We start from the raw sequence: 56,902 nt of genomic DNA on the forward strand, positions 1-56,902 counted from the left end.
GGACGGCATCGAGCTCATCACCGTAGACCATGTGCAGCAGCTGATACTTGCTCGAAACGTAGCGGAAGAGCGTCGCCTCTCCGACTCCCGCGAGCTGTGCCACCTCACGCATTGTGATCTCGTCGAACTGCTTCGAGCGCAGCAGTGCGGCAGCGGCCGACTGGATCGCGTCGCGCTTTCGCTCCTTGCCGCGCTGACGCACAGACATCTCCGATGCAGTGGTCACGGTTCCATCCCCTCAGCGGTCCTGCCGCGACTGCGATGCCACGGCTGAAGCACAATCTTGCCATCCAATCCGCCGCGTTCCCCTGCACGGTGCGCCTGGGCGGCATCCGTCAGGGGGAGGGCGAGCGCCACGTGCGACCGCAGGCGCCCCTTTTCGACCCATTGGGCGATGCGTTCCATCCCCGCTCCCGAGGGTTCCACAACCACCCGGCGAAGCACGATACCGCGCGCGCGCGCGGCATCCTTCACCGCCGGGTCCGTGCGCGGGATCAGGGAGACTAGTATGCCGCCGGGCGCGCACCAGTCGAGCAGCGCCTTGGTGCGCTCACCGCCGAACGGGTCGATGACGACGTCGTGCCGCGATGGGATTGCTGGCGTGCCGTCGTGTGCTGCCTCGACGACGGTGGCCCCTGCTGTTGCGGCATCACCCAGTCGCTCGGCGCGTGCGCAGGCTGTGACTACGGCGCCGAGTGCGACGGCGATCTGCACCGCGAGTCGACCGACCCCGCCACCCGCCGCGCAGACGAGGACGGATTGCCCGGGCTTGAGCTTGCCGGCCTCCTCAAGCGCTTGCAGCGCCGTCAGGCCGGCGAGCGGCAACGATGCCGCTTGAGAGAACGTCAGCCCAGCGGGCATGCGCGCGAGCTGCCGCGCAGGTGCCGCGGCGTACTGCGCATAGCCCTCAGCAGGCAGCGGGAAGCGGGGCATACCGAAGACCCTATCGCCGCACGAGAGCAGGTTCGAGCCATCCGCCACCGCTTCAACGACACCGGCGATATCGAAGCCGAGAATAGCCGGGTCGCGCCAGAACTTACGGCCGCCTGTCGCGCGGGATTTCCAATCGGTCGGGTTTACGCCGGCGGCCTCCACCCGCACAAGGACGTCGCCCAGCGACAGCGACGGGACGGGCACTTCGACGAGTTGCAGGACCTCCGGCCCACCCCAGGCGGTTGCGGCGATCGCCTGCATCATCGGCTGCACAGCGACGCCCACGGCTCGATCCCCCTCATCGCCGCAACCAGTCGCCGCACACCGTCGGGCTCGTCCAGAGCATCGACGAACCCCGGCAAGCGCACCGCTAGCGCATCCGAGATACCGGCTGCGGGCAGGAGCTCTGCCGCCATCTGCGCGGAACGCTCACTGTCCACCTCGACGCTCTCGGCACGGCCCTCGAGGCGGCGCCCGTCGGCCAGCTCGATCACGATCTCGGCGCCGTGCCCCGCACCGCCCTGCATGCCGCCCAGCACCGAAACTCGCTGTCGCACCAGCTGCGCCTCGACGCTGGCCGGGTGTAAGGCATCGATCTCGACCCGCCCCTCGGCTAGGGCAACCGCAACCCCCTGCCGCACATCCATCATCGCCTGGGACCACGACGTGGGTGGCCGCGCGACGTCGATACCCGGGTACACAGCGTCGGCGTCGGCGAGGCGCACGGTGACCCTTACGATCTGCTGGGCTTCGACGGCCGCGTGTGCGCGGAGATCGATAGCGACTTCCACCGCTGCCTGGTTGATGGCGCACACAGGGTGCGCTTTCAATAGCATCTGCTCGATCACTGGCGGGCCTGCGAGTGCGTCGGCCAGCTGGGCGGCTTCCATGGCGTCCGCTCCGAGTGCGTGTAGAAGTCCAGAAGCGCCCTCGAGCGCGGCATCGGCACCGCGGGCGCCGCCCGCTGCCCAGAGCGCTGATTCGAGGCCGTCGCGCGCTGCGGCAGCGGTCTGCAGGCGCCATTCGTCGGTACCCGAGTGCCACACTTGGGTGTAGCCGGCAGCGCGATTGACCGCGAGCGAGATCGCCTGTGCGATCGCAGTTTCATCGAGCTCCTGCACGGCCGCCGCTGCGGCGGCCGCTGCGATCGGGCCGACGATGCCGGTTGCACGCATGCCACGGTCACGGATATGCGGAAGCAGATAATTGCCAAGCACCCCGCCGATTTGGTAGCCGACAGCGATTGCCGAGAGTAGGCGCGCGCCGACGATGCCTGCTGGCGCAATGGCGAGGCAGGCGGGGATCACAGTGCTACCCAGGTGGGTGACCGAGCTCGGGTGCTCATCGTGTTGCGCGCGAGCGCCCATTTGCAGCGACGTCGCGAAGGCCAGGTCGGGCGCGGTCATCGGCTGCTGCGCCCAGGGTAGGCCCTGTCCGCACGGCAGGCCGGGTAGCGGCATGCCGTGCGCCGCAAGTCCCACAATTAGGTTGTGCAGCAGCACCGCCTTCGCGGCCTGGCGGGTCGACTTTCGCAGCGGCTGGGAGCCAGAGCGCGCCACACACGCGGCGATTGTCGCGGCGAGCGTGGGCGAGGCACTCATAGTGGCACTGCGCCAATCGTCATTCCACCGCAGACATTGAGATTTTGACCCGTGATGAAGCCGCGCTCGTCGAGCAAGAACCCGACTGCGGCCGAGATGTCGTCGGGTTCGCCGACCCGCTTGACCGGGATCGCATCGATGATCTGCTGCGTGCGTGGCTCACCCGCAGGGTTGGCCGCTTCGAACATCGCGGTGCGAATCGGACCGGGGCTGACCGCGTTGACCGTGATGCCGTGCTGCCCCAGCTCGAGCGCCCAAGTGCGGGTGACGCCGATGATTCCAGCCTTCGAGCCCGAGTACGCCGAGCGGCCCGCCTTGCCAAGCGCCGCGCGCGAGGCGATGTTCACGATCCTTCCGAAGCCCGCCTCGCGCATCCCCGGCAGCAGCGCCTTGGCGCAGCGCATAGCGGCGAGTACGTTGATCTCGTACGTTCGCAGTGCGTCATCAATGTCGAGCTCCTCAAGATTCGCAACTCGGATGTAGCCGACGTTGTTGACCAGTCGGTGGATCGGTCCTCCCACCAGTGCCTCAGCGAGGGCCGTTTCGACTTGTGCGGCCACGCCGAGATCGGCCACGATGCCGCCGGGCTGCTTGTCGATCACGATGACCTCGCGCCCGAGTCCTCGCTGCTGCGCGACGATCGCCGCGCCGATGCCACCCGCTCCGCCGGTGACCAGCACCCGTTCCTTCGCTGAATCGGCCATGGTTCGCACCCCGTATCTTTTGTCCTGCCACGATCGCGGCGCACGACGCGCGCCGGCATCTTCGCCGCATGCCGATCGTACGAAATAAAACGAGAGTAGGCAATCAGATATACCTATTGGCATCCTCTATGTCAGCATGTAGTCTCGACTCAGAGCAACTTTTGATAGTTTGCTCTCATTATTCAAATCACGACGAAGTGAGGTGGCCATGGTCACGAAGTTGACAGAACGACGGCAGAGCGCGTGGCATGCCGACGGCACGTTGCACGAGCCGCTGCTGATCGAGCCGACCGGGCACGTCGAGCAGGCGGGCAGGTTGATCCCAATCTACGACAGCGGCAACGAGACGAGCACGGCGACCATCGTGCTCGTGCACGGCAGCTCTGGCACCGCGCGCGGCAGCTTCTGGGCCGTCTATCCCATCCTCACTTTCACCCGCCGGGTGGTCGCTTTTGACCTGCAACTGCCCGCAGATGATGCAGATTTCACGCTCGTGGATGCCGTGGCACAGCTTCGGGCCGTCGTGGACCACGCGTCCGGTGGCGGCCCCGTGGCTCTCGTCGGCTACTCCTTCGGCGCCGTGGTGGCAGCGGCCTACGCTTCCGAGCGGCCCTCGACCGTCGCTTCGCTCTCGCTGGTAGCCGGCTGGTCGAAGACCGATCGGCACCAGCTGCTCCGCAACAACCTCTGGCGGCGACTGCACGATGCTGACCCCGAGGCGCTTAGCAACCTCACGCTGCTGATGGCCTACTCGGCCGGCTATCTCATTGGCCGCAACGAGCGCGACTGGCGTGAGCTGCAGCAGGCGGTGGCTGCACGGCCCTACCCAGCGCAGATCATGCGACTCAACCGCGACATCGACATCGACCTGGGTCTCAGCCGCATCGACGTGCCCACGCTCGTCATCGGCTGCAGGTACGACGACATGGTGCCGCTACATCACAGCCGCATGCTTTTCGGCGCGATCTCTGATGCGCGCTACTTCGAGATCGAGAGCGGCCATGCCGTCTCCGTCGAGCGGCCTGCCGAGCTCGCCGTCGTCATCGACGACTTCTCCCTCGACCCGCACGAGCACCCAGCGGGCACCATCATCCGCAACGACCACGCCTGACGACCAGAGACGCCGAGGATCCATCATGCAGCAGACATCCACCAGCGCGCCCCAGGCGACGACGACGCACGCGAAGATCGCCATCATCGGCTCAGGCTTTGCGGGCCTGGGGCTCGCCATCCAGCTGCGGCGACGTGGCGAGCATGACTTCATCGTGCTGGAGCGAGCCGGCGATGTCGGCGGCACCTGGCGCGATAATACTTATCCCGGTGCCGCGTGCGACATCCAGTCGCACCTGTACTCCTTTTCGTTCCGCCCAAACCCCGACTGGTCGCGCGTATATGCCACCCAGCCCGAGATCCACGCCTACCTGCAAGAGGCATCTATCGACGAGGGCGTGCAGCCCCACATCACCTTCGATGCCGAACTGCTCTCCTGCACCTGGCAGGTGGGTGCAGCGAACTGGGCGCTCGAGACCTCGGCAGGCTCGTTTACGGCCGACTTCGTCGTCACCGCCGCCGGCCACCTGTCCGATCCGAAGCTGCCGAACATCACTGGGCTCGAGAAGTTCGAGCGCCCCATGTTCCACTCGGCGCAGTGGGATCACTCCTTCGAGCCGGAGGGCAAGCGCATCGGCGTCATCGGCTCCGGCGCATCCGGCATTCAGATCGTGCCTAAGCTCGCGAAGATCGCGGGGCAGCTGACGGTCTTCCAGCGCTCGGCGCCCTACATCATCCCCCGCATGGACCACGAGTACACGACAGCGCAGAAGTCGATGTTCCGGCGCATGCCCGAGACCGCACAGGCGCTGCGCGATGAGTTGTTCTGGGGCAACGAGGCGCGGTTCCCACAGCGCCGTGGCATCGCCGACTTCATCGCCAAGATCGAAACCACTGCCCTCGACCACCTCGCGGCGCAGGTGCCAGAAGTCGAGCTGCGCGACAAGCTCACGCCCGACTATATGATCGGCTGCAAGCGCATCCTCATCTCGAACGACTACTACCCCACCTTCCGTCGGGACAACGTAGCGCTCGAGACCAGCGGTATCGTCGAGGTGAGGGAGCGCAGCATCATTACAAATGACGGCGAGATCGAGCTCGATGCCCTCGTACTCGGGACCGGCTTCGAAGCTGCCGACCTGCCCATCACGCATCGCATTTTCGACGAGGATGGGCGTTCGATGGCCGAGTCGTGGACCTCGGGTGGAGCGGCGTACGCCTGCTCGACGGTCGCCGGATACCCGAACCTGTTCATCATGAACGGGCCGAACTCCGGCCTTGGTGCCGGCTCGATCATCTACGTCGTCGAGTCTCAGATCCAGTACATCCTGGGCGCGCTGGAGTTCATGGACTCGACCGGGGCATCCACGATCGAGATCCCTCAGCACGCACAGGACAAGTTCGTCGCCGCCATCGATGAGCGTGCCGCAGACACCGTGTGGCTGAACGGCGGCTGCTACTCCTGGTACGTCGATCACCGATACGGCCGCCTGACGACGGTCTGGCCGGACTTCATGACCAGGTTCCGCCGCGAGAGCGGCCGCTTCAAGCCCGACGAATACCTCGTCGACGGCAAATTGGTGGACAGCCCGCGCAGGCTCAAATCGGTGTCGGTATGAGCTGCGACGTGAGCCTTTGGCGCCTGCAGTGCTTCATCGCCCTCGCTGGTGAGCTGCACTTCGGCCGTGCCGCTGCCAGCCTGTTCATCACGCAGCCAGCCCTGTCATTGCAGATTAAGCAGCTCGAGATCTCGCTCGGCTTCGAGCTCGCGCACCGCGCACGACGCGTGACGCTGACCGAGGAGGGGTGCAGGCTGCTGCCCTACGCCGAGCACGTGGTGGCCGCGGCCGAGGTGTTCGCGAGTGCCGCTGGGGAGCGCGGTCGACTGCAGGCCGCCTGATGGCTTCGAGCACTACAGGCGCCGTCATACCTGAGCGCCTGCAACGAAGGCGACACCGATGCTGACGCTGCCGACCAACTCGTGGCAGCGCTGCGCGCGCTCGCAGTCGAGCTCGAGGTTCCCACCCCCGCGCTGCGAGGCATCGAACGCAGTGACTGGGACGCACTCGTGCCCGTCATGGCGACGCAGGCGCTCGCCTCGGGCTCCCCCGACAATAATCCCCGCGTGCCGAGCGCTGAGCAGATCGAGCAGCTGTACCAGGCCGTCTACGCATAACCGGTTTCCCCCAACGCACCAGGAGTATCTATGACCACCGCTGAGCAGACCACCGTCGCCTACCACTCTTTCGTCGGCTGGAAGCAGTCGCTGTTCGGCTCGTCGAAGGCGTACGGCGTCACCGGCTTCGAGTTCTTCACCCGTGAGAAGGTGATCATGCAGCGATGGCTCGACCCGAGCCACGGCGGCCTGAATCTCGGCTTCCCCGAGAACTGAGTTCGCGATGCGAGTGGACCAGTTGTCCGGTCGTGGCGCCGTCGTGACCGGCGGCGGCGGCGGCATAGGGCGATCGATCGCGCTCGCGCTCGCGGATCAGGGGATGGATGTCGTGCTTGCCGATGTCGAGCTCGAGTCCGCGGAGCGCGTCCGTGACGAGATCCGCGGACTCGGTCGGCACGCGATCGCCGTGCGCACCGACGTCTCTGATCTCGCGGACGTCTCGGCGCTCGCGGACGTGAGCTTCAAGGCGTTCGGCGACATCGCCGTGCTAGTGAACAATGCGGGCGTCACCTGGCGCCCGTATCGCGCGAGCTGGGATGCCTCGATTGAGGACTTCGCGTGGATCATGTCAGTGAACTTCTGGGGTGTGCTTCATGGGCATCGGGCATTCGCACCCCACATGGGCCGGTCCGGCTCGCCAGCGCACATTGTGAACACAGCCTCCCGCGCGGTGCTCCAACCAATCCCCGGCCACGCCGCATACACCGCCTCAAAGGCGGCGGTCGAGGGATTCTCAATGGCCGTGCGAGCGGAGTACGCGGCGGCCGGCCTCGAGATCGGCGTAACGGTGCTCTTCCCAGGCCCCGTGCGCACCGACTTCGCGTCCAGCGAGCGACTGCGATCGGCCGCAGACAGGGCCGAGGCCCGCGAGGTCGTGCCGTGGACGTCGTACACCCGAGGAGGTACGGTGCCGACGGGTGCCGACTCCGCTCAGGCGATCGATCCCGAGACCGTCGGGCCGATGGTGGTCGACGCCATCGTGCAGGATCGGCCGTATGTGCTGACGCATCCGTTGCCGGAGCATGTGACGGAGCGCGCGCGGTTGCTCGGCGCAGCAGCGAGCGGCCGCTGAGCGCCCCTCGTGGGCCTGTGTCTTAAACGGAGTTTCCGGCCTGACGCGCGAGATGTGGTCCTTGACCGAGACGAGAAACCGGACACCTGCCGCTGACGAAGAATGATGAAGCATTTCAAACCACCAAAATGAATATAGGTGTTGCTTCGATCAATAGACTCCTGCGGGACAACCAGGGCAGGAAATCACCGCCCAGGGGAAGGCTTTCAGCCCGTCGTCTCACCACGGAATTCATCACGCAAAATTCAGCTGGTTCACCTGCGACCATACTTACTCTTCACTCGCAGAGTTCTGAAATCCGTCGATAAAGCGTGGCACGCGACATGCCAGATCCTGCGCGACCTGCGTGGCAGATTCGCTGGCGTTGACAAGGCGCTGGGCATTGAGGATTTGGCTTTCGGTGAAGCGCTGGCGGCGGCGGCCGCCGAGATCTTTGCCGGCTGCACGGCGCTTGTTGACGCTGTCCACGATGCGTTCGCGTTTGATGGCTACCAGGTCAATCGAGCCCCTCGCTCGGCTCCGGGCAGCGAACAGCATGCTGCATCCCCGCAGAACGCACTCGTGAACGAGACGGAAGCGGCTCGCGCCGGCTCGGAGTGGTGAAGCAGCAATGACAGATTCTCTGATCGAATGGGCGTCCGGCGATCACGATGACGCGTTCGGAGCGAGCTCGTTGGACGATCTCGACGGGCCGCTCACCGCGGAGCCGCCGCATCCGATCAATTGGAACCTGCTCAGCGCTGACGACGCTGAGGTCGAATGGATCGAACTCAACCGATGGGTGAACTGGTTGCGACGCACCTACGGGCTGCCGGCATCCGTTGTGCCGCCGTTCTGGCACCGGGACTCCTAACTCGTCTGAGAACTCTCTGCCGTGCATCTGCACGGGCTCGCGCCTACGACGCCGCCCAGCACTGCTCGGCCCCGTTCGGATGGCTCCGCGAATTCGGCGACGCCCGCCAGCGCCTCCGCGACTGGGTGGACGCGGCTGGAGCGTGATCGGCCGACGCGCCAGACGGCTTGGCCGGCCGAACCGCCTGCGAAGGCAGTCGATGACGACGTCAGCGACCGCGACGAGAACGTGGCGCAGAGGCGGGATTCCGAGGCTGCGTTCTATACCTGCGGGAAATATCAATGGTCACCGGAATGCCTAACCAAACGTGATGGCGAATCGTGGCTTGCCCCTTGGTGTCCAATCATGTGACTCCCCGCAATGTCACGAACATGTATGGTCGGCTAGCATTCTGATCGGTCCTGCGTAGGCACGTTCCAGGGAAAAACATCATCTCGAAAAGAGGCATCACCCATTTCTTCTCCGGAACGCGTGAATCCTGTTTGACTGCCTTTTTTATTGAACCGCGGAAATGTACTCCTGGGGTGCGTCGCGCTGGGTCAGCTCGAGAACCACATGTTGGCCTATAGAATCCCGGGAGCACTTCTCGCTGGCCACCTTGAAGGCGCGGGGCGGGACCGTCAGTCGCGGGCGAGGCTCAGCAGGGTGTCGAGCAGCACATTCGCGCCGTTCTCCACGTCGATCCACGCAGTGTTCTCCTCGGGGCAGTGGCTGCGTCCGTCGATGCTCGGCACGAAAATCATGCCCGTCGGCGCCAGCTGAGCCATGTTTTGCGAGTCATGGCCAGCCCCGGACGGCAGCGAGCTGTACAACAACTCACGCGCGGCGGCCGCGGCCTCGATGGTCGCCTGAATGCTGGCGTCGAGCCGAACCGGCGGGATCGTGACCTCAAAATCGAACTCCACTTGCACCCCGTAGCGCAGCGCAATCTCCCGGGCCACATCCACGATGGTCGTTTGCAGGGCGTCAACCAGATCCGTCTCCGCTTCCCGAAAATCCACCGTAACCCGGGCCAGCCCTGGGATCACGTTGGCGCTTCCCGGCTCGACCGTCACGATTCCCGAGGTGACGACGGCACGCTCGCTAACGCTTGAGGCCACTTCGGGCAACGCCACGAGCAGCGCGCCGGCGGCAGTGAGGGCGTCGCGGCGCTGGTTCATCGGGGTGGTGCCGGCATGGTCGGCCCGGCCTCGGAACGACACCACGCCACCGCCGAGCGCCACGATGCCGGTGACCACGCCGATGTCGTGCCCGAGCTGCTCGAGCGTTGGTCCCTGCTCGATGTGCAACTCCACCGTGGCGTGCAGCGTAGCGGGGTCCAGCTTGGTCGCCGTGGCCGCATCGAGGTCTCCGCCGGTGGCCGCGAAGGTGTCAGCGAACCGGTCGCCGTCTCGACCGGTGAGCGACTCCAGCTCGGTGCGGGAAAATCCTCGTGCGAGTGCGCTCGACCCGAACAGATGGGCGTAGTTGCCCTCCTCGTCGGTGAACATGACCGCCCGCACCGGCCGGTCTAGGGCTGGGCGTTCCTCTTGAATGCGGCGCAGGCATTCCAGCGCGGCGAGCACACCGAGCGCCCCGTCGAATGCGCCCCCGTTTGGCACGGTGTCGATGTGCGACCCGGACCACACAGCGGGCTGGGCCGCAGTCCGGGCATCGTAGTCGGGCGATACGACGATGTTCCCGATGCCGTCCACTTCCGCCCTGAGACCGGCTTCGGCGCAGCGCCCGAGCAGCCATGCGCGAGCCTCGCCATCCGCTGCCGAGAAGGAAGTGCGATCCAGGCCGCCGCCCGGCCCGCATCCGATGCTGCCGAGTGCTTTGAGGTCAGCGACCAGTCGGGGTCCGTTGACCGAGAGTCGGGCTGTTGAGGTGTTCATGCGACGCCGCCCGGCGTGCCGACCCGCGACAGTATGGCGGTGAGGGCGGCGGTGAGCCCGGCTGCCAAGGCAGGCTCAGAGTCGGGGGCGAAATGTGGCGAGTGGTTGCCGGCGACGGATTCGGTTGCGTCGATGGTTTGCTGGGAATAGCCGCCGAACATCCAATACACCGAGGGTACGCCGATGGCCTCGGCAAGCAGTCCGAAGTCCTCACTTCCCATCACTGGCGGAACCTCTTTTACGCCGTTCGCTCCGAGGGCGCCGCTGAGCGCAGCGATCAGTTGTTGGGTTGCCGCCGGGTCGTTGTAGCAGCGGGGGAATGTGGAGAGCACCTCGATCATCGGATCGGGGGCTCCGGATGCTTGTGCTTCGGCCGCGATGATGCGGCGCAGCGAATCCAGTACGCGGGTCCGCACTTCGACGTCAAAAGTGCGCACGTTTACAGTGAACTCGGCAGTGGCGGGGATGATGTTTTCCTTGAGTCCGCCGTGGAAGGTGCCGACCGTGACCACAGCGGCCTTCATCGGGTGCACCTCTCGCGACACGACGGTCTGCAGACGCACGACCATGTGAGCGCCGATCACGATCGGGTCGATCGACTGATCGGGCTGGGAGCCGTGGGCCTGACGGCCGTGCACGGTCACCTTCCAGGAATCAGCCATCGCCATCGCCACGCCGCTGCTGATGTCGACGGTGCCAGCGAGGCCGGGCCAAACGTGCTGGCCGAAGACGATCTCGGGGCGGGGGGCGCGGTCCCACAGCCCGTCGGCGAGCATGGCTACCGCTCCCGCCCCGGTCTCTTCCCCGGGTTGGAAGATGAACACCACGGTGCCTGCCCAAGCGGACGGGTGGGTGACGAGGTGCTCGGCCAGTGTCAACGCGACTGTCATGTGAGTGTCGTGGCCACACCCGTGCATCGCAGGCACGTCGGTGCCGTCGGCCAGGGTGCCGCGGGCGGTGCTCGCGTAGTCGAGTCCGGTCTCTTCCTGGATAGGCAGGCCGTCGATGTCGGCGCGGTAGGCGACCGTGGGACCGGCGCCGTTGCGCAGGATACCGACGACGCCGGTCCCGCCGCAGCGGAAGGTCTCGAGCCCGAGATCATCAAGGCGCCGGGTGAGGAACGCACAGGTCTCGGTCTCCTGCATGGACAGTTCCGGATGCGCGTGCAGGTGCCGGTACAGCTCCTGCATCGCGCGGGTCGTGGTGTCATCAGTCGGAAGTAGGGTCACGGTCATGAGATCTCTTTCGTGGAGTCGGAGCGGGGCTTGCTGCGTAGGAACCAGGCCAGCACGGCGGTGGTGACGACGGTAATTCCGGTGGCGAGGTTTGCGACGCTGGGGACGGCGGGCACGAGCACGAAGAAGACGAACGCGGCTGTGCCGATGGCGATAAGCGTGACGCGAGGTTGTTTCAATGACACCACGAGCTGCACGATGACCCCGCCGATGATGCTGGGGAAGATGTACAGGCGCGCGACGTCGGTGACGTCGGCTGGCACGATGTTGACCAGCCAGGAGCCGAATAGACCGACGAACACCAGCATGAAGAACACGTGCACCATCGCGGCGCCGCAGATGGCCATCAGGGCTGAGAATTCGCCGCGCTTGGTGCCAGCCTTAGCGCCGATGGCCGCTTGGGCGACCAGTGCAGAGGGGAGCAGCTTGTTGGCGATGTTGCCGATCATGAACGCCTGGTACATTGCCGCGGGACCAAGGATCGGGTAGTAGGTGATCGGTTCGACCACCCACAGCACCGAGAACACGGCGGCAACGGCGAGGAACGCGATCCAGACCTGTGTCTGCGTGATGCCAAGGTCGGCGAAAAGCACCAGGTAGAGCGGCGCGGCGAGTGACATGACCAGTGCGGCGATCATGGTGGACCGACCCCAGCGGCTCGTTGTGCGGTCGAAGGTCGCCAAATCGGCGGACGGCGTGGTGATCACTGTTGTGGAGAACATGCTGGCCTTTCTCGATGTTGGTTCAGGCGACCGGTGCGAGGCCGGTGGTGTGGGCGGTGTATGCGACGATGAGGCCGATCACGATGGAGAAGCCGAGCCCCCATTCGCGTAGCCAGCCCAAGTTGAAGCGGCGTGCCAGGAACAGGCAGGCGCCCATCACCGCGGCCGAGGTGACAACGGTCAGGATGTGCACGGGGGTTTTGCCGAGCTCGCCGATGCCGAGGCTCGCGAACGCTCCGAGGAGCGCGGCAGCGGGGATGATGGCCATCAGGGTGGGGTTCACGCTGCGCAGCCGAGAGTCGCCGCGTTTAAGCAGCGGGGTCAACACCAGGGTGGCGATCATCCACATGGCGCCGGAGAGGCTCATCGCCATAAATGCGACGGCGAACACGCTCTGGGTGTAGCTCGCGTCGCCAAGGGCTGCTCCCATGGTACTGGCGGCAATACTGGCCGAAGCAGTCTCGGTGGCAGCCGACCCGACCAGACCGACGCGCACCAGCACAGCCGGGGTTCCGAACAGGCTGAGCAGGGCCACACTGACGAGCACTACCGCCAGGGAGGGGCCAATTGCGGCCACGGCGCCGGCGCGGAACGAGGTTTTCAGTTCGGCCGAGCTGATGCCGGCCGCCGGCGCGGCGATCCGGGCCGCACGTATGTACACGACCGTTTGCAGGATGATGGCGGCGAACACGCCGACAGCCAAAATCCACAGGATTGGCAGGTTGGCAATGGCAAGGATGTCGGTTGAGTCAGGGTCACCGGGTAGGGACGTAATCATAAGTGCTCCAGTGCTGGAATGCGGGTGGGGCAGTGCGTGATGATAAGTTCGGCGCTAAGGAAATCCTTGTATTTTCAAGGAACGGCGTACGAGCAAGGATGGATTGTGCGGCTACTGGATCCCTTGGAGCGGCGGATTGCGGCCGCGCTGCAGTTCGACGGGCGCAGCTCTTGGAGCCAAATCGCCGTCGTGCTCGGCGAACCGGAGCGCACTGTCGCCCGCCGGGGCAGTGAACTGATCGAAGCCCGGCTGGTGCAGGTGGCCGGACTCCGCCCACAATCCACCTCGGTGATCATCCGCGTTCAGACCGCGCCGGGCACCACGCGCGCGACCGCGAACGCACTGGCGCAGCGTCGCGATTCGACCTTCTCGTACACGATGACCGGCGGCGTGGACTGTGTCGTCGAAGTGCTGACCGAGGCCGAGCTGATGCCGGCACTGCTCACGGACGAGATCCCCGGTACGGTCGGTTTGGTGCGCGCAGTCAGCTACCCCGTGATGCGCTACTTCCGCACCATCCGCGGCTGGCAGCCTGACTTGCTGACGGAGGTCGAAGCTGATGCCCTGCGGGCCGGTGTGACGACGGACACGTGGAGTCTGCAGGAGCCGCAGCGGCTGAGCCGGGTCGACAACGAGATCGTGGAGGCGCTTTGCCGAGACGGGCGGGTGTCCTGCGAACGGTTGGCCCGCCTGACTGGGGTGTCCAACGCCACGGCCCGCCGCCGCACGGAATGGCTGCTGCAGAACAACCATGTTTACATTCGGGCGGTCGTTGAACCGGCGAGTGTCGGCCTTCCCGTCGAAGCGTTTTTGTGGATCCGCAGCGACCCGAAGAACGTCGAGGCGGCCGGGCGAGAGCTCGCGGCCTCGCCGCTGGTGAGGTACGCAGCCGCGGTCGCCGGCGACTACCAGATCGTAGCGAATGTCACGGCGAAGGACCAAGCTGCCCTCTATGCCTGCGTGACGTCCGCGCCTTGGGTTGCTCACACCAAATCGATTGATGTCAGTCTGCTGCTCGAGGCTTTCAAACGAGGCGGACGAGTGCTGCAGCCCGCGCGAATCTGAACGTCGACGACGCATCTCAGCTACCTATGTCGCGCAGATCGGGAGCCTGCCACGCATAGCGGGTGGCCTGTTCGAAGCTGTACCCCACCTGCAGCAGCTCGACATCCTGCCCGTGGTCCATGACCAGCTGTAATCCGACCGGCAGACCGGACTCGCTGAAGCCCGCTGGCACGCAAAGCGCGGGAAGCCCGGTCGCAGAAACGACGCAGGCGGAACGCATCCACTCAAGGTAGTTCTCAAACGGCACGCCGTCGATCTCGGTCGGATACCGCAGGGCGGCATCGAAGGGAAGCAGCTGGGCGGCCGGACTCGCGAAAACGTCGTAGCGGGCGAAGAAGATACGGGTCTTTTGCGCTAACCGGGTGCGGGCCAGCGCGGCCGAGACGACGTCGGCTCCGTTCAGAGCAAGGCCGCGCTCCACATTCCAGCGCACCTCGGGTTTAATCTTGTCGCCGTGCCGGGCCACAAGATCGCCGTAGGACAAGGCAAAGTCGAACGCGCGCACTGTGCTGAACACCTCATCGGCATCACGCAGATCAGGGGCCGCCTGCTCCACCGTCGCGCCGAGGTCTTCGAACACCTGCAGCTGCTGATGCAGCACGCGCAGCACCTCTTTCTGCACCGGAATGCCCAGACCGAAATCGTCGGACCAGCCGATGACGAGCCCTGTGAGATCGCGCTGCAGCGGCTCAAGAAACCGGCGTGCCGGCACCGGGTTGAAATACGGTGTAGCGGCGTCTGGTCCCGCAATCACCGACATAGCCAGGGCAATATCGGTCACCTCCCGGGCCAAGGGACCGCTGCGAGAGAGCCAGCTCCAGGCGTTACGGCTCGGCTGCAGGGGGACCACGCCGAGCGACGGCCGGAATCCCACCACGTTGCAAAAAGAGGCGGGAATGCGCAGCGAGCCGCCCATGTCGCTGCCGTCGCTAATGGCCTGAATGCGTGCGGCCAGAGCTGCGGCGGCCCCTCCGCTACTGCCGCCCGCGCTGAGAGAGGGGTCATACGGGTTGGTGGTCGTTCCGAAGACCTCGTTGAAGGTGTGCGACCCGGCCGCGAACTCCGGCACGTTGGATTTACCGGTGGTGACGACACCGGCGGCCTTGAACCGCTCGATGATCAGATCGTCGTGATCGGGCACGTGGTCAGCGAACACTGGTGACCCGAAGGTCGTGCGCAGGCCGGCGGTGGAATGCGTGTCCTTATGCGTGATCGGAACGCCGTGCAGTGGAGGCAGATCGTCGCCGCTCAGGGTGCGGGTGTCGGCGGCCACCGCAAGGTCGCGGGCCGCTTCACGATCTTGGGTGACGATGGCGTTGATGCGAGGGTTCACCCGGTCGATCTGGGCGAGGTGCGCGTCGAGGGCTTCGTTGGCCGAGATCTCGCGTCGGCGAATGGCTAGAGCGAGCGCGGATGCTGACAACTCGGTGATCTGGTCGCTCACGGTTCATCTCCTGCTTGGGCGGTGGACCGGATGTCTCCGGTGGGTAGAAGTCTCGTGGTCGGCAGGCGCGACAGTGAGCGGAGGCCCGTGAAAACGTCCGTTTGAATGGTTATAGCCACGATTTTGGCCGATTTCGTCATGGAGGGGCGGCTTGTGAAAAAAAGTGAAATATGCGGCGGTTGCGGTCATTTTCACTGAATGCAGGTGGCTAGCCGGGTTCGTAGGGCACCGAAGAAACCCTGACAGTAGGGACCTTTGGGAATGGCATATCGCTCAGAGTCGCATTCGTCGCCTTGGTGCGTGCACGGTGTCGAGGAACCACACAGCGGGACGTGACCCGAATCCTCGAACCTAAGGGCAGTCTGGCCGCTCTGTGCAGCGGCCAGACGAGATAGCCAAAATTCACTGGTCGCTGCTCACGGTCAGCCGCGGTTCGGCCTGCCTCGCGCATCTGTTCGTAAAGGCGTGGGCGCCGTGAGGACACTCCGTCTTTGAGAGCCTGAGCCAACCCCTAAAGTCATTCGGGCGATGTTGGCATATCTGATGGCCAGCTCTTCGGGCGAAAGCTCACCGTCATGGCGGTACCACTGCGCAATACCGGTACACATAGTCACGATGGCTCGGCTGGTGTCTTTGGGGTGCTCAGCGTCAAAGATCCCCTCCCGCATACCCTGATTGATGATGTCGTCCACCATCTGCTGCTGCTTATCGCGGGATTTGATGTGCGCCGTTCGCGACTCGCCTTCCAGACTTCGGATCTCACTAGCAGCGATGAAGGCGAGCTCACTGCGGTGAGCGTGAAAGAGCGCCAGACATTCGATCAGCAGGCGAAACTGTTCCTCCACTGAGGAACCTGCCTCCGCTATAGCGTCCTCGCTCCTGACCAATAAATCCTCCATCGCAAACTGTACGATCGCCACCAGCAGTGCCTGCTTGGAGGCGTAGTGGTGATATAGGCCCGGTACGGAGAGCTTGGCCCGAGCGGCCACAGTGCGAATTGTCGTGCCGTGATAGCCGTGCTCCACAAAACTATCCAAAGCCGCCTGTAGCAGGGGTGGCAGAACATTTTCGGAGTATTTGCGCCATTCGGCTGCATCCTCGACTCTTTTCGCAGTCTCAACTTTCACGAATGCTCCTTCACCTGTTAATGCCTGATTGCCATTGTCTGTCTTGACAGATGATGACGTCTACTCCAGACTAACTCCTACCGAGCGATCGCTCGGTAGGAGTTAGTAAGTCAATTTCGGCGAAGATGCCGGAGGGGGGCGGCTGTCGTGACTCGTTCAACTGTGACCAACCGTTGTGAGATCGGCTCTTCGGTAGAGAGTCGTTCTGGGATCAACGCCGTAGAGGATTCTCAGACCGCACCAGACGTTCTCAGCATGGATGTACGTACAGAGATGCGGTACGAGTCCACCGTAGAGGCGTGGAAGGCCCGCGTCGCCGCCAATCCGGATCGCGTCGCACTTCGCTATTTCGATGGCAGGATGACTGCCGCCGAAGTCGACCGTGCCTCCGACGCTCTCGCTATAGCGCTCGAGGCCCGCGGCACAATCCGCGGCGCCCGGGTAGGCATCTACCTCCAGAACACCCCCCACTATGCGCTTGCCCTGCTGGCCCTCTGGAAATTGGGGGCGACGGCACTGTTGCTGAACCCCATGTACAAACGTAGAGAGCTGCGTCGCCTCGTTGACGACTCGGGCGCAATCGGTGTTATTTGTTCCGACACGGCTGTGTCGGAAACCCGTCAAACGCTTGCCGGAGGCACCGCTTCTTGGCTCATCAGTACCTCTGCACGTGACTTTCAAACGCGAAACGATCCACGCAGCTGTGACATGACAGCACGCCCGGCAGCTTCGGCTGACGGGGACGTCGCGGCTCTGATTCGCGAATTCGACGGCTTGCGACCCGCTGACATTGAGCTGACCCGCGACGACGTGGCGCTCTTGACCTATACCTCTGGAACGACCGGACCGCCAAAGGGCGCCATGAACACCCACGAAAACGTCCTGGCCGTCGCCACGACGTTTGGCCGCTTTGCACGGCTGGCCCCCGGTGACGTCGTCATGGCCGTGGCCCCACTATTTCATATCACTGGCGCCGTCATTAACGCTGCGATCTCACTGTTCACCGACACAACCTTGGTTTTTACGGGCCGCTTCGACCCCAATGTTGTGTTGGAGGCCTTCGCCGAGCATAGGGTCAGCTTTACCATCGGCTCGATTACTGTGTTCAACGCGATTTTGGCGCTTCCGCATGCCAGCGCCAGCCATTTTGCCGCCGTCAAGACTCTGTATTCCGGCGGGGCGCCAATCCCGCCGGCCACCGTGGAACGCTTCAAAAAACGCTTCGGCGTCTATATCCACAATGCCTATGGATTAACCGAAAGCACGTCCGGTGTAATTGCCGTCCCGCCCTGTGCCGAGGCGCCGGTCGATGCCTCCAGCGGCACTCTTTCCATCGGCATTCCGCTACCACACGTTGTAGCCAGAGTCATCGACCAGAACGGTCAACCCGTTCCGCCGGGTACCCAGGGCGAGCTGGAATTATCTGGACCCCAAATCATCCCGGGTTACTGGAATAATCCGGATGCCACCACCCACGCAATGCCCGGAGGCAGGTTTCGCACCGGCGACGTGGCCATCATCGACACCCAAGGCTGGGTTTATCTGGTCGACCGGCTGAAAGACCAGATCAACGTCTCCGGGTACAAGGTCTGGCCCCGCGAGGTCGAGGACACGCTATACGAACATCCCGCAGTCCATGAGGCCGCTGTGATCGGCCAGGCGGATGAGTACCGCGGCGAAACCGTCGTCGCTTTCGTGTCCCTGAAATCAGGTGCATCGGCCACTCCAGCAGAACTCATCGCATTCACCAAAGAGCGCCTCGCAGCTTACAAGTACCCCCGCATCGTGCACATCATCGACGACCTACCCAAGACACAGACCGGAAAAATTCGCCGCCAGGAGCTCCGTGATGAAAACACGGCAGCCCACGACCTACCGTCCGAGAAAGACAAACTATGAGCGAGCAATCCGTCCAAGCACACCGCCTCGAGGGCAAGACGGCCATCGTCACGGGGGCCAGTCGCGGTATCGGACTGGCCATCGCCTTGCGGCTGGTGGCGGAGGGCGCCCGGGTCTGTATCACCGCTCGTAACACCGAGGCGTTACACGATGCGGCCGCCCAGTTCCCGAACGGATCCGTACTCCCCCTCGCCGGCAAAGCCCACGATCCGGACCACCGCCTCGAGGTACTCAATGCCGTCACCGAAACATTCGGCCAGCTGGACATCCTCGTCAACAATGCGGGCATCAACCCCGTCTACGGATCGGTGATGGATCTAGACCTGTCCGCCGCGCGCAAGATCACCGAGGTGAACGTCTTCGGCACCCTGGCCTGGATCCAGGATGCTTACCACCACGTTGCCCTCGATTTCGCCGGCCGCGGCGGCACCGTGATTAACGTGTCTTCGGTCACCGGGCAGACACCGGCACCCGGCATCGGTTTCTATGGCGTGACCAAGGCCGCCATCGCGCATCTGACCCGCACCCTTGCCGTCGAAATGGGGCCGAAGATACGAGTGAACGCGGTTGCACCGGCGGTGGTCAAAACGCAATTCGCCCAGGCCCTCTACGAAGGCAAGGAAGCGGAAGTCGCCGCGAGATATCCTCTCGCCCGCCTCGGCAACCCAGAGGATGTCGCCGCCACCGTCGCTTTTCTCGCGTCCTCAGATTCGGCCTGGATCACCGGTCAGGTCATCAACCTTGACGGCGGCCTGCTTGCAGCCGGCGGCACCGCTTGACATCCCCACTCATCGGCCCCCACCCGCGAAAGGAAATAGAACAATGAGCACCGAGTCACTGCCCGTCGACATCGAAGATTTGCGAATCCGCACCCGCGCATTCATCCGCAGCACGGTCATTCCCGCCGAGCCGAGGCCGGGCGAGCGCCTGAGCCAGTCCACCCGGGACCGGCTACAAGCGGCGGCGAAGGCCGCCAATGTCTTTGCCCCGCACGTCCCTAAGGAATTCGGCGGCCAGGGCGTCCCCATTCAGCACTGGTCCGCAATCTTTCAAGAGGCCGGATATTCCCCGATCGGCGCGTCCGCACTCAACTGCATGGCGCCGGACGAAGGCAATATGCACATGCTAAATCTGATCGCTACGGAGGCGCAGAAACAGCGATACCTTGTACCCCTGGCCGCCGGCACGTCGCGGTCCTGCTTCGGAATGACCGAGCCGCACCCTGGTGCCGGTTCAGATCCGGCCGCCCTGCGAACCGTGGCGACAAAAGTCGACGGTGGATGGTCCATTAATGGTCACAAACGATTCACAAGCGGCGCCGACGGCGCAGCCTTCTGCATCGTGATGGCCCGCACCGAGGCTGTCGGAGACGCCCCGACCGGTGCCACCATGTTCCTGGTCGATCTCGACAACCAAGGCATCCGGCTCGGCGAAAGCATCCACACCATGGACCGTGCCATAGCTGGCGGTCATCCCCACATTTATCTCGATGACTGCTTTGTGGCGGATGACGCGGTACTGGGGGCCGTCGGACTCGGCTTCAGATATGCCCAAGTGCGCCTCGGCCCAGCCCGGCTCACGCACTGCATGCGCTGGCTTGGCCTGGCGCGGCGCTCGCTGGACATCGCCCTCGACCGGATCGAGCGCCGTGAGCTGTTCGGCTCTCCGATGAAGAACCTTGGCCTTGCCCAGGAATTGATTGCCCAATCGGTGATCGATATTGAAACCTCTGACGCCATCATCACTAAGACCGCCGCGCTGCTCGACACGGATCCACGGGCCGGATCCGCGATGTCCTCCATTGCCAAGGTGCACTGCTCGGAAGCGATCTTCCGGGTGGTCGACCGCGCCATCCAGCTCTGCGGTGGCGACGGCGTTTCCGACGCGCTTCCCTTGGCCGCGTACCTGAACGAGGTTCGTCCGTTCCGAATTTACGACGGCGCTAACGAGACCCATAAATGGGCCATCTCCCGGCGCGCCTCGTCGATGAGGAAGCGGGCCGTCGATGCGGGCGAGCCGTACCTGGCCGATGTGCACGGCTTTACTACGGACCGTGGTAATTTGCACACCGCTGATCTCAACACCGAGCTGGCGGAAATTCACTGATGCACACCACTCCCGACGGCGTCGAAGTCGTCGCCAGCCGCACCGATGCGGCACAGTTGGGCTCACCGCCGCTTCTCATTCTGGACGCAGTCGAAGAGTTCATGGATGCTAGGGGCCTCGGTGCCGGCCGGCTGTCCTGGGGTCGGATTGGGGATGGGCAATCCAATATCACCTATCGTCTCCAGCGTGGCAGCGAGGTGTTTGTGTTGCGCCGGGGGCCACGTCCCCCCCTGCCGCGTTCCACCCATGACATGGTCCGTGAGGCGCGAATCCAGCAGCTGGTCAGAAAGCAGGGAGTACCGGTCCCGGAAATCCTCGCTGTCTGCGACGATGAGTCGCTTCTCGGTGTTCCCTTTTACATCATGTCGTTCCTGGGCGGCACCGTCATCACCGATCGAATTCCGAACTACCTCGGTTCCATGACGCAGCGTGAGGCAACCAGCAACGCCGTTGTCGACACCCTGGTGCAGCTGCATCAGGTGGATGTTTCTTCCGGTGAGCTGGCTACGTTCGGGCGTCCGGAAGGCTACCTGAAGCGACAGGTCGAGCGCTTTTCTGCCCTGTGGGAGGTGAACACCACCCGGAATCTGCCCGAGGTCGTCAGCATCGGTGGCTGGCTGGAACGCAATATTCCCACCAGCCAGGCCGCCACAGTGATCCACGGTGACTTCCGAGCCGGCAACCTGATGTTTGAACCGTCGTCCCCGGCACGCGTGATGGCCATCCTGGACTGGGAAATGGCCACGGTGGGTGACCCGTTGGCAGATCTTGGCTATCTCACGGCAACCTATTCGGAACCCGGAAGTTTTCCTACGCCGCTCGAGTTGACCAGCGTGACCCGCGAACCCGGATATCTCTCCCGTGATCAGCTCATTTCGCGGTACCGCGAGCGAATGCATCTGGATCTGGACGCGCTGCCCTGGTACCAGACGCTGGCCCTGTGGAAGGCATCCATTTTCTGCGAAGCCATTTACACCCGCTGGCTCAAGGGTGAACGACCGGGCGACACCGGCTTCGGCCCCTCGCTGGAAGAAGGCATCCCGAGGCTACTGGACGGTGCCCGGCAGTTTGCCGGCGTCGGCTCGACCGTCGCATCCTGAACCCATTCACGCCATTCCCCTGCACGTCATAGAAGCGAGATTGCAGTGTCAGAGCAGAAGATAGTTATCGTTGACGGAGCCAGAACGCCCGTCGGGAAATACAACGGGGCCCTGGCGGCCGTGCCAGCACACCAGCTGGGCGCTATTGCTGCGGCCGCGGCAATGGCGCGCAGCGGCGTTACCGCGGCCGACATCGACGAGGTCATCATGGGCTGCGTCGGCCAAGCCGGTGCGGATGCCTACAACGCCCGCCGCGTCGCTCTGGCAGCCGGCGTGCCCGAGCGCACCCCCGCCTTCACCGTGAATAGGCTCTGCGGCAGCGGTCTGCAGGCCATCTGGTCGGCTGCGCAGCAGCTGCGCTGGGGCGGAGCCGACGTCATCCTGGCCGGCGGCGATGAATCGATGTCCCGGATGCCCTTCCTGGATTACAACGCCCGCGGCAATGCCCGGCTGGGGGACCGCACCCAAGTCGACGGCACACTGGCCATGCTCACCGACCCGTTCAGCGAAAAACACATGGGTGTCACCGCCGAAAACGTAGCCAAAAAATACGGGGTGTCTCGGCGGGAACAGGATGAGTTTGCCTGGGAGAGCCAACGCAGAGCGGGCACCGCGGAAGCCCAGGCGGTATTTCTCGAGGAAATCACGCCGGTTCTGGTTCTCGGGAAGAAGCCGGTGACTGTGACCGTCGATGAGGCACCGCGCCCGGACACTACCCTTGAAACGCTGCAGGGGCTCCGCCCGGCGTTTCAGACGGGGGGCAGCGTGACCGCCGGCAACTCATCGGGAATCAACGATGGCGCCGCGGCCGTAATTTTAATGAAGGACAGCACGGCCCGCGAACGAGGACTCGGTGGCCTGGCCACTCTGGAATATGTCGCGACGGCGGGGATCGATCCGGCGCTGATGGGCTATGCTCCGGCCCTGGCGCTGCGAAAACTCTTTGACGAGACCGGACTCAGTCCGGCAGATATTGAGATCGTCGAGCTTAACGAAGCGTTCGCGGCCCAGTCCGTCGCCGTCATCCGTGACCTGAAACTTGATCCAGAAAAGACCAACCCCTACGGCGGGGCCATCGCCCTGGGCCACCCCATCGGAGCGACCGGCGCCATCCTGACCCTCCGTGCGGCCCGGCATTTGCAGCGCAGCGGCACGGAATATGGCATCGTCACGCTGTGCATCGGCGGCGGTCAGGCACTCGCCGCTCTGATCAGGAGGTACGAGGCATGACGCCTCAAACGGCAATATCGAGGATCGAAACGGTGGGTGTTGTATGAAACTCGGTTGCGGGTATCCCATCGGGCCGCTGGAACTGTCGGATTTCATTGGACTTGACGTGGTCTGCGACGTGGCTGACTCCATTTATGCCGAGTCCAGGGACGCGGCCGTCATTGTTCCGAACAACCTGCGTCGACTGGTCGAAGCAGGACAGCTTGGCCGAAAGACCGGAGCCGGGTTCTACCCGCACGACAAAGTGTCCGGCTTGCGACCCATCGACATCCCGTTTGGGGTGCACTGACGTGAATACCTTGAGGCAAAGGAGCCTTTTCTGATGACCCAGATCGACGAGACCGACAATGACACGGCCAGAGAAACCACCGGCGTCACCGAACGGTCTAAACGGCGGGACCTGATCGCCAGCACTCTCGGCAACGTTCTCGAATGGTATGAGTGGAGCGCCTACGCGGTCTTTGCGCCGTTCATCGCCGCTGCCATGTTCAACCCCGAAGATCCCATCTCCGGACTCCTCTCCACTCTGGGAGTATTTGCCGTCGGCTTCTTAATGCGACCGCTTGGCGGCATCGTCTTCGGCCTTGTCGCCGACCGGCGCGGGCGCAAATTCGTCCTGGTCACGACAATGCTCATGATGGCTGGCGGAAGCCTGGCCATGGCAGTAATGCCGACGTATCAGAACGCCGGCGCCTGGGCGTCATTCCTGCTGCTCATGGTCAGGGTCATACAAGGGTTTGCGCACGGCGGAGAAACCGCGACCGCTTATACCTACGTCGCCGAAATTGCGCCGCGGCGCCATCGCGGACTCTGGGGCAGCGCCGTCTTCATCGCCATCTTCGGCGGGTCTGTATTGGCCTACGGTGTCGCCGGCGGTGTGACCAGCATCATGCCCGACGACAGTGTGGCGGCCTGGGGATGGCGTATCCCGTTCATCCTCGGCGCTTTCCTCGCCCTTGCGGCTCTCTACATGCGACGCAACATGGGTGAGAGCGAGGTCTTCGACGACCACACGGCCGGCACCGAAAAGCCGGCCCCGCTCCCGAAAGCTCAGGTTGCCCGAACAATCGTGCTGATGATCGCCATGACTTCTGGGGTGACAGCGGCTCACTACACCTGGACCTCGTACGCCTCCACTTACGCGATCACCCAGAAAGGCATGGACTCGGGCACCGCCTTCTGGATGACCCTGACGGCCCAATTGATCGCCCTGGCAACCCTGCCACTCTGGGGATGGGTTTCCGACCGAGTCGGTCGGCGCCCGATGATGCTGATCTTCGCCGTTCTCATGATCGCGCTTTCCCTCCCCCTGACTGCCATGATCGATTCGGCGGGATGGACGCTTCTGCTCGCCTCGGCGATCGCTTTAGTGATCGTCGCCATCCCCGGTGCTTTGCTATCGGCCATCCTCTCTGAGAATTTTCCGACCAGAATTCGCACCCGGGCCATCGGTTTCGCCTATTCCATTTCAGTGGCTGTGTTCGGCGGCACCGCTCCCTACTTGAACGCCCTCCTAAACTCGCTGGATATTGGCTGGCTCTCCAGCGTGTACATCATGGTTCTCTGCGCCTGCACGGGGATCGCCTGTTTCATCATGAAGGAAACGAAGGGCATCGACTTGAAAGACGCCTGAAATCTGTCGCCGGCGGTGGTGCGCTTCCATGTCCCACCGCCGACACCTTCTCTAACGGCCACAGTAATTCCCCCTCAACTTATTCCGAAGTGGCGTCTTTCACGTCACTTCACATCATCTTTTCCTATTCGTCCCGCCTGAATGCCCACCATTGACCCACCTGAATCAACCGTGGCGGACCCAATAAATCCACGTAGACTCAGAGATAGTGAACCGCCCGGTTCCCGGCAAATAAAAGGGAATCCGTGAGTTCCCGAGACTTTCGGTCGTGTCCAGAATCGCCCTAATTCTGCAAGGGGTCGCAGGTTCAAATCCTGTTAGCCCGACCTAAGGGCCGTTCACGAAACTCTTCACGAAACGGTCCGGGCGGAACAAAAAGAAATCGCTCTTGCGGCTTCTCAGGAGCGATTTCTTGTTCAACCGGATGTTGCGTGACCCTCTACGGGTCATTTGAGGCGTTTGGCTGCCGGTCTGGTGATTCTGGGCCTTAGTGCGCGTCGGATTGTCCAGAACGCTTGGGGTTTGCGTTTTCGGACGATTCGGGGGCCTCACTAAATCGGCTTAAGTTCTCCAGGCAGGTCCGCCGGTCTCATCGGATGCTGGGGCGCGGTGGCTTTACCTGGCTGCGTCACCCCGGGCGGGTACGTAGCCGTTTAGGCGTTACGCCATTCACGGTCGCGACGCCGAACCAGCGCCACGCCCGGTCCCCCGTAAGTCGGCTTCTTCGCGTCGGCTTTGATCTTGTCGCTCATAAACGCGGCGATCTTGCGGAGGTTGAAGTCGGTGAGCAGGATCGTCACGATGATTCGGGCGGCACCGAATCCGCCGCTGGCGAATCTGGCACAACGGGCTTCCTCGGAACACCTAACAAACGATCCCTTATCGCCTACGACCATTAGGACTCACTCATCAAGTAAATCTAGAGCCCAGGGGCCTTTCCGAGCTCGGCACGCAGCTGGGACAGTCGGGCGTAAGCGTGGTCGCGATATACCAGTAATGCCTCCGTTTCGGCGGCATCGATGTCCAGAATTCCACGACCAGATTTGAGGCCGAGATTTCCGTTCTTGACCATTCTGGTCAGCGATTCCGGAGGAGAAAAGCGATCTCCGTAGGACTTCGCGAGGGTTTCATAGGCCGCTTCATACACGTCAAGCCCCGCCATATCGCCGATGGCGAAGGGCCCGAAGAGAGCCAGCCTAAACCCGAAGGAATTGCTGACGACAGCGTCGATCTGTGCGGGTGTCGCGGTGCCCTCTTCGACGATGCGCATCGCCTCTTTATAGAGCGCGAACTGAAGTCTGTTGGCGACGAATCCCGGCGTGTCTGCCACCCGCGCGGGTATCTTGCCCGACTTGACGATGAGCGCTTCGGCGATGTCTACGGCCTCCGGGGCGGTGCTAGGTCCGGGTATTAGCTCGACGCCAGGAATGAAGGGTGCCGGGTTCATCCAATGCACGCCAAGGAATCGCTCCGGGCTGGCGACGGCCGCGGCCAGTTCACCGATGGGAATCGCCGAGGTGTTGGTGCCGATAATGGCGTCGATTCTCGCACTCTGTGAGATCCGCTGCAGGATGTCCAGTTTGACTCCGAGAGTCTCGGGCGCTGCCTCGGCGATGTAGTCCGCCTCGACCACGGCGTCCTCGATAGAGCCTGCCGCGGAGATGTTCTTCCCGATTGTTGCTGCGGCACCCAAGGGCATCAGGCCCCGGCCTTCAAAATCCTCGGCCTGCCTAATGAGACGGATGCGCGCCTTTTCTGCGGTCTGCCCATCAATGTCAGCCAGTCTGACCGGGTGCCCCCCGAGGGCCAGCACCTGAGCGATGCCGCCTCCCATATAACCCGAGCCGACGACGGCCGTTGTGGAAATGCTAGCTGTGACACTCATGTGTAAACCTTCCAACGGGACAGCCCCGGGTTGTGGCCCGAGGCTGCCTGGATCGTGTCTAGCGGATGGTGTAACCACCGTCGATCGCGATGGTGTGACCGGTGATAAGCGATGCGGCGCCGCTGAGCAGGAATGCGACGGCCCCGACGACGTCCTCAGGCTCTCCAAATCTCCCGATCGGGATCCGACCGAGAAGCTCGGCCGCCCAGTCTGACCGGCTCAGGGTGGATTCGGTCAGTTCCGTGCGCACGAATGTGGGTGCGACGGCATTGACCCGAATCCCGTTTCCCGCCCATTCAAGAGCCAGAATCTTGGTCAGGTGAATGAGTCCGGCCTTGCTCGTGCCATAGGCAGCCCGTTCTTCAATCGCAACGATGCCGGTTTGGGAGGCAATGTTGACGATCGACCCAGCCGTGCCGCTGCTCAGCCAGCTTCTGGCCACAGCGGTCGACAGAAAGAAACTGCCTTTGAGATTCGTGTCGAATACCCTTTCCCAGTCCTGCGGTGACACCTCAATGGCGGGTTTTGGGATATTCACGCCGGCGTTGTTGACCAGCATGTCGATGCCACCGCTGTGCAACTGCAGGGTGGCGACGAACTCCGAAATCGAGTCGGGGTCGGTCATCTCGACGGACAGCGACGGTGTGCCATACCGTTCCGCTATCTGCTGACTTGTCGCCGCATCACGACTCGTCCCGTAGACGGTCGCACCTTGCTCGGCAAGGCCATCGGCAATGGCCCTGCCGAGCCCGCGCCCTGCGCCGGTCACGAGTACACGGTGCCCGTCAAGGCGAAAGTCAACCATCGGACCGGTGCTATTTCTCGAAGGTGTGGGTCGACCACGGGAGCGTCGTGCCGCGGTACTTCGCCGCACGAACGTCACCCGAGCGGGCGTGGCCTTCAAAGCGTTCCACGCGTGCGGCCCGTCCACACAGTTCACCAAAGAAGGCGCTGGATTCGGTGTTCGTGACCTCCTGATAGGTCACGGTACGCAAAAACTTACCCACCCAGAGTCCGCCTGTATAGCGGGCAGCCCCACGGGTCGGCAGAACATGGTTGGTTCCGATCACCTTGTCACCGTACGAGACGCAGGTTCCCTCGCCCAGGAATAGTGCACCGTAGAAATTCATCTTCTCGAGCGCTTCGCGGGGATGCTCCGTGAGAATCTGCACGTGCTCGTATGCGTATTCGTCGGCGAGGGAGTAGGCATCATCGAGGTTTTTGACGACGTGAACAGCGCCCCAGTCCTGCCACGCCGCGGCCGCGTAGTCCCGAGTAGGCATGTCGATCAGCAGGGTGTCGATGTGCTCGATGACCAATCGTGCGAGTACCTCGCTGGTCGTGATCAGTACGGCCGGCGAATCCGGACCGTGTTCTGCCTGAGAAAGGAGGTCAACGGCAACGATGAATGCATCGGCGTGCTCGTCGGCGACAATGAGCACCTCCGTGGGCCCGGCAAAAAGGTCGATGCCCACTTCGCCAAAAAGCTGGCGCTTTGCTTCGGCGACGAACGCATTGCCCGGGCCGGCGAGCATGTTGACCGGCTTGATGGTCTCCGTACCAACGGCCATAGCGGCAATGGCCTGGATGCCGCCGAGGAGGTAGATTTCATCGGCGCCGGCGAGGTGCATGGCGACCACGGTCGCATCCGGAATCTCACCCTTTATCAGCGGAGTGCAGGCGGCCACGCGAGCGACTCCGGCGACCTTGGCGGTGATGATGGTCATGTGAGCGCTGGCCAGCAGCGGATACTTACCACCGGGAATGTAGGCACCGACCGCTTGGATCGGCACATTCTTCTGCCCCAGGAGCACACCGGGCAGGGTCTCGATTTCAAAGTCAGTCAGCGACTCGAGCTGCTTCTGCGCCATGAAGCGCACCTGCCCCTGAACGAACGTGATGTCATCAATGACCTGTTGCGGCACGCGGGCCAAAATTTCGGACAGCTGATCTGCTGTGAGAAGGAACGATTCCGGCGCGTAGTTGTCGAATTTCTTCGAGTACTCCCGCACAGCCTCATCACCCCGGGTACGAACGTCGTTGATGACGTTCTCCACCGTGGCACGCACATCAGGAGTACTGCCGCGGTTCGCACTAGTCTCTGCCGGCGCCTTCAGCAGCTGTGAAGCGACGAATGAACTGGTAGCCGTTTCGACGGTCATGGGAAAACCTTCCATCTACGTTGATGGGCGACACTTTGGGCGCCCGGTTCGAGGCCCAACCGAGCCCGACTCGTTGACGAGTGTATACGTATACATCGCGTCGATCAAGACATTGCACTCGTGCCATGAATACGTATACACTCCTGTCTACGGATGCCGCCACTGTGGCCGTAGCCGGAGGCCGACACGGTCACAGACAAAGGAGTCTCAGTATGAGCGCCCCCGCCACTACAGCTGCACCCCCTGCAACTCCACCCACGGTTGATCCGAAAATGCGTCGCAGGGCTCTGGTCTCGTCGACCCTCGGCACCTGTATTGAGTGGTATGACTTCTACGTGTACGGTGTCGCTGCCGCCATCATCCTGAACGTGCAGTTCTTTCCCAACGCCAGCCCGTTCGTGGGTATCCTGCTATCTTTCAGCACCTACGCCATCGGCTTCGCCGCGCGCCCGATCGGTGGAATTATTTTCGCCCACTACGGTGATCGGCTGGGCCGCAAAAAGATGCTTATGATCACTCTCGGGCTCATGGGCATCGGCACATTTCTGATCGGCGTCCTTCCGACTTACAACACCATCGGCATCGCAGCACCAATCCTGTTGGTGCTGCTGAGGATCGTCCAGGGCATTGGAGTTGGCGGCGAGTGGGGCGGCGCGGCTCTCATGGCTACCGAATTCGCCCCTGCCAAGAGGCGTGGTTTCTTCGGCTCCTGGCCTCAGATCGGCGTCCCGGTCGGCACGCTGCTGGCCAACGGCGCATTCTTCATTATGGGGGGCCTCATCACCCCCGAGGCTTTCATCGCCTGGGGCTGGAGAATACCGTTTCTGATCTCCATCGTGCTCGTCGCAATCTCATTCTATATTCGCAGCAAGGTGGCCGAATCCCCCGTTTTCGAGGAGATCAAGCGCAAGGGCGAGATCGAGAAGCTTCCGGTAGTGAAGGTCATCAAAACGCGACCGCTTATTATTCTCAAGGTTGTCATGATGCGGTTCGCAGAGAACGCTAACTACTACATCTACACGACATTCCTGCTGGCCTATGGCCCCGCGATCTTGCTGGAGAAGAACAGCATTCTCCTCGCCACGATGATTATGGCCGGCCTCGGTGTCTTCTCCATCCCCTTCTGGGGATGGGTTTCCGACCGGTGGGGTCGCCGCTACACCGTCATGGCCGGCGCAGTCACCATGTTAGTAATGGCTTTCCCGTTCTTCTGGGCCGTTCAGACCGGCGATTTTTTCATGGTGCTGCTCGTGCTGATCCTCACCTGCAACATTGGTCGTGACCTGTGCTATTCCGTCGAACCCGCCTACTTCACAGAGCTTTTCGAACCGAAGCTGCGCTACTCTGGAGCCTCGGTTGGCCCGCAGGTTGCGGCGGTTTTCGCCGGCGGGTTCGCGCCGTTGATCGCTACGCTGTTGATCGGGCCGGAGTTTGACCGGTATTGGCTCGTGGCGGTCTACATGGTGCTGACCTCACTCATCACCCTGGCCGGCGCTTTCTGGTCCCCCGAGACGGCGCCGCGGGTGCGACTGCGCCGCGGCCTCTCCGCCGAATATGATCCAATCGCCAACAAGTAATTCTGTAATCTCCTCGAGGAGGACGACGTGATAACCAGCCGAGACGTCGCACAATTAGCCGGTGTGTCCCAGGCGACAGTCTCGCGTGCCATGTCGTCTTCCTCCAGAATCAGCGCTGAGACAAAGGCCAAGGTCCTGGCGGCGATGGAAACCCTGGAGTACGTGCCACACGCCGGGGCGCAGGCGATGAAAACCCAGCGTACGAACACGATCGGCGTCGTCGTTGCCGACATCACAAATCCCTTCTACCCAGAAGTACTCGATGAGTTGACCCGTGAACTCGACGCTGCCGGGTACAGAGTCGTTATTTGGAATGCGGGCGGCGGCAGTCACCATGATGCCCTGCGTGCCATCCGAGAACGAGCCGTGGACGGCGTCATCTTCACGACAGCGACCGAGGACTCTGCTGAGCTGCAAGCCGCGTTGAAGAAGGGCAGCCCGATTGTCTTGATCAACCGCCGCATCGACGGTCTGCAATGTGATCAGGTGACGAGTGACAATCTCTCCGGCGGGGCCGTCGTCGCGGACTACCTGATCCAGCACGGAAAGACTCGGGTTGGCTTCATCGGAGGCAGCGAAAGCGCGAGCACCTCGCGCGATCGCGGTCGGGGATTCATGAACCGGATGACGGAGCACGGTTATCCCGTGCCCGACGACCTTCTTCGTCACGGCGGATTCTCGCACGAGCAAAGCTTTCGGGTTATGCATGAGTTCATCAATCAGGCGAATCCGCCGCAAGCCGTTTTCTGTGCCAACGACCTCATGGCCTTCGGAGCCCTCGATGCGGTGCGCAGTAATGGGCTGACCACCCCTGACGACTTCTGGGTCATCGGGTATGACGACGTTGAAATCGCATCATGGCAATCTTTCGACCTCACCACCGTGCGTCAGCCAAGCCGAGAAATGGCTCGCGTCGGAGCACGCATGCTACTAGATCGCATCAACTCACCGCAGATGACAGCTCAACACGTTGTCTTTCCTTGCGAGCTCATCATCCGCGGAAGCGCTCGGGGCTGAGGCTTCGCTGGCTCAGATCGGTTGTGCTTTACATCCCCGGCAGCTTGAAGACCTTCATTGCCGGCTCCGCGAACACCTAGATGAGTGAGCCCTTATCGGTTGGTTGCGCGCCAACTGCTGAGCCCGATCGGACTTTCCCTGCGTAGGCGCTCCGCCAAGCAATCGGTCTGCTCTCCGCGGTGATCATCGAACTCGCCCCGGATACCCCCGTCCTAGGGCGAGATCACCCGACTGATCGATTCAACCCCGGAACCCCACGGTAAATCCGGAAGACCGTGAAGCGCTCCGACCTAGCCGGGGCACGCCAGCCACCGCTACTGCGCGCGCCACTCCCGCTACTGCCGGGGATTCCGCCTCCACCTGATTTGGACATTAGACGGACTGCCCGTCGTCTGCGGCCTCGCCAACCCAAGGTCGGCAAACGCGAAGCCGCCGAAATCATGCTCCGCCATCAACATCTGATCAACCGGAGCAGGTCATTATCTGAGACACGGCTTCGCCGACGTGAACGTGTCCACTAAGCAATCAACTCCACAACAAAATTGTCTCGAATACTGGGTTGTTCGCCACCTCGGGCTTTACTCGTGGTGCGGAGGTGGCTGTTTGGTGAAGGTAGGCCCGGTGTCAACGTCGGGTGTTCGTTTCTTGAGTGTTCACCTCACGGGCACTCTTTAGCCACCAGATGAGTCTGTCGCAACCCTATGGTTTGTGACGTCACGGCCTATTCCAATTGAGCGGAGCATCCAATGTCCTTACGTCATGTCCTCGCTACGCTGGCCCTTGTGCCTGCCTTAATGGCACCTTTCGCGCTCCCGGCAGCCGCAGCCGACGATTCCGGCGTGCTGCCCCAGAAGTCCCACTTCGATCTGCAGGCCCACCGGGGTGGCATAGGTATGACTACTGAAGAATCGTTGGAGGGGTTCGGCAAGGCCATGCGCCTTGGTGTCTCCACGTTGGAGCTGGACACTCAGATCACCCGGGATGAGAAGGTAGTCGTCAATCACGACCGGCAGATCAGCCCGTTAAAGTGTCGTGACACGGAACCGGTTACGCAGGGCGACCCGATGTACCCGTACGCGGGTAAGTACATCAAAGACCTGACCCTGGCTCAGATCAAGACGATGGATTGCGGCTTCCAGCAGCTACTCGGCTTCCCTGAGCAGGAGCAAATCGCAGGCTTCCGGATGGTCGAGTTGAAAGATGTGCTGAACCTGGTCAAGAGCTACCACGCTAAGCAGATCACCTTGAACATCGAGACCAAGGTTGAGGCCGGCACCCCGGAGCAGACTGCGCCAGTAGGCCTCTTTGTGCGTCGGGTCTTTGAGGAGATTCGCGCGTCGGGTATCGAGGACCAGGTCACCATCCAGTCCTTCGCCTGGGGGGCGCTTAATGAGATGCACAACCTGGCGCCGGAGTGGCCTTTGGTGGCGCTGACCAACCGAGACTTCCTGCAGGTGGGTGAGCCCGGTGCCTCACCGTGGCTCGGCGGAGTCGACGCCGACACCTACGGCGGCGATCTCGTCACGACGGCTGCCGCAGCAATTCCCGGTGGCCTCACTGCGGTGTCACCAAACTACGGGTTCCCCCAGAATGGCACGGTCGCCGACCCCGGCTTTCAGTTCTACCCCGATCAGCAGATGGTGTCTAAGGCACACGCCCGCGGTCTCAAGATCATTCCGTGGACCAGCGATGATCCGGCCACGGTGAAGGAGCTCATGGACCTGGGTGTCGACGGCATCATCACGGACTACCCGAATCGGGTTCGGCAGATCATGGCCGACCGCGGGATGAGACTACCGAAGGCGTACGAGCCGCGCTAACAACTGATCGCGAGAATCAGAGAAGAATCCGTCATGCGTCGAAGGAAAATGGCTTCGGGTTGCGGCAAAGTTCGCGCCCTGCGGCGTTTCGCGAAACGGTCTGGTCGGAACAAAAAGCCATTCACCTGAGGCTCCCGAGGAGCGATTTCTACCTACCTCATCAAGCGACCTCCGCATCGGGATCGAAACTGACATCGAACGCGGTGTCGTAGTCGGCGAGGATCCGCTTCCGCGCGAGGGCGACGGAAGCAGATGCCCACAGCGCGTCACAGAAAATGTCATCGTCTTGCTGTGCTTTCACTCGATGCCCATCACTTACCCACCTGAAACAACCGTGGACCACCAAGAATGTCCGCGTAGAGTGGGATGTAGTGAACCGCCCCGTTCCCTACAAAACCCAGGGAATCCGCGAATTCCCGAGACATTCGGTCACGTCCAGAATCGCCCCGATTCTGCAAGGGGTCGCAGGTTCGAATCCTGTCAGCCCGACCAAAAGTCCCGGAAACTCAAGGGTTTCCGGGACTTTTTAGGTTAAGAAATTGGTCACCCCATCAAAAACCCCTCCGAGATGGCCTTCTGGCCGCTCAGCCGTGCGAGGCGACCACGTCACATTCGGTCCCCTTTGATTGCTTAGGTACGCCGGTCGCACCTACGGAATATGAACACGAACGAAAACAATTCAACCGCCGTCTCGTTGGAACCGCTGATGGATGTCGCCGAGCTGGCGAGCTACCTCGGCATCCCGGTCTCGACCGTCTACGACTGGCGCGTGCACGGCAAGGGGCCGACCGCGTACGGATTCGGCAAGCATCTGAAGTTCGCCATCTCCGACGTGCGCTCCTGGATGGCCCAGCAGCGCGAACCGTCTGGACAGCCCGGTACCCCCGCTCGGCGGTGAACTGATGTCGCGGCCACGTCAGACGATCGGCACCTTCGGCGACATCATCACCCGCATCAGGCCGTCGGGCCAGTTCGAGGCCCGAACCCACTACCGGGATTGGGATGGCCAGTCGCGCCAGGTGCAGGCCACCGGCAGTAGCGCCAAGGCGGCCGAACGCGCGTTGAAGGGCAAGCTAGCTGAGAGGACCTAAGTGCAGCCCACAAACGGTTACCTGACTCCAGACAGCGCATTCACCGACCTGGTGAAGTATTGGCTGGACGACATCGACGCGGAGGGTCGAATCTCCAGGACCATCCGCAATCTGTATGAGCGCAACATGCGCACGCTCGTGCTGCCGGTATTTCAAGACCTCACCCTGCGCGAGATCGGCTTCCTCCGCTGCGATCAGTTCATCAAGCAGATGGCCAAGCTCTCCTGCAGCCGCGCCAAACAATCGCGCGTCGTGCTGCGCCTGGCGCTCGAGTTGGCCGTGCGGCACGAGATCCTCCCGACCAACCTCATGGATCATGTGGCCCGTTTACATCGCGAGCCCCACATCCCCGATGCACTCACCGCGGTCGAGGTCAACAAGATCCGCACCGCGATCGCGCGGTGGGAAGCCGGCGTCGGACACGTCTCCGGTCCACGGCCAGATGGGCAGCTCAGCTCGATCGTCGAGGTGATGCTCGGCACGTCAGCTCGCATCGGAGAAGTGCTGGCGATCCGACGCGTGGACGTCGACGTCACCAGTGCCGTACCGTGCATCCGTCTCGCCGGCACGATCGTGAGCCGCAAGGGCGAGTTGACCTTTCGGCAGAATCACTCGAAGACGGCGAAGTCGCGGCGCGTGGTGGCGCTGCCGACGTTCACGTCGGACGCGGTGCGTCGACGACTCGCTATGTCCCACGACCTCTCCCCCGATGGCCTGCTGTTTCAGTCTCGCGACGGAACCCCGCTGACCACCGCGAACGTGCGTCGCCAGTTGCGCAGCGTTCTTGGTGAGGCAGGAATCGACGGAGTGACGCCGCACCTGTTCCGCCGCACGGTGGCCACCGCGGTCAACGACAACGCCAACGTCGAGCTGGCCGCGGAGTTGCTAGGGCACACAGACACGAAAATCACGGTGCAGCACTACATCCGGCGAAGCGAGGTGGTCAATCCGGCGACGGCGGAGCTTCTCGATCGGGCGTTTGCGAGGGATGAAGAGTAGGCGACCATTCGCACGTCGACGCAGAGGCAAAATGGCTCTTCTGCGTCTTTTCGGAGATCAGAAACTAGGCGCGGATTTGGACTCGAACCAAGAACAAATGATAGGCGTCGGGGTGGTGGTGCGCACCTGCATATGGGGCAGACTTCCGCGGAATTCCGCGGTTCTCATGGGTTTTAGTGTACGCGCTGTACGGCGAGATACGGCCTGAATCTGGTCAGATTTTGGGGTTTATGGTGCGTTTTTGGTCACCGCTGTGCTTACCCAGGCACCCGCCCCACAACGGTCTGGACTGGATCGTGGTCGTACCCGGTAGGGCTCACGGTCACGATGCGAAGTCCCGTCACGCTTGCCACCCAGCAGCAGTGAAGACAGTTCTCATTCTTGCCGGGTACTCAAGAACCTCCATTGGTCTCGGGACAAAAAATTACCGCGTCCCCCGGGTGGACTCGCAGCCCACCACTCGGTCATTCACTGAGCACCCGACATGTTTACCAGACGTGACAAGCGATCGAGTGAACGCCTACTTCGCGTCCACTCGGGTTTTCGTGGGGGCGGCAGCCGCAGCCGTGGCCGTCCTGGCACGACGCATGCGGCTGATAAACGTGTAAGCCACGAACGTCGCGAGCAAGCCGAAAATGGTTGCCGAGATGGGATCGGAGACGAAGATGTCGAAGCTGCCGCCAGAGATCAACATCGACTGCCGAAACGATCGTTCCAAGATCGGCCCGAGGATGAAGGCGAGTACGAGTGGCCCAGGGTCGAAACGAGTCTTGATCATAATCCACCCGAAGACGCCGAAGATCAGGACCACCCACATGTCGAAGGGATTGTTGTTTATTGAGTAAACGCCCACCATGACCACCATGAGAGCAAACGTTGCAAGGATTCCGGTTCTGACCCGCAGCATCTGGATGAAAATGCCGATCAGTGGGATATTGAGAATTACGAGCATCACGTTGCCGATGTACATGGACGCGATGACGCCCCAGAAGATGTCGGGGCGATCCTCGATCAGCGACGGCCCCGGCGTAATCCCCTGCAGCAACAGCGCGCCGTAGAGCATCGCGAGCACCACGTTCGAGGGAATCCCCAAGATCAGCAGCGGTATGAAGGCGGATGTCGACGATGCGTTATTCGCTGTCTCCGGCCCCGCTACCCCCTCGATCGCTCCCTTGCCGAACCTCGAGGGGTCTTTCGCGCGGCGCTTTTCGAGCGCGTAGGAAGCGAGGGACGAGATGACGCCGCCGCCGCCGGGCAGAACCCCGATCACGAAGCCGAGCAGCGAACCGCGCACGATCGCGCCGGACGAGTCCCGGAAATCCTTGCGGGAGGGCCAGATATTTTTAATCTTGGTCGTGATCGCCTGCGCTTTTTCGGTGCGTTCGAGGCTGTGCAGCAGTTGGCCGACGCCGAAAAGGCCCATCGCGATCGCGACGAAGTCGAAGCCGCCGAGCAGGGACGGGATACCGAAAGTGAAGCGGGCCGTTCCCGTGATCGGGTCCTGGCCTACGGTCGAGAGCAGCAGGCCGATTGCGGCCATGCACAGGCTCTTCATCGTGGAGCCGGTGCCGAGCGAGGTCACGAGGAACAGCCCCAGCACCATGATCGCCACGTAGGAGGCCGGGCCCACGGCCACGGCGACCCGGGCGAGGACAGGCGCGAGGAAGGTGAGCCCGATGATGGCCACGGTGCCGCCGATGAAGCTGCCGATCGCACTGATTCCGAGCGCCGGGCCGGCCCGCCCTTGCTTGGTCATCTGGTATCCGTCGAAGGTCGTCACAACGGATGCCGCTTCCCCCGGTATCCGCAGCAGCACCGAGGTGATCGTGCCGCCGTACATCGAGCCGTAGTAAATGCCTGCGAGCATGATCACGGCGCTCGTGGCGTCCATCGTGTACGTGATCGGCAGCAGCAGGGCGATCGTGGCCGTGGGACCGAGGCCCGGCAGCACTCCGATCGCTGTGCCGATAACCACTCCCACAAACACGAACAGCAGGTTCATGGGGTCGAAGGCAACAGAGAATCCGAGGCCCAAATTGTTGAAGACGTCCATGTCACATTCCGATCAGTCGGGTGATGGTGCCCACGACGATGTCGTCGGGAAAGGGGACACCGAGCAGAACTGCGAAGCCCACGTAGAAGACGGCGGTGCCTCCGACCGCAAGCACGAGGGCGAGCCGCCACGATTCTTCGCCGAACACGCGCAGCCACAGCAGGAGCAGCAGGAAGGCGGGAACGACGAATCCGATCGCCGTGAAGAGCAGAATGAAGACCACGAGGCTCAGCACTCCGCCGACGAGCAGGGTCGTGAGCCTGGTCCACTTCTCGTACGCCTCCGTGTCGGGAACCATCGTGAGAATGGCAGCCGTGACGGTGACCGCGATGGAGACCACGAACGGCCAGAGTCCGGGCCCGGGGTTGGTGAGTTCGCCCAGGTCGAGGCGCCAGGACTCGACCACAGCGACTATTGCTGTCACCAACAGCACCACCGGGACGAGCCGGTAGCGACCATTGTTCCGAGCGCCGCTTCCCACCACCTCGGGCTCGGCGACCTCGGTGGCCTCGAGCGTGTCGTCACTCATTCTTGACCGAGGATGGGTTCGTAGAGCTTCTGCATGTCCGCGAAAATCTGGTCGAGGGCAGCAGCGTCCCCGAACTCGGCCGGCACGAACATCTTCCCGACCTGGTCGACCACCTTCGGGTCCTCCGAACAGGTCTTCAGTTCTGCCTCGAGGGTGGAGACAATATCGTCGGGCATGCCCTTCGGCCCGACGACTCCGAACACCGAGACGGCGTTGACGAGGTCCGGGAATCCCTGTTCGGCCAGGGTTGGCACATTCGCGTACCAGTCGGCCCGCTCCGGGCTGCTCACGGCGAGCGGCACGAATGACCCGTCGTCGATGCGCGACTGCACGTCCTGATGATCGGTGATGAAGAGAGCGTCGACGTGGCCACCGAGCAGGCTCGTGGTCATCTCGGCGTTTCCAGCGGCCGGAATGGCGGTGACGTCGATGTCGTATTCGTCGCTCAGTCGCCCCAACTCGATGGCCGCTGAGGTCGTGGCCCCGGGGATGGCGACGCTAAGCTTTCCTGGGTTCTTTTTAGCCGCGGCGAAGAATTCTTCGGCGCTCTCGTAGGGAGATTCCGCGCCGACGACGAGCACGGTCGGCATTTGCGCCATCACACCAATCGAGGTGAAGTCCTCGAGGTTGTAGTTGAGCTTGTTGATCATGGGATTCATCACAAGCGGGCCGTTCGTGCCGAGGGTCAGGGTGTACCCGTCAGGCTTGGCGCTCGACACGTCCTGCATGGCCAGGCCGCCGCTTCCGCCCGGTTGGTTCTCGACCACGAAGGTCTGGCCGAGCCCCTCCTCGAGGCAGGAGGTGTAGGCGAGGGCGGTCACTGTGGAGGGACCTCCCGCGGCGAATGGCACCACGAAGGTGACGGGCTTTGACGGGTAGTCGTCTTCTGCTTTCGGGGATCCCGCGGCGCCGGCGGCGCTGCAGCCGAGAAGGCCCAGCATGGCCAGTCCGGTGATTGCGGGCAGGAATATTGCGGTGTTCTTCTTCAAAGCTGACCTCATTGTCATCTGATGTGTGTCTCATGGTGGGGTGATTCGGTCCAGCCCGTATTCACTGTCGCAAGGTCATAATTTCATCTCCAATACTATTTCGGGGGTGTACTGCTACTTCGTCTGCATAAACGCGTAGCAGGCTCAGACTCGTTCGAGCAGCATCGCCGTGCCCTGGCCGAGGCCCACGCACATGGTCGCCAATCCGCGACGGGCGCCCTCGCGCTCCATCCGGCCTATCAGAGTGATGGCGATGCGTGAGCCCGATGATCCGAGCGGATGCCCGAGGGCGATCGCTCCACCGTCACGGTTCACGATCTGCGGGTCGAGTCCGAGGCGCCGGATGCAGGCGAGCGCCTGCACGGCAAAGGCCTCATTGAGCTCGATCGCTCCCACGTCGCCGAGCGACCACCCCGCACGGTCGAGCACCTTACGGGTGGCCGGCACGGGACCGATGCCCATAATCTGCGGAGGCACCCCGGCCGAGGCTCCGTCCACGATTCGTGCGCGCGGCGCGAGGCCCAGCCGTTCGATGGCCCTCGCACTGGCCACGATCACGGCGGAGGCTCCATCATTGAGCGTGCTCGAATTGCCCGCCGTCACGATCCCGCCTTGCCGTACGACAGAGCGCAGGCCGGCGAGGGTCTCGAGAGTGGTGTCCCGCCGCGGCCCCTCATCGTGCTCCACGAGCCCTTTCTTCGTGGCCACCGGAACGATTTCGGCCGCATAACGACCGCCGTCGATGGCCGCAGCCGCCCGCTCATGGGAACCGAGGGCGAAGGCATCCGCTTCGTCGCGGGTGATGTTGTCGACCTGGGCGAGCTCCTCGGCCGTTTCAGGCATCGAGAGCGTGGACATGGATGGAAACCTCGGGTTGACGAAGCGCGCCCCAATGCTCGTGTCCGAGATCTCGCCCGGGCGCCCGAAGGCCTTCTCCGGTTTGGCCAGCACCCATGGCGCCCGCGACATCGATTCCACACCGCCGGCCACGACCACGTCTGCGGCGCCGCTCTTGATCATGTGCGACGCGAGAATGATGGCGCTCAGACCCGAAGCGCACAGGCGGTTGACCGTGAGCCCGGGGATCTCGTCGGGAAAACCGGCGAGCAGGCTGGCCATGCGCGCCACGTTGCGGCTGTCTTCGCCGGCCTGGTTGGTGTTGCCGAGGATCACCTCGTCGATCGCAGCGGGGTCGATGCCGGTGCGGTGCACGAGCTCGCCGAGCACGAGCGCCGCGAGATCGTCAGAGCGGATGCCCGACAGGGCCCCGCCATAGCGACCCACGGGGGTGCGCACCCCGCCGACGAGAAACGCCTCGGCCATCAGCGCGCTCCCCCGTTGATGTAGAGGGTCTGCCCGGAGATATAGGAGGAATCATCGCTCGCGAAGAAGGCGATTGCAGCGGCGACCTCGTGCGGTGCCCCTACCCGGCCGAGCGGTGTGCGCTCGGCGACCGCTTTCTGGTGGTTCTCCGCAGTGCTGCCGACCCGCTCGGCGGTGGCGGCGGTCATAGCCGTGGCGATGTACCCGGGTGCGACAGCGTTCACGGTGATGTTGAACGGGCCGAACTCGAGGGCGAGCGTTGCAGTGAGACCTTGAATCCCCGCCTTGGCCGCCGCATAGTTCGCCTGACCCCGGTTGCCGAGGGCCGAGCGACTGCTCAGGCTCACGATCCTGCCGTATCGGGCAGGGACCATGAATTTTTGGGCAGCCTGGGCGCACAGGAACGCACTCGTCAGGTTGGTGACGAGCACCGAGTCCCAGTCGGTGCGACCCATCTTGAACAGCAGGTTGTCGCGCGTGATCCCTGCGTTGTTCACGAGAACATCGAGACGGCCGGCCGTGTCGAATACCTGCTGGAATGCCTCGGAAACCCGGTCTTCGTCTGTGACGTCGCACACGAGGCCATTGGCCGATCCGCCGGCCGCGACCACGGCGTCGGCCGCAGAGATCTGCTCGGCGGTGGCGGCCGCGCGATCCCCGTTCAGATCAAGGATGGCCACGTGAGCGCCCTCCGTGGCGAGCCGCAAGGCCGTGGCCGCCCCGATACCCTGGGCACCGCCGGTGATCACGGCGACCCTGTCATTGAACCTGTTCATAAAATCTCCCTGTTCGGTCCGTGCATGTCGGTCTGTGGATGGGCGCTCGCGGGCCGGAGGCTCATGCGAACGCCGAAATTCCGGTGATGTCGCGGCCGATCAGCAACGATTGGATCGAGTCCGTGCCCTCGTAGGTGTGCACGACCTCCATGTCGGTGAGGTGCCGAGCCACGTGGTTTTCGAGCAGCAGGCCGTTGCCGCCGAGCATGTCGCGGGCCTCCTGGCAGATCCACCGCCCCTTCTGGGCCGTGTGCATTTTGGCGAGCGAAGCCATGGCTCCGGTCATCTTGCCCTGGTCAGCGAGCGTGGCCAGCCGGAAGCAGAGGAGTTGCATTGCGGTGAGCTCCGCGAGCATATTGGCAAGTTTGTTCTGCACAAGCTGAAAGCTCCCGATGGACTTGCCGAACTGAACGCGGTCGCGGGCGTATGCAACAGCGGCCTCGTAGGCGGCGATGCCGTGTCCCAGAGCCTCCCACGAGGCCCCGCCACGGGTGGAATTGAGCACCCGAACGGCGTCCGCGAAGGAGTGGCCGTTCACGAGCTTATTTTCGGCGGGAATGCGCAGATTCGTGATCGTGATGTCCGGCTGCAGGATGGCCCTTTTGCCGACCTTGCCCGTGATGACGGTGGCTTCGTAACCGTCGGGGAAGGAGCCGTCGCTGTTTTTCTCCATGACGAAGGCCTTGACCTTGGCGTCGGATTCGTCGCGCGCCCAGATCACCACGACGTCAGCGAAACTCGCATTACCGATCCAGCGTTTGGCTCCGTTGAGTACGTAGTGCGCTCCCTCGAGTCGCGCACTCGTTTCGAGCGCTACCGAATCGGATCCGTGGTTGGGCTCGGTGAGTCCGAACGCGCCCACGAGGTCGAGCGCCGCGAGCCCGGGTAGCCAGCGCTGCTTCTGCTCCTCACTACCGAGCATGTTGATCGTGCCCATGGTGAGACCGGACTGGACCCCGATGAAGGTGTTTATCGACCCGTCAGCGCGGGACATTTCGAGGGACACCATTCCGGCGCCCAGGCGGCTCAGCCCGGGGCATCCGTAGCCCTCGATCGTGCCGCCCACGATCCCGAGTCTGGCGATCTTCGGAACCAGCTCGAAGGGGAACGCGGCGCGATCCCAATAATCATTGATGATGGGGAGCACTTCCGCGTCTGCGAAGGCCCGCACCTTGAGGCGGAGGGCGCGCTCCTCGTCACTGAGGAAGTCGTCGACCAGATAGTAGTCACTATTTATGACTGCGTCAGTGTTGATGGCGGTGTCGGTGTCGGTCATGCTGTGCCTTTCTGTTGCTGCCTCTGCGGCATTGCATCGGCGATAAACCAGCGGTCGAGCGAACTGCGCTCCTCGGCGTCGAGCAGTCGAGCAGTCCCGTGTACTGGGTGCACGGGAACCATCACGGTCGAGGCATCCAATACCGGGTGGCCGGCCTGTTTTCCTGAATAGTGCAGGGTGTACGACGTGGATCCCACCCGGGAGACCCACACGTCGATCTCGACGGCGGGGCCGAACTCGATCGGGCGGCGAAAGCTGAGCTGCAGCGCGGCCACGACCGTCGGGGAGTCGACGTGGTCGTAGCCCGTGAGCGCCTGCGCCCGCCACGCCAGCCTGGCTTCCTCGAGCAGGGTGGCGACACGCGCGTTATTGACGTGGCCATTGAGATCCTGGTCGCTCCACCGCACCGCAACCCGGGCACGGAATGGCTCAGTCAACGAGCTGCGCCTCGCGTGTGGCAAGCCACGAGCGCACGAGAGCGGAACTCTCGTTGAGTTTCGGCGGAGCTAGGTCGTAGGTCACCGGGGTCTGGGAGAATTTCACCGGATGCCGCACCGTGGGAATGCTGCGATCCCCGGTTCCCGCCAACACGACCGGCTCAAGGCCGAGCTTTTCGGCGAGCTCGATGCCGCCCTTCACGTCCTGGATCGGTGCACACGGCAGGCCCAGCTCGGACAGAAACTCGAACCACTCCGCGGCCGAGCGCCGGGCGAGCTGACGCTGCAGGATCTCCCGCAGCGGGCCGCGATGCGCGTTGCGGGCCTGAGGCGAGTTGAAACGGACATCCGTCGCCGCCTCCGTGATGTCGAGCGCCGCGCACAGCTTCGTGAATTGGGGATTGTTGCCCGCCGCAATGATAAGCATTCCGTCGCCAGTCGGCATCGGCTCATAGGGGTAAAGGCTCGGGTGCTCATTGCCCATGCGGGTAGGAATAACCCCGCCCGTGACGTAGGCGGCAGACTGGTTGACCATCCCGGAGAGCGCGGAAGAGAGCAGGTTGAGTTCCACACGCTGCCCACTGCCGGTAAGGTCCTTGTGGTGCAGGGCACCCAGGATGCCCATACCCGCGTGCAATCCGGTGATCACGTCGAACATTGCGAGCCCGGCGCGGTAAGGCTCGGTGTTCTGGCCGCCGGTGAGGCTCATCATGCCGGACACGGCCTGCACGAGCAGGTCGTAACCGGGAAGCCCGGCCCCGGCTCCGGTGCCGAATCCGGTGATCGAGGCGTAGATTACCTCGGGGTTCCGTGTCACAACCGAGTCGTAGTCAAGGAAGAACCGGTCGAGGCCACCCGGTTTGAAGTTCTCCACCAGCACGTCGGCCCGCGCTGCGAGCTCATGGGCCACCGCGCGGTCGGCCGCGTCGTTAAGGTCGAGCGCGATCGAGTGCTTGTTGCGGTTGACCGAAAGGTAAAACGTTGCCTCGTCGTCGCGCACCGGCGGAATCCACCCACGGGTGTCATCGCCCTGCAGACTCTCCACTTTGATGACGGTGGCACCCATGTCGGCGAGCAGCATGGTGCAGTACGGGCCGGCAAGAACGCGGCTGAAGTCCGCCACAATGATTCCGCTCAGTGGCCCGCTTCCAGGTCGACCGAAAATCCTGTGCAGCCTCGTTGCTGCGCCAGATTCATCCATTGAATGACTCCTTGTTCGTCTGTCGTGCCTTCACTGTCGCAAACGGAATTACTCCCTGTCCAATATCAATTACGCTCTCGATTGATACTCCCAGGGCAATAGTGCATAAATCGTTGACAGTTTCATGCGCCTATCGAAATAGTTGAAGCATGGAAATCCAGCAAATTCGTGCGTTCCTGGCCGTGTCCGAGGAACTTCACTTCGGCCGCGCTGCCGCAAAACTCTTCATGGCGCAGCCCCCGCTGAGCCGGGCCATCCAGAACCTGGAGCGCGAGCTCGGAACCCTGCTCTTCTCCCGCAGCACCCGTTCGGTGCGTCTCACGCCGGCGGGCGAAGCGCTCGTGCAGCCAGCCACAGACATCCTCGACGGCGTGCGTCGTGCGGGGGTCGCGGTGTCGTCGGCGGGAAAGGGCGAGACCGGCCGGGTGCGAGTGGCCTTCGCTGGAGCATCATCACACGTCATGGTGGGCACACTCGCCAAACTCGTGCGCGCGACCCACCCGGGAATCGACTTCGAGCTCTACAGCTCTAACTTCGCCACCCCCGCGCTCGACAAGGTGATCAACCAGGAGATGGAGATCGGACTGGGGCGGTGGAACTTCATCCCGGCCGGCATCGAACATCGGGTGATCGCCTACGAGAACCTCGTGATCGCGATCCACTCCAGCCATCCGCTCGCCGATCGACAGTCCGTTTCCATGCAAGATCTCGTCGGCGAACACTTCGTGACGTTGCCGCAGGACCCCGGCGCGATCCTGCGCGATTACCTCATGCGACTGGCCAGCACGGCCGGTTTCGTGCCCTCCATCGTGCAGGTGGCTCCCGACACGTGGACGCTCGTCTCGCTCGTCGCGGCCGGGATCGGCGTTGCACTCACCGTCTCCACGGTGGCCGAAAACGTGCACTACCCCGGCGTTGTTTTTCTGCCCCTCGATGACGAAATGGCGCCCATCCTCTTGCAGCTCGTGTGGCGCGCCGACAATGACAGCCCGGCACTGCGCGAGGTCCTGCGACTCTCTGAAGAGGTACTCCCCACTCCACCCGTGATTCCCACCACCGAGATTCATGCTGAATAGAAATAATTCCGCCCCCGATTTGGTATTGGATCGAAAATAGATTTACTGGCACAGTCGAGAGCGTGGCGCTGGTCACCCAGCGCGCAAACTCGGCAAAGGAGCCACTCATGCCCGCGACCACCTCGGATATTCTGAATCTCGACGGGCTGCTGAGCGCAGCCGAACTCGAACTGCGTGACACGGTTCGGACCTTCGTACGGGAGAGAATCAGGCCGTATATCAAGGACTGGTACGAATCGGCGCACTTCCCGCCCGAGATCGTGGAACAGATGGGCGCCCTCGGGCTGCTCGGCATGCACCTCACCGGCTACGGCTGCCCCGGCCGGTCGAGCGTGGAATATGGCCTGGCCGCCATGGAACTCGAAGCCGGCGACTCCGGCCTGCGCACCTTCGTGAGCGTGCAGGGTTCGCTCGCAATGAGCAGCATCCACAAGTGGGGCTCCGAGGAGCAGAAGAACAGATACCTGCCCGAGATGGCGGCCGGCCGGCTGATCGGATGCTTCGGACTCACCGAACCGACCGCAGGTTCCGACCCGTCGAGCATGGCAACGACCGCCCGCCGGGATCACACCGGGGGCTGGATCCTCCAGGGATCCAAGCGGTGGATCGGCCTCGCATCCATTGCCCAGATCGCCATCATTTGGGCCATGACCGACGAGGGCGTGCGCGGTTTCATCGTGCCCACCGACACACCTGGCTTCACTGCGACGCCGATCGAGGCGAAACTCTCGATGCGGGCCTCCATCCAGTGCGACATCCTGCTCGACGACGTTCGGCTTCCCGACACCGCGCTACTGCCGGGAGCGCGCGGCCTGAGCGGACCGTTCGCGTGCCTGAATGAGGCCCGTTATGGCATCATCTGGGGTGCGATGGGTGCCGCGCGGGACAGCTACGAAGTGGCCCTGGCGTATTCCCTCGAACGCATGCAGTTCGACAAGCCCCTCGCCGCGTACCAGATCACGCAGCTGAAGCTCGTGAACATGCTGCTCGAAATTCAGAAGGGCACCCTGCTCGCCATCCACACCGGCCGCATGAAGGATGCCGCTGTTCTCGAGCCCGTGCAGATTTCACTTGGCAAGCTCAACAACGTGCGCCAGGCGCTGGACATCTGCCGCGAGGCCCGTTCCGTCCTCGGTGGCAACGGCATCACCACCGAATACTCTCCGCTGCGCCACGCGAACAACCTGGAGTCCGTGCGTACCTACGAGGGAACGGACGAGGTGCACACGCTCATTCTCGGCAACCACATCACCGGCATTCCGGCGTTCCGGTAGGCGGAAATAATGTCTAAGACACGCACATACCTCGTGGTTCCCGCCGCAGTCGTCGGGCTGTCTCTCGTGCTGGCCGGGTGCGCGGGCGACACGACCGGCGGCAGTACAGAGACCTACCCGTCGAAGGCCGTCACGGTTCTCATGCCGTACGCGGCCGGCGGTCCCTCCGATCTCACCGCACGGTCCGTCTCGTCATGCCTTACCGACGTCCTCGGCGAGGCCTTCGTAGTGGAGAACAAAGCGGGCGGCAGTGGGGCAGTGGCAATGCAAGAGCTGGCAAGCGCGAAACCGGACGGCTATACCCTTGGCCTGGGAACGGCGGGCACGCTCATCATGACCCCGATGGTGAACACGCTGGCCTATTCGCTCGACGATTTCACCCCGATTGGCGTCATGGCCGAGAATCCTACGCTCATCGTGGTGGGCGAGGAGTCCCCGTACGAGAGCGCGGAGGAATTCTTTGCGGCTGCGGAAAAGCATCCGGGCACACTTACCATCGGCGTTCCCGGAGCTTCCAGCCCGGCCGCAATCGAGCTGCAACGCCTCCGGAACAAGTATGGAGTCGACGTCGTGGCCGTTCCGGCATCCGGAAATGCCGAGATGACCACCAGCCTGCTCGGCGGGCACGTCGACGCACTGTTTATCAACGATCACCCCGACGTCGATTCACGCATCGACGAGGGAACGTTTCGGGCGCTGGCCGCGACGACCTCGCAGCGACTGCGCTGGCTTCCAGAGTTGCCCACGCTTGCCGAGCTCGGCTATACCGATCTCGTGAATGCGACATCCATCTTCGGGCTGTTCGGCCCGAGGGACCTGCCGACGCCCATTGCGACGGCACTCGAAAGCGCCCTTGAAGCATGCATGACCGACGCCACTGTTCTCGAACAGCTCGGGGAGAACCTCGTGCCCGAGGAGTTCCAGGGCGGGGTGGTTCTCGGCGAGAGCCTGGCCGAGACGCAGGCCGTCTACCGGCCGATCCTAGAGCGCTGACCCGTGCGAGAGATTCACGGCCTCACACAGCTTGAAGAGCTCGTCGGCGAGGAGCTCGGCGTTAGCCGGTGGCACACTGTGACACAAGATCAGGTCCTGGCCTTCGCCGCTGCAACGGGCGACCAACAATGGATTCACGTTGATCCCGTCGCGGCCGCCGCCGGACCCTTTGGCAGGACCGTGGCTCACGGGTACCTGACGCTCTCGATGATTCCGTTCCTGACCAAGCAGGTATACCGGGTCGTCGGACTGCGCATGGTCGTGAACTACGGGCTCAACAAGGTGAGGTTTCCAAACCCCGTGCCCGTGGGCTCCCAAGTGCGCGACCGGCTCACGCTCCTATCCGTGACCGAGTCGGAACGGGGCCACCAAGCCGTTATCGGCCATCGCATCGAGGTCGATACGCCAGACCGGATTGCTTGTGTGGCCGAGACCGTGTCACTTCTGGTCGAATAGTCCCGTCTCCAACCGGATATCGACGCACGCGTGGCAGGTGATGACCACCAAGTTGTCCGGACTCGCAATCGAACGGGTCAGTAGCTGCCCAATAATCGAAGGGATATGAATGAAGATTCATCCAGATGCGCAGGAGGGGCTCGTCCTAATTGGTGACTTGACTGTCCCCTTCTACGACACAGGCGCCCCGTACGACGCGAGGCCAACGGTCGTGCTGGTGCACGGCACTGGCGGAAGCGCCTCCACGCATTTCCGCACGTTGTTCCCCATGCTCACTACCCGATACCGAGTTATAGCCCTCGACCTGCAGACTACGAATGGAGAACTGTCCTTGGGCTACCTTTCGGCACAGGTCTCGCGCGTCATTGATGAACGCGCTCCGAATCAGGGCGTCCACCTTGTGGGGTACTCGCTGGGCGCATTGGTGGCGGCAGATCTGGCCGCGGACAGGCCCGCTACCGCCCTAACGCTGACCCTCGTCGCCGGATGGGTCCGGGCCGGCACGCAGCAGAAGCTGCGTAACCGGATCTGGCAGCGCCTCTTCGAGACGGACGACAACCTGTTGCGTGAGTTCGCGACATTGACGGCCTATGGTCCACCGTTCCTCGCCAGCAAGACCGACTCCGAGGTCCAGGCACTGATCGAAGCCCGTCAATTTCCCGCGGGGATTGCCGAGCAAATGAAGTTGAACCGAGACGCCGACCTGAGCGACAAGCTGCCCAAAGTTCTTGCTCCGACCTTGGTCATCGCCGGTAGCTATGACCAGATGGTCCCGGACCGGCAATCCAAGCTGCTCTTCGGCGGCATCGCCAACGCACGGTACGCGGTCATCGAGAGCGGACACGCCGTTCCGCAGGAACGCCCGGCCCAGCTCTTTCAAATCATCAACGAGTTCCTCACGATCCCCGAGGCCTTCCCGAGGGGTCAGGTCCAAGAACGAATCCACATCTAACACGTCTGCAACGCAATACAAGGCGCAACTGGAGCAACAATGGAAAACACTTCACTGAAAAATTCCGAACACGGTGCTTCACTCGATGTCATCATCATCGGCGCAGGCTTCGCTGGCCTGGGAATGGGTACACAACTGACTCGCGAGGGGAAGCGCTCGTTCGTCATTTTGGAGCGCGCGGATGACGTCGGTGGCACATGGCGTGATAACCACTACCCGGGGGCGGCCTGCGACGTCCCATCGCACTTGTACTCCTTCTCTTTTCGGCCGAACGCAGAGTGGTCGCGGATGTTCGCATCCCAGCAGGAGATCCTCGAGTACCTCCGCAACGCAGCGGAAGAGGAGAACCTGCTGGAGCGAATCGTTTTCCACGCCGAAGTCACTAGCGCCCGCTGGGACGACCAATCTTCGCACTGGATTGTGAACACCCCCCAAGGGCGGTTCGTTGGGAAAGCCCTGATCACCGCGGTAGGTCATCTCTCCGAGCCCAAACTACCCAACATCGGTGGTCTCTCCGAGTTCTCCGGCGACTTATTCCACTCAGCGCGGTGGGACGACGTTGTCCAGCTAGAGGGTAAGCGGATCGGCATCATCGGGTCCGGAGCCACTGCCATCCAGGTTCTACCGGAGGTCGCCAAGGTCGCCTCCGGCGTCGTCGTCTTCCAGCGTTCTGCCCCCTACGTGACTCCTCGCCCCGACCGGGCATACTCCGAGGAGGAAAAGGGCCTATTCCGCAAGATGCCCGAAACCATGCAAGAACTGCGCAAAGAGATGTTCTGGTCCAACGAAGAGCGCTACGCCCAGCGCCGCGGCACGCCCGCCTTGGTCTCGACTGCAGCGAAAGTGGCGATTGACCACTTGCACCGACAAATCACCGATCCGGAGCTGCGCCAGAAGCTGACACCCAACTACACGTTTGGCTGCAAGCGTGTACTGAAGTCCAACGACTACTACCCTGCCTTCACCCAAGAGCACGTGGAGCTAGAAACAGGCGGAATCGATCGAGTTGAGGGGAATCGCGTGTTCACCAAGGACGGAGTCCCCCACAAATTGGACGTGCTGATCTCCTGCACGGGCTTCGAGGCGACCGATCTCCCGATTTCTTACCGTGTCACCGGCCGCAACGGAATCTTGCTCAGCACCAATTGGGCCAACGGTATGCAGGCCTACGCCACAACAGCCGTGCATGGATTCCCGAACATGTGGATTATCAGCGGCCCAAACACCGGGCTGGGTCATAACTCAGCGGTCTATATCGCGGAGGCTCAGATCGACTACATCATGGGCGCCCTGGATTTCAAGGACGAATCCGGGCTGCCTCAGCTGGAGGTTTCCGAGTCGGCCGAAGAAGCGTACATGGGCCGTCTGGACAGACTCGCCGAGGGCACGGTGTGGCTCACCGGCGGGTGCAAGAGTTGGTACGTGGACCATCGCAACGGTCGGCTAACAACTCTCTGGCCGGAGCCCGCCTACACATTCCGGCAGGTCAACTCGACTTTTGACGCACAGGCCTACTTGCCCTCAGGTGAGGACTACACCGACGACAGGTCCCTTGTCACGGTCCCATAGTACAAAAGACGGTGTCGACAACGACCAGAGGACCATCAGGACCTTCAGGACCAGACACAAAATGTATAGTCGCGGTCAGCTTGGCCCCAATGGTCGCAACGGGCGAAAACTCTAGCTACCTCCAGACGCTCGAAGCCGGCATCGTGGGGGATCAACGATCCGTTTCCCTCCGTGGCATTCGCGCCCTGGGTGGCACCAAACAATCAGGTCTCGGCCGCGGTGGCGCAAGTGCCGGCATGCTGGAATTCCGAGAGACGCAGTACGTAGCCTGGAAAGCCTAAATGTGGTGGACCGTTCATGTAGTCCTCGCGTTGTTGGTCGGCTCGAGCATGCAGCGCGTTACCGGGATGGGGATTGATTCGGTGGCCGTCCCCTTCCTGGTCCTGCTCCTAAGGCCTATTGACGGCGTCATCCTCGTTGACCCGTGCGACGCGCTGACCGCCGCCATCATTCTCGGGCGCGTGGTGCGGCACGGGGACTTTCGGCGGGCCGGATGGCTTGCCGTGCTTGCATCAGGGCGCTCATCTTGCAGTACATCCCCAGCGCCTGGTTGGAGATTCCCATCGGAGGGTTACTCGAGCGGGGCGGGTGCCTGTATGATCAGCGATTCCACTGGCGCACGCGGCTTCCCGCGACGTGCCCTTGCCTGGTTCTCCATCTCAGCTTCGACAACATACCGCTTGCAATTACGCTGCACCTGCGTTACGACAGCTCTTACGAGTTGGTCGAATTGCTGTTGTCGCTCTACCCGCCGCACCTCAGCTTTCGTACTCCGCACGGCCGCGGCGACGTCGCGGCTGGTCAGTAGGTCGACCCGGCGCATCCGCTCCGCGACTATCTCGACGGCTCGGGCGTGAACGATGGTCTCCGCCGGAACCGACGGAAGGCCCATGCGCGCTCTGGTCTCCACGTACGCCTCGGCGAACTCGCGCATGCGAGTGTCGTTCTTCAACATGTGCTCGGTCAGCGATTCCGCGAACACCGTGAACTGCCGCAGATGCTCTGGCCGCGACGGGTCATTGAAGTAGGTATCGGCCTCGCGCTCGTTGGCCCGGCACTCCGCCGCGGTCGTCGCGTGCAAAAGCTGCGGCGGGAGGCCGGCCCGACTCAGGCTGCGCTTCAGCCGTCGCGCTGCTGCGTTGGCCTCCAGCTCGGACCGGTAGATCTCGGGATCGCTGCGCCGGTTGCGCTGCAACTCGGCACGGCGCTCCTTGTTGCGCTCGGCCCACTGCCTCCCGATGCCGCCGAGCAGCGGCCCGACGGATCGAGTCCCGGTTGAGCTCCCGGGCCCGTTCTAGGTGCTCGGCCCGCCAGAGCCGATTTATCGCGCGGATCCGGTTGCGATTCGCCGCCACATACTGGCGCCACTTCTCCGCCGCTTCATCAGCAGACGGATGCTCCGCCAGCGCCTTCCGCGCCGCGGCGCCTTCCTCAGATGGGTCGTTCATGATCGCGGCTACTCGGCAGGCGGCGGAGCCAACTCGATGACCAAAGCAAGCAGCTCAGAGCGATGCGCCGTCGGATTCGTGATCACACGCCCGATCGCGACGCGCAGCCGTTCGGCGTCCTCGTCCGCGATCCCAGCGACAGGTTCCAGGCAGTACGCGATGTCGTTCTGCAGGTTGGGGCCGTCATCGTCGACGGCTATCTCCGGATAGTAGAACAGAGCAGCCAAGGCGGTGCGGCTGAGCAGGTCGTCGAACTGCTCTTGCGGAATCGTCATAGTGAAGCCTCCTGTGCGCGGTCGTGTGTGAGCTAATCATGCCGCTACCAGGAGGTACGCAGGCCGAGACTTGCCGTCAGCCGCGCCCCAACACGAGCGTCGGCCCGTCGAAGCGCTCGACGCCGTCGGCGAGCAGCGCCCGCGTCATGCCACGGCGCGCCACTGCTTCACGAACGCGCACCGCGATCAACTTGAGCAGGCTGATTGGCCCGATCAAGAGAATCTTCAGGGTGTTCCAGAGACACAAGATCACGAGCAGGTTTAGCCAACCGGGCCCGCCGGCTTCGACCTGCGCTCGGCAATAGATAGCTGCGAGCGCATACGGAACGGCGAGCAGCATCGCCGGCACACCCCACTTCAGCCCGCGCCTCGTATGGATCGCGTCGATCACAAGAGCGGTCGGCATGAATCGACGCAAGAAGAAGTAGCTGCGGGCGGTGGCGGCCAGAATGAATTCGAACATGGCGCGGCCTTTCAGATGCTCGGCAACAAGAACCTGAAGGACTGAAAGTCATACCATCGCAACGAGCGACAGCGCGTTATAGAGGATGCCTACCAACACCCTAGAACTGGATGCATATGGAGGAAAGCCCCCAGTTGTAAAGGTCCAGACGTGCCCGATGGGCGCATCGACACCGTCGATACGCCCAAAGGTCTAGTTCACAGCAGCAAAGGGGTCGGCGATGCCGACGTAGCGAGTCTCCAAGTATTCTTCGATGCCCTCGAAACCGCCCTCTCGGCCCAGCCCCGACTGCTTGACTCCTCCAAACGGTGCGGCCGGATTCGAGACGATGCCCGTATTCACGCCGAGCATGCCCACGTCGAGCTCTTCCGACAATCGCAGGGCACGGTTGAGATCGAGAGTGAATACGTACCCGACCAGACCGAACTCGGTGTCGTTGGCCAACGCGATCGCCTCCGCTTCGGTCTTGAAGGTGATGATCGGCGCGACGGGACCGAAGACCTCTTCGCGCATGATGCGTGCGGAGGCGGGGACATCCGTCAGCACGGTCGCCGCGTAGAAATACCCGGGTCCATCGATGTACGTGCCACCCAATGCCAGAGTTGCACCCTGTCGTTGGGCATCGATCACGAGCTCGTGCGCCTTGGCCCTGGTGGCCTCGTCGACGAGCGGGCCGAGCAGCGTGGCTGGTTCGGTGCCGCGGCCGACGGTGTGGGCGCGCATCCGCTCTACCAAGCGTTGCGTGAACTCCCGCGCGATGGATTCGTGCACCAGCAGGCGGTTCGCTGCGGTACAAGCCTCACCGCCATTGCGCAGCTTCGCGACCATCGCGCCGTCGACGGCGGCATCGAGATCGGCGTCTTCGAAGACAAGGAGCGGAGCGTTACCGCCAAGCTCCATGGACACTCGCAGCACCTGGTCGGCCGCAGTTTTCAACAGGTTGATCCCCACCGGGGTCGATCCGGTGAACGACAGTTTACGAAGCCGAGAATCGGTGATCAGCGGCCCAGTCACGGCACCGGCACTTGTAGTCTGCACGACGTTGAGCACCCCGGCCGGCAGCCCGCACTCCTGCAGTACCTGGGCAAAGAGCAGCGCGCTAAGCGGTGTCAGCGCTGCTGGCTTCAGCACCATCGTGCACCCCGCTGCGATAGCCGGAGCGATCTTGCGCGTGGCCATGGCCAAAGGAAAATTCCATGGTGTGATGAACAGGCACGGCCCGACCGCACGCCTGGTCACCATCAGGCGGCTTCGACCGTCGGGCGCGACCGCGAACCGGCCCGAAATGCGGGCCGTCTCCTCTGAGAACCAGCGCAGAAATTCGGCGCCATAGCTCACCTCACCGCGGGCCTCGGCGAGCGGCTTGCCCATCTCGAGCGTCATCAGCAGGGCAAAGTCGTCGGCCCGCGCGGTTACCGCTTCGAATGCAGCCCGCAATATCTCGGCGCGCACACGCGGCGCAGTCTTTGCCCACCCCTTTTGGGCAGCGGATGCCGCCGCCAGCGCCGCGAGGCCGTCTTGCGGCGTCGCATCCGCTACCTGAACCAGTACGTCACCGGTCGAGGGGTCGCAAACGTCGAAGGTGCCTCCATCGCTCGCAGCTCGCCACTCACCGCCGATGAACAGACCGGTGGGCAGGCTCGCAAGGAGCGCCAGTTCGTCGGCGCGGGTGACACCGGCAGGTTGCCGGGTTTCGGTCGTGGTGGTCACAGGGATTCCTTCAGAATGCGCACCACGTCATCGACGGTGGGCTGGATCGGATTGTTGATGGTCACGCTGTCGGCAAGCGTGTCGGCGGCGAGCGATGCCAGATCACCGTCGGTTACTCCGAATTTCGAGAGCGGGCCGGTCATGCCGACCCTCACGGCCAGCGCGGCGACGGCCTCAATAGCGCGCTGCGCGTTCTCGGCCTCGGTCACGTCGGTGCGCCCGACGCCGAGAGCGAAGGCCACCCGAGCGATTCTTGCCGCGCGGGCGGAGAGGTTGAAGCGCAGCACACCCTCGATCACGATGCAGAGCGCTAGTCCGTGCGGAATATTGAACTGTCCACCAAGCGGATGCGCGATGCCGTGCACGAGACCGAGTCCGGTGTGCGAGAAACCGACTCCTGCAACGTGGCTGGCGAGCAGCAGTTCCGCGCGGGCCTCAATGTCGGTTCCGTCGTCGACGGCGCGCGGCAGAAACTCGGCGACGGTGGCGATGACCTGTAGGGCGATGCCGTCGCTGTACGGGTTCGCCCGCACGGACAGGTAGGACTCGAGTGCGTGGGTGAGGGCGTCCATGCCGGTGGCGGCGGTCGCGCCGGCCGGCAGGCCCACGGTGAGGTCGGGGTCGAGCACGGCCGCCCGGGCGAGTGCACTGTCGTGACCCACGTAGAACTTGCGATGGCTGACCACGTCGGTGATCACGCCGAAGGCGTTCACCTCGGCGCCGGTGCCCGCGGTGGTGGGCACCGCGACGATCGGCAGGGCCGGGTGCAAGAAGCTGCTCGTGTAGTCGAGGCCGATGCCGCGCTGCGGGTTGCGCGCGCCGAGGGCGATGCCCTTCGCGGCGTCCATCGACGATCCGCCGCCCACGGCCACGATGCCGTCCGCGCCGACGGATGCCGCGAGGTCGCTGCCCTCGTCGACGCACGTTGTCGTCGGGTTCGGGGTGACCCCGCCGTAGACGGTGACGGTGAGCCCCGCTGTTTCGAGGGCCTCGCGCACGGCGGCAACGACTGGGCTGGTGGCGAGGAACGGGTCCGTGACGACGAGCGCGTGCGTCACCCCGCTGGCCGCCGTGATGCGGCCGACTTCGGTCACGGTGCCGCGGCCGAAATGCGCGACCGGTTTCGGGTCGAGCACGAGCGAAATGTCGCTCAGCGACCGGGGCAGCGGGGCCAGCCCGGTCGCGGCGGCGGTCGCATCCGTTGGGCGGATGGTGCTCATGCGGAGGCCAGATCGGCGTTGACGGATGACGCCACGGCCGACGCGGCAGCGGATGCCGCCACCGACGCGGCGACGGCGGCATTCGCCGACGCTTCGGCTGCTTCCTCGGCCGCTGCGACGGCAGCCACCACGTCGGCGGGGCTCGACGGGGTGGAATCGTTCAGTCGCAGGTTGATTCCACTGAGATCCTCATAGAGTCGCACCGGGCTCATCTCCCCCGCGGCGTCTCCGTATTGGGCGCGGGCGCGGCGGTAGATCTGCTCCACCAGGCCGCTGAGTTCGGCGGGTACCCCCACGGAGCGGGCCAGGTCGATGGAGAGTCCGAGGTCTTTACAGGCGAGGGCGATGGAGAAGCCCTCGTCGTAGTCGCCGTCACCGAGGATGGACAGGACGTCGTGCTGAACGAAGTTGCTGTTGGCGGGGCTCGCGATGAGCGAGGCGCGCAGAACGCCCAGGTCGACACCCGCTTTGACGCCGATGCTGAGCACCTCGGCGGTCGCGACCAAATGGGAGAACCAGAGCTGGTTGATCATGAGTTTCACGGCGTAGCCGGTTCCGGCGGCACCGACGTGCAGGATTCGCTCCGGGTCTCCCATCGCCCTAAAGATCGGCAGCAACTCCTCGAAGTCGTCAGAGGAACCGCCAACAAAGATCTGCAGCATGCCCGAGGCAGCACCGACCGACATTCCGCTGACGGGTGCGTCCAGGATGCGCAGTCCGCGGTCGGCGTGCTCGAATCGCACCCCGTTGGCCACGTCGGGAACGGAGGTGGACATGTCGATCCAGCAGCCGCCATCCGCTATGCCGGCGAGGATGCCGTTCTTGCCGTTGACGACGGTGTCGACGTGACGCGGCGTGGGCAGCATGGTGATGACGACGTCGGTCTGCGCGGCGACCTCGGCCGGGGTGTCGGCCCAGACGGCGCCGTTGGCGAGCAGCGAGGCAGCTGATTCCCGCCGAATGTCGTTCACGACCAGTGCGTAGCCGGCCTCCTGCAGATTGCGGGTCATGCCGGAGCCCATGTTGCCCAGGCCGATGAAGCCGACTCGCGTCGACGGAGTAGCGGTCATAACAGTTTTCTCAATTCAGTCTGTGGTGGTCGAGTTAGTCGGTGGGAAGGGTGGAATCACCCAGGTTGATCCAGGTGGTCTTCAACGCGGTATAGGCGTCGAAGGCGTGCAGCGACCGGTCGCGGCCACTGCCCGAGTTTTTGAAGCCGCCGAAGGGAGTGATGATGTCGGAGGCATCGAAGGTGTTCACCCACACGGTGCCGGCGTGCAGTTCGCGAGCGGCAGCGTGAGCGGTGGAGATGTTGCTGGTCCAGACGCTCGCGGCGAGGCCATAGGGGCTGTCGTTGGCCACGCGCACGGCCTCGGCCGCGCCGCGCACCGTGGTCACAGCAAGGGCCGGGCCGAAAATTTCTTCCTGCCCGATTCGTCCCGTGTTGTCGACGCCGTCAAAAACCGTGGGCTCAACGTAATAGCCTCCGAAGAGTCCATCGGGGCGCACTCGGCCACCGCCGTGAACGTCAACGCCCTCGGCGCGCGCGATCTCGGTGTACCCCAGCACCCGGTCAAGCTGCTTCTCGCTCGCGATGGTGCCGATCTGGGTGGCCTCGTTGAGCGGATCCCCCAGCACGAGCGATCGCCCCACCGCGAGCACCCTGTCGACGAGTTCGTCGTGCACGCGCTCGTCCACGATGAGGCGACTGCCGCCGTGGCAGGTC

56 protein-coding genes and 2 pseudogenes (2 of these 58 cut by a window edge) are annotated in these 56,902 nt (G+C 63.2%); 27 read left to right on the top strand and 31 right to left on the bottom strand.

Annotation, left to right across the window (positions count from 1 at the left end):
• The 4 genes in view from E3T29_RS18970 to E3T29_RS18985 are tightly spaced (each overlapping or abutting the next) and all read right to left on the bottom strand, a layout consistent with a single transcriptional unit that may run on beyond the window.
• Positions 1-226: the 5' portion of a TetR/AcrR family transcriptional regulator gene (locus E3T29_RS18970; RefSeq protein WP_134347037.1), read on the bottom strand. 428 nt of this gene lie to the left of the window's left edge; only the first 226 of its 654 coding nucleotides appear in the window; the start codon lies at positions 224-226; its stop codon lies off the left edge, out of view.
• Positions 223-1,218 carry an NADP-dependent oxidoreductase gene (locus E3T29_RS18975; RefSeq protein ID WP_198417797.1) on the bottom strand — a complete coding sequence of 332 codons (996 nt, stop codon included), beginning with the start codon at positions 1,216-1,218 and terminating at the stop codon, positions 223-225. Before E3T29_RS18975 ends, E3T29_RS18970 begins: the two co-directional genes overlap by 4 nt.
• Positions 1,194-2,534, bottom strand: a complete 1,341-nt coding sequence (locus tag E3T29_RS18980) for an MmgE/PrpD family protein (protein ID WP_134347038.1) — start codon at positions 2,532-2,534, stop codon at positions 1,194-1,196. Before E3T29_RS18980 ends, E3T29_RS18975 begins: the two co-directional genes overlap by 25 nt.
• The gene (locus E3T29_RS18985; protein WP_134347039.1) at positions 2,531-3,238 is read right to left on the bottom strand and encodes an SDR family oxidoreductase; all 708 of its coding nucleotides are present in this window, start codon (positions 3,236-3,238) and stop codon (positions 2,531-2,533) included. The genes E3T29_RS18980 and E3T29_RS18985 overlap by 4 nt, the downstream gene beginning before the upstream one ends.
• 208 nt (positions 3,239-3,446) lie before the next feature.
• On the opposite strand from E3T29_RS18985, the gene E3T29_RS18990 reads away from it, so the two are divergent.
• The 6 genes and pseudogenes from E3T29_RS18990 to E3T29_RS19015 all read left to right on the top strand — a co-directional run bounded on the left by E3T29_RS18990 (position 3,447) and on the right by E3T29_RS19015 (position 7,536).
• Entirely contained in the window at positions 3,447-4,349 is a 903-nt protein-coding gene (locus E3T29_RS18990; protein ID WP_134347040.1) for an alpha/beta fold hydrolase, read from the top strand.
• Between the two features lie 25 nt (positions 4,350-4,374).
• The gene (locus tag E3T29_RS18995; protein WP_134347041.1) at positions 4,375-5,907 is read left to right on the top strand and encodes an NAD(P)/FAD-dependent oxidoreductase; all 1,533 of its coding nucleotides are present in this window, start codon (positions 4,375-4,377) and stop codon (positions 5,905-5,907) included.
• Positions 5,908-5,915: 8 nt separating this feature from the next.
• Positions 5,916-6,188, top strand: a complete 273-nt coding sequence (locus E3T29_RS19000; protein WP_198417798.1) for a LysR family transcriptional regulator — start codon at positions 5,916-5,918, stop codon at positions 6,186-6,188.
• A gap of 81 nt (positions 6,189-6,269) precedes the next feature.
• Positions 6,270-6,464, top strand: coding sequence for a hypothetical protein (locus E3T29_RS19005; RefSeq protein ID WP_134347043.1), 195 nt, complete (start codon positions 6,270-6,272; stop codon positions 6,462-6,464).
• Between the two features lie 54 nt (positions 6,465-6,518).
• Positions 6,519-6,680, top strand: a pseudogene (locus tag E3T29_RS19010) (methylmalonate-semialdehyde dehydrogenase (CoA acylating)); the annotation flags it as partial.
• Between the two features lie 7 nt (positions 6,681-6,687).
• Positions 6,688-7,536, top strand: coding sequence for an SDR family NAD(P)-dependent oxidoreductase (locus E3T29_RS19015; protein ID WP_134347044.1), 849 nt, complete (start codon positions 6,688-6,690; stop codon positions 7,534-7,536).
• A gap of 270 nt (positions 7,537-7,806) precedes the next feature.
• On the opposite strand, the gene E3T29_RS19020 is transcribed toward E3T29_RS19015, so the two are convergent.
• On the bottom strand, positions 7,807-8,073 hold the full coding sequence (locus tag E3T29_RS19020; protein ID WP_370449210.1) for a hypothetical protein: 267 nt from the start codon (positions 8,071-8,073) through the stop codon (positions 7,807-7,809).
• Between the two features lie 73 nt (positions 8,074-8,146).
• Here E3T29_RS19020 and E3T29_RS20430 point away from each other — a divergent pair.
• Positions 8,147-8,740 (top strand): annotated as a pseudogene (locus E3T29_RS20430) (hypothetical protein).
• Between the two features lie 269 nt (positions 8,741-9,009).
• Here E3T29_RS20430 and E3T29_RS19030 read toward each other — a convergent pair.
• The 4 genes from E3T29_RS19030 to E3T29_RS19045 are packed head-to-tail and all read right to left on the bottom strand — an operon-like array spanning position 9,010 to position 13,001.
• The gene (locus E3T29_RS19030) at positions 9,010-10,266 is read right to left on the bottom strand and encodes a Zn-dependent hydrolase (RefSeq protein WP_092451422.1); all 1,257 of its coding nucleotides are present in this window, start codon (positions 10,264-10,266) and stop codon (positions 9,010-9,012) included.
• Positions 10,263-11,501, bottom strand: coding sequence for an amidohydrolase (locus E3T29_RS19035; RefSeq protein ID WP_134347045.1), 1,239 nt, complete (start codon positions 11,499-11,501; stop codon positions 10,263-10,265). Before E3T29_RS19035 ends, E3T29_RS19030 begins: the two co-directional genes overlap by 4 nt.
• The gene (locus E3T29_RS19040) at positions 11,498-12,223 is read right to left on the bottom strand and encodes a hypothetical protein (RefSeq protein WP_134347046.1); all 726 of its coding nucleotides are present in this window, start codon (positions 12,221-12,223) and stop codon (positions 11,498-11,500) included. Before E3T29_RS19040 ends, E3T29_RS19035 begins: the two co-directional genes overlap by 4 nt.
• Before the next feature lie 22 nt (positions 12,224-12,245).
• On the bottom strand, positions 12,246-13,001 hold the full coding sequence (locus E3T29_RS19045; protein WP_092451416.1) for a DUF5058 family protein: 756 nt from the start codon (positions 12,999-13,001) through the stop codon (positions 12,246-12,248).
• 18 nt (positions 13,002-13,019) lie between these two features.
• Here E3T29_RS19045 and E3T29_RS19050 point away from each other — a divergent pair, with 18 nt between their 5' ends.
• Entirely contained in the window at positions 13,020-14,066 is a 1,047-nt protein-coding gene (locus E3T29_RS19050; RefSeq protein ID WP_370449211.1) for an Lrp/AsnC family transcriptional regulator, read from the top strand.
• Between the two features lie 16 nt (positions 14,067-14,082).
• Here the strand turns inward: E3T29_RS19050 and E3T29_RS19055 are convergent, their stop codons facing one another.
• Positions 14,083-15,510 (bottom strand): amidase, encoded by a 1,428-nt coding sequence (locus E3T29_RS19055; protein WP_134347047.1) that lies wholly within the window; start codon positions 15,508-15,510, stop codon positions 14,083-14,085.
• A 422-nt stretch (positions 15,511-15,932) separates the two neighbouring features.
• The gene (locus E3T29_RS19060; protein ID WP_134347048.1) at positions 15,933-16,637 is read right to left on the bottom strand and encodes a TetR/AcrR family transcriptional regulator; all 705 of its coding nucleotides are present in this window, start codon (positions 16,635-16,637) and stop codon (positions 15,933-15,935) included.
• Positions 16,638-16,892: 255 nt separating this feature from the next.
• On the opposite strand from E3T29_RS19060, the gene E3T29_RS19065 reads away from it, so the two are divergent.
• Genes E3T29_RS19065 through E3T29_RS19095 form a run of 7 tightly spaced genes read left to right on the top strand, consistent with a single transcriptional unit; the run spans position 16,893 to position 24,605 of the window.
• A complete protein-coding gene (locus E3T29_RS19065; protein WP_134347049.1) occupies positions 16,893-18,536 on the top strand; it encodes a class I adenylate-forming enzyme family protein in 1,644 nt (547 codons plus the stop codon).
• Positions 18,533-19,315 carry an SDR family oxidoreductase gene (locus tag E3T29_RS19070; protein ID WP_134347050.1) on the top strand — a complete coding sequence of 261 codons (783 nt, stop codon included), beginning with the start codon at positions 18,533-18,535 and terminating at the stop codon, positions 19,313-19,315. Before E3T29_RS19065 ends, E3T29_RS19070 begins: the two co-directional genes overlap by 4 nt.
• A gap of 43 nt (positions 19,316-19,358) precedes the next feature.
• A complete protein-coding gene (locus E3T29_RS19075) occupies positions 19,359-20,642 on the top strand; it encodes an acyl-CoA dehydrogenase family protein (protein ID WP_134347051.1) in 1,284 nt (427 codons plus the stop codon).
• The gene (locus E3T29_RS19080) at positions 20,642-21,742 is read left to right on the top strand and encodes a phosphotransferase family protein (protein ID WP_198417799.1); all 1,101 of its coding nucleotides are present in this window, start codon (positions 20,642-20,644) and stop codon (positions 21,740-21,742) included. Before E3T29_RS19075 ends, E3T29_RS19080 begins: the two co-directional genes overlap by 1 nt.
• A gap of 45 nt (positions 21,743-21,787) precedes the next feature.
• On the top strand, positions 21,788-22,972 hold the full coding sequence (locus tag E3T29_RS19085; protein WP_134347053.1) for a thiolase family protein: 1,185 nt from the start codon (positions 21,788-21,790) through the stop codon (positions 22,970-22,972).
• Between the two features lie 43 nt (positions 22,973-23,015).
• The gene (locus tag E3T29_RS19090) at positions 23,016-23,261 is read left to right on the top strand and encodes a 3-hydroxyacyl-CoA dehydrogenase family protein (protein WP_134347054.1); all 246 of its coding nucleotides are present in this window, start codon (positions 23,016-23,018) and stop codon (positions 23,259-23,261) included.
• A 33-nt stretch (positions 23,262-23,294) separates the two neighbouring features.
• Complete coding sequence (locus tag E3T29_RS19095) at positions 23,295-24,605, top strand: MFS transporter (protein ID WP_134347055.1); 1,311 nt, start codon at positions 23,295-23,297, stop codon at positions 24,603-24,605.
• Positions 24,606-25,258: 653 nt separating this feature from the next.
• Here E3T29_RS19095 and E3T29_RS19865 read toward each other — a convergent pair.
• From E3T29_RS19865 to hisD, 4 genes are read right to left on the bottom strand one after another with little or no spacing between them, the layout of a single operon-like run.
• Positions 25,259-25,501: a hypothetical protein gene (locus E3T29_RS19865; protein WP_134378291.1), complete on the bottom strand. Its 243-nt coding sequence runs from the start codon at positions 25,499-25,501 to the stop codon at positions 25,259-25,261.
• A 23-nt stretch (positions 25,502-25,524) separates the two neighbouring features.
• Positions 25,525-26,490, bottom strand: a complete 966-nt coding sequence (locus tag E3T29_RS19100; RefSeq protein WP_134347056.1) for a 3-hydroxyacyl-CoA dehydrogenase family protein — start codon at positions 26,488-26,490, stop codon at positions 25,525-25,527.
• Between the two features lie 58 nt (positions 26,491-26,548).
• Complete coding sequence (locus E3T29_RS19105) at positions 26,549-27,295, bottom strand: SDR family NAD(P)-dependent oxidoreductase (protein WP_134347057.1); 747 nt, start codon at positions 27,293-27,295, stop codon at positions 26,549-26,551.
• A gap of 10 nt (positions 27,296-27,305) precedes the next feature.
• The gene (gene hisD, locus E3T29_RS19110; protein ID WP_134347058.1) at positions 27,306-28,652 is read right to left on the bottom strand and encodes a histidinol dehydrogenase; all 1,347 of its coding nucleotides are present in this window, start codon (positions 28,650-28,652) and stop codon (positions 27,306-27,308) included.
• A gap of 212 nt (positions 28,653-28,864) precedes the next feature.
• On the opposite strand from hisD, the gene E3T29_RS19115 reads away from it, so the two are divergent.
• The 3 genes from E3T29_RS19115 (at position 28,865) to E3T29_RS19125 (ending at position 33,066) form a co-directional block, all read left to right on the top strand.
• Positions 28,865-30,229 carry an MFS transporter gene (locus E3T29_RS19115; protein WP_134347059.1) on the top strand — a complete coding sequence of 455 codons (1,365 nt, stop codon included), beginning with the start codon at positions 28,865-28,867 and terminating at the stop codon, positions 30,227-30,229.
• 27 nt (positions 30,230-30,256) lie between these two features.
• A complete protein-coding gene (locus E3T29_RS19120) occupies positions 30,257-31,246 on the top strand; it encodes a LacI family DNA-binding transcriptional regulator (RefSeq protein WP_134347060.1) in 990 nt (329 codons plus the stop codon).
• A gap of 794 nt (positions 31,247-32,040) precedes the next feature.
• Positions 32,041-33,066 (top strand): glycerophosphodiester phosphodiesterase family protein, encoded by a 1,026-nt coding sequence (locus E3T29_RS19125; RefSeq protein WP_241987916.1) that lies wholly within the window; start codon positions 32,041-32,043, stop codon positions 33,064-33,066.
• A 160-nt stretch (positions 33,067-33,226) separates the two neighbouring features.
• Here E3T29_RS19125 and E3T29_RS19870 read toward each other — a convergent pair whose 3' ends face one another.
• On the bottom strand, positions 33,227-33,367 hold the full coding sequence (locus E3T29_RS19870; RefSeq protein ID WP_166789874.1) for a hypothetical protein: 141 nt from the start codon (positions 33,365-33,367) through the stop codon (positions 33,227-33,229).
• A gap of 357 nt (positions 33,368-33,724) precedes the next feature.
• Here E3T29_RS19870 and E3T29_RS19130 point away from each other — a divergent pair, with 357 nt between their 5' ends.
• The 3 genes from E3T29_RS19130 (at position 33,725) to E3T29_RS19135 (ending at position 35,156) form a co-directional block, all read left to right on the top strand.
• Positions 33,725-33,964 carry a helix-turn-helix domain-containing protein gene (locus E3T29_RS19130; protein ID WP_241987917.1) on the top strand — a complete coding sequence of 80 codons (240 nt, stop codon included), beginning with the start codon at positions 33,725-33,727 and terminating at the stop codon, positions 33,962-33,964.
• A gap of 4 nt (positions 33,965-33,968) precedes the next feature.
• Positions 33,969-34,157, top strand: a complete 189-nt coding sequence (locus E3T29_RS20435; protein ID WP_241987918.1) for a hypothetical protein — start codon at positions 33,969-33,971, stop codon at positions 34,155-34,157.
• A 126-nt stretch (positions 34,158-34,283) separates the two neighbouring features.
• Positions 34,284-35,156 carry a site-specific integrase gene (locus E3T29_RS19135; RefSeq protein WP_241987919.1) on the top strand — a complete coding sequence of 291 codons (873 nt, stop codon included), beginning with the start codon at positions 34,284-34,286 and terminating at the stop codon, positions 35,154-35,156.
• 520 nt (positions 35,157-35,676) lie between these two features.
• Here the strand turns inward: E3T29_RS19135 and E3T29_RS19140 are convergent.
• The 8 genes from E3T29_RS19140 to E3T29_RS19175 all read right to left on the bottom strand — a co-directional run bounded on the left by E3T29_RS19140 (position 35,677) and on the right by E3T29_RS19175 (position 43,740).
• A complete protein-coding gene (locus E3T29_RS19140; protein WP_134347062.1) occupies positions 35,677-37,209 on the bottom strand; it encodes a tripartite tricarboxylate transporter permease in 1,533 nt (510 codons plus the stop codon).
• 1 nt (position 37,210) lies between these two features.
• Positions 37,211-37,738, bottom strand: a complete 528-nt coding sequence (locus E3T29_RS19145; protein ID WP_134347063.1) for a tripartite tricarboxylate transporter TctB family protein — start codon at positions 37,736-37,738, stop codon at positions 37,211-37,213.
• The gene (locus tag E3T29_RS19150; protein WP_198417800.1) at positions 37,735-38,745 is read right to left on the bottom strand and encodes a tripartite tricarboxylate transporter substrate binding protein; all 1,011 of its coding nucleotides are present in this window, start codon (positions 38,743-38,745) and stop codon (positions 37,735-37,737) included. Before E3T29_RS19150 ends, E3T29_RS19145 begins: the two co-directional genes overlap by 4 nt.
• Positions 38,746-38,871: 126 nt before the next feature.
• Complete coding sequence (locus tag E3T29_RS19155; RefSeq protein WP_134347064.1) at positions 38,872-40,050, bottom strand: acetyl-CoA C-acyltransferase; 1,179 nt, start codon at positions 40,048-40,050, stop codon at positions 38,872-38,874.
• A complete protein-coding gene (gene fabG, locus E3T29_RS19160; RefSeq protein ID WP_134347065.1) occupies positions 40,050-40,826 on the bottom strand; it encodes a 3-oxoacyl-ACP reductase FabG in 777 nt (258 codons plus the stop codon). The genes E3T29_RS19155 and fabG overlap by 1 nt, the downstream gene beginning before the upstream one ends.
• Positions 40,827-40,887: 61 nt before the next feature.
• A complete protein-coding gene (locus E3T29_RS19165; RefSeq protein WP_134347066.1) occupies positions 40,888-42,102 on the bottom strand; it encodes an acyl-CoA dehydrogenase family protein in 1,215 nt (404 codons plus the stop codon).
• Positions 42,099-42,539 carry a thioesterase family protein gene (locus E3T29_RS19170; RefSeq protein ID WP_166789873.1) on the bottom strand — a complete coding sequence of 147 codons (441 nt, stop codon included), beginning with the start codon at positions 42,537-42,539 and terminating at the stop codon, positions 42,099-42,101. Before E3T29_RS19170 ends, E3T29_RS19165 begins: the two co-directional genes overlap by 4 nt.
• Positions 42,532-43,740 (bottom strand): CaiB/BaiF CoA-transferase family protein, encoded by a 1,209-nt coding sequence (locus E3T29_RS19175; RefSeq protein WP_134347068.1) that lies wholly within the window; start codon positions 43,738-43,740, stop codon positions 42,532-42,534. Before E3T29_RS19175 ends, E3T29_RS19170 begins: the two co-directional genes overlap by 8 nt.
• Before the next feature lie 149 nt (positions 43,741-43,889).
• On the opposite strand from E3T29_RS19175, the gene E3T29_RS19180 reads away from it, so the two are divergent.
• The 6 genes from E3T29_RS19180 (at position 43,890) to E3T29_RS19205 (ending at position 50,060) form a co-directional block, all read left to right on the top strand.
• Positions 43,890-44,816, top strand: a complete 927-nt coding sequence (locus E3T29_RS19180) for a LysR substrate-binding domain-containing protein (protein WP_134347069.1) — start codon at positions 43,890-43,892, stop codon at positions 44,814-44,816.
• Positions 44,817-44,923: 107 nt separating this feature from the next.
• Positions 44,924-46,090, top strand: a complete 1,167-nt coding sequence (locus tag E3T29_RS19185) for an acyl-CoA dehydrogenase family protein (protein WP_134347070.1) — start codon at positions 44,924-44,926, stop codon at positions 46,088-46,090.
• A gap of 9 nt (positions 46,091-46,099) precedes the next feature.
• Positions 46,100-47,083 carry a tripartite tricarboxylate transporter substrate binding protein gene (locus tag E3T29_RS19190; protein WP_134347071.1) on the top strand — a complete coding sequence of 328 codons (984 nt, stop codon included), beginning with the start codon at positions 46,100-46,102 and terminating at the stop codon, positions 47,081-47,083.
• Between the two features lie 3 nt (positions 47,084-47,086).
• Entirely contained in the window at positions 47,087-47,539 is a 453-nt protein-coding gene (locus tag E3T29_RS19195; RefSeq protein ID WP_134347072.1) for a MaoC family dehydratase, read from the top strand.
• Positions 47,540-47,648: 109 nt separating this feature from the next.
• Positions 47,649-48,491: an alpha/beta fold hydrolase gene (locus tag E3T29_RS19200; protein ID WP_134347073.1), complete on the top strand. Its 843-nt coding sequence runs from the start codon at positions 47,649-47,651 to the stop codon at positions 48,489-48,491.
• A gap of 39 nt (positions 48,492-48,530) precedes the next feature.
• Positions 48,531-50,060 (top strand): NAD(P)/FAD-dependent oxidoreductase, encoded by a 1,530-nt coding sequence (locus tag E3T29_RS19205; RefSeq protein WP_134347074.1) that lies wholly within the window; start codon positions 48,531-48,533, stop codon positions 50,058-50,060.
• Positions 50,061-50,631: 571 nt separating this feature from the next.
• Here E3T29_RS19205 and E3T29_RS19210 read toward each other — a convergent pair.
• From E3T29_RS19210 to E3T29_RS19240, 7 genes are all read right to left on the bottom strand, one after another.
• Positions 50,632-51,255, bottom strand: coding sequence for a hypothetical protein (locus E3T29_RS19210; RefSeq protein WP_134347075.1), 624 nt, complete (start codon positions 51,253-51,255; stop codon positions 50,632-50,634).
• Between the two features lie 261 nt (positions 51,256-51,516).
• Positions 51,517-51,783 carry a hypothetical protein gene (locus E3T29_RS19215; protein ID WP_134347076.1) on the bottom strand — a complete coding sequence of 89 codons (267 nt, stop codon included), beginning with the start codon at positions 51,781-51,783 and terminating at the stop codon, positions 51,517-51,519.
• A gap of 76 nt (positions 51,784-51,859) precedes the next feature.
• A complete protein-coding gene (locus E3T29_RS19220; protein ID WP_174776448.1) occupies positions 51,860-52,246 on the bottom strand; it encodes a sulfate permease in 387 nt (128 codons plus the stop codon).
• Between the two features lie 192 nt (positions 52,247-52,438).
• Complete coding sequence (locus tag E3T29_RS19225) at positions 52,439-53,956, bottom strand: NAD-dependent succinate-semialdehyde dehydrogenase (RefSeq protein ID WP_134347077.1); 1,518 nt, start codon at positions 53,954-53,956, stop codon at positions 52,439-52,441.
• Positions 53,953-55,176 carry an iron-containing alcohol dehydrogenase family protein gene (locus E3T29_RS19230; RefSeq protein WP_134347078.1) on the bottom strand — a complete coding sequence of 408 codons (1,224 nt, stop codon included), beginning with the start codon at positions 55,174-55,176 and terminating at the stop codon, positions 53,953-53,955. Before E3T29_RS19230 ends, E3T29_RS19225 begins: the two co-directional genes overlap by 4 nt.
• Positions 55,173-56,246 carry an NAD(P)-dependent oxidoreductase gene (locus tag E3T29_RS19235; RefSeq protein ID WP_134347079.1) on the bottom strand — a complete coding sequence of 358 codons (1,074 nt, stop codon included), beginning with the start codon at positions 56,244-56,246 and terminating at the stop codon, positions 55,173-55,175. Before E3T29_RS19235 ends, E3T29_RS19230 begins: the two co-directional genes overlap by 4 nt.
• 34 nt (positions 56,247-56,280) lie before the next feature.
• Positions 56,281-56,902, bottom strand: the final stretch of a protein-coding gene (locus E3T29_RS19240) for an aldehyde dehydrogenase (RefSeq protein WP_134347080.1). The gene runs 902 nt beyond the window's last position; the window shows 622 of its 1,524 coding nt (coding positions 903-1,524); the start codon falls outside the window, past its right edge; the stop codon is at positions 56,281-56,283.

Origin of the sequence: Cryobacterium sp. TMT1-66-1 (assembly GCF_004403435.1) — a bacterium.
GTDB classification, from domain to species: domain Bacteria; phylum Actinomycetota; class Actinomycetes; order Actinomycetales; family Microbacteriaceae; genus Cryobacterium; species Cryobacterium flavum.

Coding starts and splice junctions, on each gene's coding strand:
- E3T29_RS18980 (WP_134347038.1), bottom strand. CDS start 2,534: ATGAGTGCCTCGCCCACGCTCGCCGCGACAATCGCCGCGTGTGTGGCG.
- E3T29_RS18985 (WP_134347039.1), bottom strand. CDS start 3,238: ATGGCCGATTCAGCGAAGGAACGGGTGCTGGTCACCGGCGGAGCGGGT.
- E3T29_RS18990 (WP_134347040.1), top strand. CDS start 3,447: ATGGTCACGAAGTTGACAGAACGACGGCAGAGCGCGTGGCATGCCGAC.
- E3T29_RS18995 (WP_134347041.1), top strand. CDS start 4,375: ATGCAGCAGACATCCACCAGCGCGCCCCAGGCGACGACGACGCACGCG.
- E3T29_RS19015 (WP_134347044.1), top strand. CDS start 6,688: ATGCGAGTGGACCAGTTGTCCGGTCGTGGCGCCGTCGTGACCGGCGGC.
- E3T29_RS19020 (WP_370449210.1), bottom strand. CDS start 8,073: ATGCTGTTCGCTGCCCGGAGCCGAGCGAGGGGCTCGATTGACCTGGTA.
- E3T29_RS19030 (WP_092451422.1), bottom strand. CDS start 10,266: ATGAACACCTCAACAGCCCGACTCTCGGTCAACGGACCCCGACTGGTC.
- E3T29_RS19035 (WP_134347045.1), bottom strand. CDS start 11,501: ATGACCGTGACCCTACTTCCGACTGATGACACCACGACCCGCGCGATG.
- E3T29_RS19040 (WP_134347046.1), bottom strand. CDS start 12,223: ATGTTCTCCACAACAGTGATCACCACGCCGTCCGCCGATTTGGCGACC.
- E3T29_RS19045 (WP_092451416.1), bottom strand. CDS start 13,001: ATGATTACGTCCCTACCCGGTGACCCTGACTCAACCGACATCCTTGCC.
- E3T29_RS19050 (WP_370449211.1), top strand. CDS start 13,020: ATGCGGGTGGGGCAGTGCGTGATGATAAGTTCGGCGCTAAGGAAATCC.
- E3T29_RS19065 (WP_134347049.1), top strand. CDS start 16,893: ATGGATGTACGTACAGAGATGCGGTACGAGTCCACCGTAGAGGCGTGG.
- E3T29_RS19070 (WP_134347050.1), top strand. CDS start 18,533: ATGAGCGAGCAATCCGTCCAAGCACACCGCCTCGAGGGCAAGACGGCC.
- E3T29_RS19075 (WP_134347051.1), top strand. CDS start 19,359: ATGAGCACCGAGTCACTGCCCGTCGACATCGAAGATTTGCGAATCCGC.
- E3T29_RS19080 (WP_198417799.1), top strand. CDS start 20,642: ATGCACACCACTCCCGACGGCGTCGAAGTCGTCGCCAGCCGCACCGAT.
- E3T29_RS19090 (WP_134347054.1), top strand. CDS start 23,016: ATGAAACTCGGTTGCGGGTATCCCATCGGGCCGCTGGAACTGTCGGAT.
- E3T29_RS19095 (WP_134347055.1), top strand. CDS start 23,295: ATGACCCAGATCGACGAGACCGACAATGACACGGCCAGAGAAACCACC.
- E3T29_RS19865 (WP_134378291.1), bottom strand. CDS start 25,501: ATGGTCGTAGGCGATAAGGGATCGTTTGTTAGGTGTTCCGAGGAAGCC.
- E3T29_RS19100 (WP_134347056.1), bottom strand. CDS start 26,490: ATGAGTGTCACAGCTAGCATTTCCACAACGGCCGTCGTCGGCTCGGGT.
- E3T29_RS19105 (WP_134347057.1), bottom strand. CDS start 27,295: ATGGTTGACTTTCGCCTTGACGGGCACCGTGTACTCGTGACCGGCGCA.
- hisD (WP_134347058.1), bottom strand. CDS start 28,652: ATGACCGTCGAAACGGCTACCAGTTCATTCGTCGCTTCACAGCTGCTG.
- E3T29_RS19115 (WP_134347059.1), top strand. CDS start 28,865: ATGAGCGCCCCCGCCACTACAGCTGCACCCCCTGCAACTCCACCCACG.
- E3T29_RS19125 (WP_241987916.1), top strand. CDS start 32,041: ATGGCACCTTTCGCGCTCCCGGCAGCCGCAGCCGACGATTCCGGCGTG.
- E3T29_RS19130 (WP_241987917.1), top strand. CDS start 33,725: ATGAACACGAACGAAAACAATTCAACCGCCGTCTCGTTGGAACCGCTG.
- E3T29_RS20435 (WP_241987918.1), top strand. CDS start 33,969: ATGTCGCGGCCACGTCAGACGATCGGCACCTTCGGCGACATCATCACC.
- E3T29_RS19135 (WP_241987919.1), top strand. CDS start 34,284: ATGCGCACGCTCGTGCTGCCGGTATTTCAAGACCTCACCCTGCGCGAG.
- E3T29_RS19140 (WP_134347062.1), bottom strand. CDS start 37,209: ATGGACGTCTTCAACAATTTGGGCCTCGGATTCTCTGTTGCCTTCGAC.
- E3T29_RS19145 (WP_134347063.1), bottom strand. CDS start 37,738: ATGAGTGACGACACGCTCGAGGCCACCGAGGTCGCCGAGCCCGAGGTG.
- E3T29_RS19150 (WP_198417800.1), bottom strand. CDS start 38,745: ATGACAATGAGGTCAGCTTTGAAGAAGAACACCGCAATATTCCTGCCC.
- E3T29_RS19155 (WP_134347064.1), bottom strand. CDS start 40,050: ATGGCCGAGGCGTTTCTCGTCGGCGGGGTGCGCACCCCCGTGGGTCGC.
- fabG (WP_134347065.1), bottom strand. CDS start 40,826: ATGAACAGGTTCAATGACAGGGTCGCCGTGATCACCGGCGGTGCCCAG.
- E3T29_RS19165 (WP_134347066.1), bottom strand. CDS start 42,102: ATGACCGACACCGACACCGCCATCAACACTGACGCAGTCATAAATAGT.
- E3T29_RS19175 (WP_134347068.1), bottom strand. CDS start 43,740: ATGGATGAATCTGGCGCAGCAACGAGGCTGCACAGGATTTTCGGTCGA.
- E3T29_RS19180 (WP_134347069.1), top strand. CDS start 43,890: ATGGAAATCCAGCAAATTCGTGCGTTCCTGGCCGTGTCCGAGGAACTT.
- E3T29_RS19185 (WP_134347070.1), top strand. CDS start 44,924: ATGCCCGCGACCACCTCGGATATTCTGAATCTCGACGGGCTGCTGAGC.
- E3T29_RS19190 (WP_134347071.1), top strand. CDS start 46,100: ATGTCTAAGACACGCACATACCTCGTGGTTCCCGCCGCAGTCGTCGGG.
- E3T29_RS19200 (WP_134347073.1), top strand. CDS start 47,649: ATGAAGATTCATCCAGATGCGCAGGAGGGGCTCGTCCTAATTGGTGAC.
- E3T29_RS19205 (WP_134347074.1), top strand. CDS start 48,531: ATGGAAAACACTTCACTGAAAAATTCCGAACACGGTGCTTCACTCGAT.
- E3T29_RS19215 (WP_134347076.1), bottom strand. CDS start 51,783: ATGACGATTCCGCAAGAGCAGTTCGACGACCTGCTCAGCCGCACCGCC.
- E3T29_RS19220 (WP_174776448.1), bottom strand. CDS start 52,246: ATGTTCGAATTCATTCTGGCCGCCACCGCCCGCAGCTACTTCTTCTTG.
- E3T29_RS19230 (WP_134347078.1), bottom strand. CDS start 55,176: ATGAGCACCATCCGCCCAACGGATGCGACCGCCGCCGCGACCGGGCTG.
- E3T29_RS19235 (WP_134347079.1), bottom strand. CDS start 56,246: ATGACCGCTACTCCGTCGACGCGAGTCGGCTTCATCGGCCTGGGCAAC.